This window comes from Mycobacterium sp. IDUB_28, assembly GCF_055419285.1.
In genome coordinates, this window is record NZ_JBVAXK010000018.1 from 1 (window position 1) to 41,921 (window position 41,921).

Below are 41,921 nucleotides of genomic sequence, written 5' to 3' on the forward strand. Positions count from 1 at the left end.
AGCTTCAACGTCGGCAGCATCAACACCGGCTTCGCCAACGCAGGCGACCTCAACACCGGTTCCTTCAACACCGGCAGCATGAACCTCGGCTCATTCATGCTCGCCGACAGCCAAGGGCTGGAAGGAGCTACCATCCCGATCAACTTCCCGGCGATTCCGATCGATCTGGTGGCGGCTACCAACGTGGCCATCCCCATCACCGGATTCTTCTACCCGATCACCATTCAACCGATCCCTCAGTTCGGCATCCCAGTCGACGTCTCGATTCAAGTTCTCTTCACTTTCACTTTCGAGGGAACCCTCCTGTCCCCGGTGGTGGACCCCATCGTCATCAACCCGATCGTCCTGAAGGACCTCATGGTCGGGGCGAATATCCAGATCCCCATCGACATGACACTGCTGGGCCAACTCAACCTCACGGCACCGGGCCTGCTCGGTATCGGGAACTCTTCCGGGTCGCTGTCGTCGGGCTTCTTCAACGGCAGTTCCAGCGGTACGTCCGGGTTCTTCAACTCCAGCGATCTGAGTTCGGGTTTCGCCAATGCCAACGGGGCGTTGACGTCGGGTTGGTACAACTCCGGTTCGTTGCTGTCGGGTTGGCAGAACCTGGGCGAGGCGATGTCGGGCATCGCCAACACCAGCGATGTGGCCGGGGCCGCGTTGATGTCTGGCGTCGGCAACATCGGCAGCCAGGTCTCCGGTTTCCTGCACGGCCAGATGAGTGCGCTGCAACAGGCGCTGGCAGCCATTTCGCCGTTCCGGGCGAGCCTCGTCACCACCACCACGTAGCGGCGTAGGCCGGCTGCTGACGCAGCGATGGCAAGTTGGCCGTGCCAAACTAGGTTGCATGGCTGCGTTGTCGGTGGCGGTGTGCCCACTGAGCGGGTGGCTGGGTCGGTATTTGCTGGGCCGCGATCCGCGTAAGCCCGTGCCGGTGCTGGCCTCAGCCGGGCTGTGCGGCTTCGCGGCAGGTCTGGATCCGGCCGCACGCCAGGCAGGGCAGTGGCTGGTCACCGAGGTGCCGCAGCGCTCGCTGCGCAACTGGCAGTATGCGGCGGCGAAGCTGATCGCCGCCGATCTGCGCGGCCGGGTCCCCGTTTCCAACGACTGACCGTCGTCGCCCGAAGCCCGACTGCGCTTACGCGCGCAAGGAAAGGACATCCCATGCCCAAACTTCCCCCGCCCAGAGTTGTTCAGCTGATCGACACCGCGCGCCATCATCTGGCCGCGCTGCACCGCCGCATGGTGCCGCCGCCGGTCGCAATGATGGAGATGGTCTCCAACGCGTGGGTGTCCCAGGCCATCGTCGCGGCGGCCGAACTCGGCATCGCCGACGCGCTCGCCGACGGGCCGCTGACGGCCCAGGAATTGGCGACCGCGGTCGACGCCGATCCCGATGCCGTGGCCCGCCTGCTCAGGGCGCTGATCAGCAGGGGCGTGTTCCGGCAGCGCCGCGATGGTCGGTATGACCTGACTCCACTGGCCGGCACGCTGCGCCGGGACGCCGAGGTGCCGCTCACCGGCTGGGCCCGCTGGCTGGGGTCGCCTCAGCACCGGGAGCACTGGAGCCATCTGACCGACGCGATCCGTACCGGCCGATCCGTCATACCGGCGCTGCGCGGCAAGCCGGCGTTCGAGTACCTCGCCGCTGAGCCGGAACTCGGCGAGATCTTCAACCAGGCGATGACCGGCGGATCGGCGTTGTCGATCGGCCCGGTGATCGCCGCCTACGACTTCAGCGCGTTCGCCACCATCGTCGACGTCGGCGGTGGGCACGGCCGCCTGCTGGCGGAAATACTGGCGGCTACCCCGACCGCGCGCGGGGTGTTGTTCGACCAACCGCAGGTGGTGGCGGGGGCCCCGGCCGTGCTGACCGAACGCGGTGTGGCCGACCGCATCGAGGTAGTCGAGGGGTCGTTCTTCGAGTCGGTCCCGGCCGGGGGAGACGCGTACGTCCTCAAAAGCGTGATCCACGACTGGCCCGACGACGACGCGGTGCGGATCCTGCGCAACGTGCGGGCGGCGGCGGAAGTGGGCAGCCACCTGCTGCTGATCGAGTTTGTGATCCCCGAACACCACCGGGAATTCGTAGGCAATTGGTTGGACCTCGAGATGCTGCTCGCCCTCGACGCGCGGGAACGAACGGCAGCGGAATTCGAGCGGCTGTTCGACCGTGCCGGCTACCGGTTGCGCCGGGTGGTGGCGACCGCCTCGCCGTTCAGCGTGCTCGAAGCGCAGGCGGTCTAGGACGAATCGCGCTGACGTTGCGCCCTGCGCGACTAAGTGCGGCTGCCCGCCGCCCGCACCGCAGAGCCGACGCGGGGCCGCCGTCAGAGCTTGCGCAGCCGGAGCCGGTTGATCGAGTGATCGGCGTCCTTGCGCAACACCAACGTGGCGCGGGGCCGGGTCGGCAGGATGTTCTCGATGAGGTTGGGCCGGTTGATCGAGCGCCAGATTTCCTTGGCGGCGACCACGGCCTGCGGGTCCGACAGCGCCGCGTAGTGATGGAAGTGCGATTCCGGGTTCGCGAACGACGTGCTGCGCATCGCCAGGAACCGCGAGACGTACCACTGTTCGATGTCCTCGATCCGGGCGTCGACATACAGCGAGAAGTCGAACAGGTCCGACACCATCAGCGTCGGACCGGTCTGCAACACGTTCAGACCCTCGAGGATCAGGATGTCGGGGTGGCGGACCACGTGTTTGGCACCCGGGATGATGTCGTAATGCAGGTGCGAATACACCGGGGCGCAGGCGGCCTCCGAACCGGACTTCACCGAAGTGACGAACCGCATCAGCGCGCGACGGTTGTAGCTTTCGGGAAACCCTTTGCGGTGCATCAGGTTTCGTCGATCGAGTTCGGCGTTGGGGTAGAGGAAGCCGTCGGTGGTCACCAGGTCCACCCGGGGATGGTGATCCCAGCGGGCCAGTAGTGCCTGCAGCACCCTGGCGGTGGTCGATTTGCCGACGGCCACACTGCCGGCCACTCCGATGATGAACGGCACCGGACGGTTCGGGTTCTGCTGCTGTTCGCCCAGGAACTCCGCGGTAGCCGCGAACAGTCGTTGACGGGCCGCGACCTGCAGGTGGATCAGCCGGGCCAGCGGAAGGTAGACCTCTTCGACCTCCAACAGGTCGATCTGCTCACCGAGGCCGCGCAACCCGATCAGCTCTTCTTCGGTGAGGGCCAACGGGGTGGCCATCCGGAGCGCGCGCCACTGCCGTCGGTCGAACTCGACATACGGGCTCGGCTCGCTCGGCCGCGGCATTGGCCTATTTTTGCAGCAACGTCAGCGGGCCTCACGGGTGGGCCGGTCAAATATGCGCTGGATAGACTGACCACCGTGACTGCCGCACCTGACGCCCGCGTTTCCTCCCATGTGATGTCCGCCCCGCTGGCCGAGGTCGACCCCGACATCGCAGAGCTGCTGGGCAAGGAACTCGGGCGCCAACGCGACACCCTCGAGATGATCGCCTCGGAGAACTTCGTGCCGCGTTCGGTGTTGCAGGCCCAGGGCAGCGTGCTGACCAACAAGTACGCCGAGGGGCTGCCCGGGCGGCGCTACTACGGCGGCTGTGAATACGTCGACGTCGTGGAGAACATCGCCCGCGACCGGGCCAAGGCGCTGTTCGGCGCCGACTTCGCCAATGTGCAACCGCACTCGGGCGCACAGGCCAACGCTGCGGTGCTGCACGCCCTGATGGCGCCCGGCGAGCGGCTGCTGGGCCTGGACCTGGCCAACGGCGGCCACCTGACCCACGGCATGCGCCTGAACTTCTCCGGCAAGTTGTACGAGAACGCTTTCTACGGTGTAGACCCGACCACCCACCTGGTCGACATGGACGTGGTGCGGGCCCAAGCGCTCGAGTTCCGCCCGAAGGTGATCATTGCCGGCTGGTCCGCCTACCCGCGGGTGCTGGATTTCGCCGCGTTCCGGTCCATCGCCGACGAGGTCGGCGCCAAGTTGTGGGTGGACATGGCGCACTTCGCCGGTCTGGTCGCCGCGGGTCTGCACCCCTCGCCGGTGCCGCACGCCGACGTGGTGTCCACCACGATTCACAAGACGCTCGGCGGTGGCCGGTCCGGGATGATCGTGGGCAAGCAGGAGTACGCCAAGGCGATCAACTCCGCGGTGTTCCCCGGCCAGCAGGGTGGGCCGCTGATGCACATCATCGCCGGCAAGGCGGTCGCGCTGAAGATCGCCGGCACCCCGGAGTTCGCCGAACGTCAGCAGCGCACGCTGTCCGGCGCCCGGATCCTGGCTGAGCGGCTGCTGGCCGACGATGTCGCCAGTGCCGGTGTCTCGGTGGTCAGCGGCGGCACCGATGTCCATCTGGTGCTGGTCGACCTGCGCAATTCGCCGCTGGACGGCCAGGCCGCCGAGGACCTGCTGCACGAGGTGGGTATCACCGTCAACCGCAACGCCGTCCCCAACGACCCGCGACCGCCGATGGTGACGTCGGGCCTGCGGATCGGAACCCCCGCGTTGGCGACCCGCGGCTTCGGTGACGCCGAGTTCGCCGAAGTCGCCGACATCATTGCGGCGGCGCTGGCGGCCGGCACCTCGGCCTCCGAGGGGCAGGTGGCCGGGCTGCGGGAGCGGGTGACGCGGCTGGCCCGCGAGTTCCCGTTGTACGACGGCCTCGAAGACTGGAGCCTGGTCGGCCGCTGAGCCGGGAGCCGGAACAGCCCCGAAAACGGGTGCTCATGCGTCTGTCGCGGGTGGTGGCGATCACGGCGCGTCAAATTTGAAAGCGTCTGTGTATGCGAGTTACAGTTACCGCATGGCACAGAAACCTGTCGCTAATGCGCTGACGCTGGAACTCGAACCCGTGGTCGAAGCCCTCCACGATCGCCACCTCAGCACAGAGGACCTGTGGTTCGCCCACGACTACGTACCGTTCGACCGCGGTGAGAACTTCGCGTTCCTCGGTGGGCGCGACTGGGATCCCTCTCAGGCCACGCTGCCCCGGCCGCTGATCGACGCCTGCGAGATCCTGCTGCTCACGAAGGACAATCTGGCCGCCCATCACCGCGAGCTCATCGACCACTTCATCCTCGAGGACTACTGGGGCCGGTGGTTGGGTCGTTGGACCGCCGAGGAACACCACCACGCAATCGCTTTGCGCCAGTACCTGGTGGTCACGCGCGAGATGGACCCGACAGCCAACGAGCAGGCCCGCGTCCAGTACGTGACGAAGGGCTACCGCGCCGAAACCTACTCGCAGGTTGAGACGTTGGTGTACATGGCCTTCGTGGAACGTTCCTATGCCACGTTCTGCCGCAACCTGGCCGCCCGGATCGAGGAGCCCATCCTGGCCGGCCTGATCGACCGGATCGCCCGAGACGAAGCGCGGCACGAGGAATTCTGGGCCAGCCTGGTCACCCACCTGTTGGGTTACACCCACGACGAGACGATCGCGGCGATCGCCACGTGTGCGGCCGAGCTTCAGGTGCCCGGTGCCGACATCGACGCCTACCGGGACAAGCTGCAGAACGTGGCCGACGCCGGCATCTACGACGAGGCGCAGCTGCAGCAGGTGATCTCCGAGCGCATCAGCGCCTGGGGTCTGGCCGACGAGCCGGCGCTGCACCAATTCGTCACGGACTGACGAGCAATTCGGCACTGATCAACCGGTTTCCGGTGTCTCGGCGCGCCTGCACTGCGGCGGTGCGGCCACCGGAGTAGCGTCGCTTTCGATGGCCAGCGATCTGCTCTGCTGCCAGGGCGGCACTCCCGGTTCCTGCACCGGTCATTGCACCGGTCGTTGGAAAGGCAGGACCGGCCCCGGTCCTGGTGCCGCGGCCCCCGCCGACACGCTCGAGTGGGTCCGCCCGGGCGTCATTCGCTCGAGGAGCGCCCCGTGACCGAAACCCGGACGTACGTGCTCGACACCTCCGTGCTGCTCTCCGACCCGTGGGCATGCAGCCGGTTCGCCGAGCACGAGGTGGTGGTTCCGCTGGTTGTGATCAGCGAACTGGAAGCCAAGCGCCATCACCATGAGCTGGGTTGGTTCGCCCGTCAGGCATTGCGGTTATTCGACGATCTGCGGTTGGAGCACGGCCGGCTCGATCAGCCGATTCCGGTTGGCGCACAAGGCGGTTCGCTACACGTCGAGCTCAATCACACCGACCCGGCGGTGTTGCCCGCCGGTTTCCGGACCGACAGCAACGACTCCCGGATCTTGAGCTGCGCCGCCAACCTCGCTGCCGAGGGCAAGCGAGTCACGTTGGTGAGCAAGGACATTCCGCTTCGGGTCAAGGCGGCCGCCGTCGGTCTGCCGGCCGACGAGTATCACGCGCAGGACGTCGTCGTCTCAGGTTGGTCGGGGATGCGCGAGATCGAGACGGCCACCGAGGACATCGACGCGTTGTTCGCCGACGGTGAGATCGACCTGGCTGAGGCCCGGGACCTGCCGTGTCACACTGGAATTCGGTTGCTCGGCGGTACCTCGCACGCGCTGGGCCGGGTCACCCCGGCCAAGCGGGTTCAGTTGGTCCGCGGCGACCGGGAGGTGTTCGGGCTGCGTGGCCGTTCCGCTGAGCAGCGGGTGGCCCTGGACCTGCTGCTCGACGAGTCGGTGGGCATCGTGTCCCTGGGCGGCAAGGCCGGGACCGGCAAATCGGCGCTGGCGCTGTGTGCCGGGCTGGAAGCCGTGCTGGAGCGCCGCACCCAGCGCAAAGTGGTCGTGTTCCGTCCGCTCTACGCCGTGGGCGGCCAGGAACTCGGTTATCTGCCGGGCAGCGAGAGCGACAAGATGGGGCCCTGGGCGCAGGCCGTCTTCGACACCCTCGAAGGGCTGGCCAGCCCGGCGGTGCTGGAGGAGGTGCTGTCCCGCGGCATGCTCGAGGTGTTGCCGCTGACCCATATCCGGGGCCGGTCGCTGCACGACTCGTTCGTGATCGTCGACGAAGCCCAGTCGTTGGAACGCAACGTGCTGCTGACCGTGTTGTCCCGGTTGGGCACCGGGTCCCGCGTGGTGCTCACCCACGACATCGCTCAACGCGACAACCTGCGGGTCGGCCGCCACGATGGGGTCGCCGCGGTGATCGAAAAGCTCAAAGGTCACCCGCTGTTCGCCCACATCACGCTGCTGCGCAGCGAGCGTTCGCCGATCGCGGCGCTGGTCACCGAGATGCTCGAGGAGATCGCCGGGCCGCACTGACGGCGCTGTCGCCGGGCGGCGGTTCGGTAAACTGCCTGCGTGCCGAAACGACCCGACAACCAGGCCTGGCGCTACGGGCGCATGGTCTTCGGCGTCGTTGCCGCGGTGGTCATCCTGGTGATCGGTGGTTTGACCGGCCACGTCACGCGCGCCGACAGCCTGAACTGCTCGATCGTCAAGTGCATCGCCCTGACCTTCGACGACGGGCCGTCCCCCTACACCGACCGGCTGTTGCAAATCCTGCGGAACGACGACGCCCGGGCCACGTTCTTCCTGATCGGCAACAAAGTGGCAGCCAATCCTGGCGGCGCGAGACGCATCGCCGACGCGGGCATGGAGATCGGCAGCCACACCTGGGAACACCCCAACATGACGTCCATCCCGCCCGAGGCGATCGCCAGCCAGTTCACCCGCGCCAACGACGCGATCGCCGCCGCGACGGGCCGTCGGCCCACCCTCTACCGGCCGGCAGGCGGCCTGTCGAATGCGCAGGTGCGTCAGACCGCCGCGCAACTGGGCATGGCCGAGATCCTCTGGGACGTCATTCCCTTCGACTGGGCCAACGACGCCAACACCGCGGCAACCCGCCAGGTGCTGATGGCCCAGATCAAACCGGGCTCGGTGGTGTTGTTCCACGACACCTACTCGAGCACCGTCGACCTCGTCTACCAGTTCATCCCGGTGCTCAAGGCCAATGGCTACCACTTGGTGACGGTCAGCGAAATGCTCGGGCCCCGCGCCCCCGGCAGCAGTTACGGCAGCCGGGAGAACGGGCCGCCGGTGCACACCTTGCGCGATATCCCGGCAGTCCAGGTGCCGCCGCTGCCCAACACTCCCTCGCCCAAGCCGATGCCCAATCTGCCGATCACCGATATTCCGGGGCAGAACTCGGGCGGGCCGAACAACGGTGGTTGAGGGTAAGCAGGCGCCGAAGTCCGCGGTGCGGCTCTCGTTTCGGTACGCAACCGACCTGGCGTTGGCCTATCTGCTGGCCGTCGCCGACGCCGCCGCGATCCTGATCCCGCTGCGCGGTCACACGCCGGGCATCGCTAGCGCCGACTTCGCCGAGAAGAATACCGGTCTGGTGGTGCTGCTGGTGTTGCTGGCAACCTGCGGGGTCGCGATCGGCGGTGCCGCGATCATCGCCCCGACGCTGCGCTGGTATGCCCCGGGCCACGAACCCACCCCCGAGCAGCGCGAGGCCGCGATGAAGATCGCGGGCCGCCAGTCGCTGCTGATGGCCGCGGCCTACACGGCGTGCGGCGTGATCCTGATCCTGCTGAACCTCAGTGGCGGAGCAGCGCTGATCGTGCCCATCGCGATCGGAGTGGTGATCGGCGCCGCCGCCGCCGCAGGCACCGGCCTGCTGCTGGCGCAGCGCACCCTGCGGCCGATCATGGGTGTCGCCACCCGGGGTTGCGAGCCGCGCCTGGCCGTACCGGGCGTGTTCGCCCGGATGGTCCTGCTGTGGTTTCTGGTCAGCGCGCTGCCCATCGGCGTGATCGCAACGGTCGTCGCCCTGCGCTCGGCGGGGTGGCTCATCGACTCATCGGCCGCCCTGGACGTGCCGGTGCTGGTGGTGGCGATGGCAGCGCTGGTCCTCGGACTGCCGACGATGATCCTGACGTCCCGCTCGATCTCGGATCCGCTCGGCGAGGTTGCCGACGCGATGGGCGAGATCGAGCACGGTCACATGGCCACCTACGTCGGGGTCTACGAGCGCTCCCAGATCGGGCGGCTGCAGAGCGGCTTCAACCGGATGGTCGCCGGCCTGGAGGAACGCGAGCGGATCCGCGACCTGTTCGGCCGCCACGTGGGAGCCGACGTGGCCCGCCGGGCGCTGGAGGAAGGTACCTCCCTGTCCGGTGACGTGGTGGAGGCGGCGGTCCTCTACATCGACCTGGTCGGCTCCACCCGGCTCGCGGAAAACCTGCCGCCGCAAGAGGTTGCCGAGTTACTCAACGATTTCTTCCGCATCGTGGTGGACACCGTGGACGAATATCGGGGACTGATCAACAAATTCGAAGGTGACGCGGCCCTGGTGATCTTCGGTGCTCCGTTGCGCACCGACGAGCCGGCGTCGGACGCGCTGGCCACGGCGCGCGCGCTGGCCCGCAAGCTGCGCCGACTTCCCTTGGTGGACTTCGGCATCGGGGTGTCGGCGGGCCGGATGTTCGCCGGCAACATCGGTGCGGAGAACCGGTACGAATACACCGTGATCGGCGACGCCGTCAACGAAGCCGCCCGGCTGGCCGACCTCGCCAAGACCTCCGAACGGCGAATCCTGTGCTCGGGTGCCGCGATCGAGCGCGCCGGCGCAGAGCGCAACTGCTGGGCCGAGTGCTACTCCACGGTGTTGCGGGGCCGCTCCGAACCCACCCGTGTCTCGGCGCCGACCAGCATCGACTAGCGCCCGGCTACTTGCGCGAAACCTTCAGTGCCGCAATGACACTGTCGACAACGGCTTGCGACGCCGAGTCACCGATCGGGACGGCGGCGAAGAAGACGGTGACCGGTTTGGTGTCGACCGCGATGACCGTGACCGTGTCGCCCTTGACGCCGCGCGTGGTGTCGGCGATCGAGATGTCGGCCTGCACGCGGGCCGCCTTCACCCCGTCGACCGTCGTCGACGACGTCGTCTTGGGTCCCAGCGTCGGCGAAACCTGGTTGTAGCCGGGACCATTGGCCAGGCAGTCCAACAGCTTGCCGGCCTGCGCGCTGACGTCCATGCTGGTCACGAAGTTCGTCACGGCCACTTCGACCTGCATCATCCACTGGCTGCCGCCGGGCACTTCGCGGCCCAGGCCCACCGCGTCGATCAGATTCGGATTCTGATCGTCGATGAACGGCGCCCACCCTGGTGCCGCGCTGGCGGGGAACGACAATTTGCCTGCACTCACCGTGTCACCGGTGGGCTTGGCGCCGCCGGACACGTTGGAGGCGCAGTCCGTTGCGGTCTGCTGGCCGCTGCCCGGGCCCGAGGGGGCCTCGGTGCTGGTGCTGGTCGACGACGCGGTCGAGGCGGGGTCATTGCCGCTGTTGAGCGATGCCACGAAGATCACCACCAGGATGATGACGCCCACCAGTGCGATGCCGGCGACGATCAGCCATGGCAGCTTCGAGTTACGCGGCGGCGGCCCCGGCGGGTAACCGCCCGGACCCCAGCCCGGCGGCACCTGCTGGCCGGGCTGCGCATACTGCTGCGGTGGGTAACCCGGGGCGCCCCAACCGTCGGTGCCGTGCTGCGCAGGGGGTGGGTAACCGTAGGGCTCACCCTGTGTCGGGGGTTGGCCCTGCGGCGGTCCACCCCAATAGGGTTGCTGCCCATAAGGATTCGGTGCGTAAGGATCCAGGCCGTAAGGGCCGCCGGGAGGCACGGTCATAGGTCAACCACTCTCATTCTCGTTATCCGCCTTCCCCGCGGCGACCACGGACCAGCGTCACCGATTATCCGGGGGACGCGGCAGCTCTGCTCGTTCAGTCGATCGGTTCGACTTTGGCCATCGCCAACACGTCGAGTCGGCGATCCAGTTCCTCTTCGGACAGCTTGTCGCCGATCAGGCCGCGATCAATGACAGTCTGGCGGATGGTCTTGCGTTCTTTGAGCGCCTGCTTGGCCACCGCGGCGGCCTCCTCGTAGCCGATGGCCGAGTTCAGCGGCGTCACGATCGACGGCGACGATTCGGCCAGTTCGCGCAGCCGTTCTTCGTTGGCGACCAGTCCGGTGATGCAGCGCTCGGCGAACAACCTGGAGACGTTGGTCAACAGCTTGAACGACTCCAGGATGTTGCGGGCCATCATCGGGATATAGACGTTGAGTTCGAACGCGCCCGACAACCCGCCGACCGCCACGGCGGCGTCGTTGCCGATCACCTGCGCCGCGACCTGCGTAACCGCCTCCGGCAGCACCGGATTCACCTTGCCCGGCATGATCGAGCTACCCGGCTGCAGGTCGGGCAGCTGGATCTCGCCCAACCCGGTCAGCGGGCCGGACCCCATCCAGCGGATGTCGTTGGCGATCTTGGTCAACGACACCGCGATGGTGCGCAACGCGCCGGAAGCCTCCACCAACCCGTCGCGCGCTGCCTGCGCCTCGAAAGAGTTTGACGCCGTGCGCAACTCGGATATGCCGGTCTTTTCCACCAGCACCGCGACCACCTTCACGCCGAATCCTTCGGGGGCGTTGAGCCCGGTTCCGACCGCGGTGCCGCCGATGGCCAGTTCGCCCAGCCGGGGGAGGCACCCGCGCACTCTTTCGATACCGGCCTCGATCTGGCGGGCGTATCCGCTGAACTCCTGGCCCAGCGTCACCGGAACGGCGTCCATCAGGTGCGTCCGACCCGACTTGACCACTGTCTGCCACTCCAAAGCCTTGGCCGCCAACGCATCCTGCAGCACCTGCAGCGCCGGAATGAGATGACTCACCGCGGCTTCGGTGGCCGCGATGTGGGTGGCGGTCGGGAAAGTGTCGTTGGACGACTGTGACATGTTGACGTCGTCGTTGGGATGCACCGTCACGCCGTTGCCGGCTGCGATGCTGGCGATCACTTCGTTGGTGTTCATGTTCGAGCTGGTGCCCGAACCGGTCTGGAAGACGTCGATCGGGAACTGGTCGTCGTGCTGGCCGTCGGCGATCTCGTTGGCGGCGGCGATGATCGCGTCGGCCTTCTCCGGTGCCAGCAAGTCCAGGTCCTTGTTCACCTGGGCGCACGCTCCCTTGAGCAACCCGAGCGCGCGGATCTGGGCGCGCTCGAGCCCGCGCCCGGAGATCGGGAAGTTTTCTACCGCCCGCTGAGTCTGGGCGCGCCACAACGCCTTTGCCGGCACCCGGACTTCACCCATGGTGTCGTGCTCGATGCGGTAGTCGCCGTCGTTACTGGCGGAGTCGGCCATAAATCAGATCCTCACTGAGAGTGGTTACGGCAGGGGATAGGCGGCGTTGGTGTCGCCGGTGAAGTCGATTGCGGAATATTCGTTGAGCTTGGACAACCGGTGGTAGGCCTCGATCATGCGCACGGTGCCGGACTTGGACCGCATCACGATCGACTGGGTGGTACAGCCGCCCGGCTGATACCGCACGCCCTTGAGGAGGTCGCCGTCGGTGACCCCGGTGGCGCAGAAGAAGACGTTCTCGCCGGACACCAGGTCCTCGGTGGTCAGCACCCGCTCCACGTCGTGGCCGGCGTCCAGCGCCTTGCGACGTTCGGCGTCGTCCCTGGGCGCCAGCTGTGCCTGGATCGCCCCGCCCATGCAGCGGATCGCGGCGGCGGTGATGATCCCTTCGGGCGTGCCGCCGATGCCGGCCAGCATGTCGGTGCCGGAGCCGGGCCGGCACGCCGAGATCGCGCCGGCGACGTCGCCGTCGGTGATCAGCCGGATGCGGGCGCCGGTGTCGCGGACATCGGCGATCAACTGTGCGTGCCGGGGGCGGTCCAGGATGCACACGGTCATGTCGGCCGCCAGCAGTCCCTTGACCTTCGCGACTGCGCGGACGTTCTCACCGATCGGTGCGGTGATGTCCAGCACGTGTGCGGCCTCGGGCCCCACAGCGATCTTGTTCATGTAGAACACCGCCGACGGGTCGAACATGGCGTAGCGGTCGGCCACCGCCAGCACCGAAATGGCGTTGGGCATGCCTTTGCTCATCAGGGTGGTGCCGTCGATCGGGTCGACGGCGAAGTCGCACTCCGGTCCGTCGCCGTTGCCGACTTCTTCGCCGTTGTAGAGCATCGGCGCTTCGTCTTTCTCGCCCTCGCCGATCACCACGACGCCGCGCATCGACACCGAATTCACCAGCTCGCGGATGGCGTCGACCGCGGCGCCGTCGCCACCCTCCTTGTCGCCGCGCCCCACCCACCGGCCTGCGGCCATCGCGCCCGCCTCGGTGACCCGGACCAGCTCCATGGCCAAGTTGCGGTCGGGAGCTTCACCACGGGGCGGTCGGGCGGCCGACGGGCTTGCAACGGCGCTGTGCGGCGCGCCGGATCCCTGTGCAGTCATGGCGCGATTGTCCCAGAAGCGGAACGCCGGGCTGGAGCTGGGATACTCGGGGAGTGACCACTGAGCCGCAACCGACCCCCAAGCCGGCCAAGCCGCGGTTGCTGCAGGACGGTCGTGACATGTTCTGGTCGCTGGCCCCGCTGGTGGTGGGCTGCATTGTGCTGGCGGGCATGGTGGGGATGTGTTCGATCTCCCCCGGCGGCCCCAACCGGGGCACGGTCCCGTCCTATGACGCGGCCACCGCGTTGCGTGCCGACGCGGCCACGCTGGGCTTCCCGATCCGCCTGCCGCAACTGCCGGGCGGCTGGCGACCCAATTCGGGCGGCCGGGGCGGTATCGACGGCGGTCGCACCGATCACGACGAGCACCTGCACGCGGCGACGTCGACCGTGGGCTACCTCAGCCCGACCGGGATGTATCTGAGCCTGACCCAGAGCAACGCCGACGAAGACAAGCTGGTCGGTTCCATCCATTCGGGCATGTACCCGCGGGGCGTCGAGAACATCGCCGGGACCAGCTGGGTGGTCTACCAGGGCGCGGACCGCGACGGTGCCGTCGAGCCGGTGTGGACCACTCGCCTGGCCAGCCCGGCCGGCCCCACGCAGATCGCGATCACCGGCGCCGGCAGCCCCGACGAGTTCCGTACGCTGGCTGCCGCGACGCAAGCGCAGCAGCCGCTGGCCGCTACCCGATAGAAGGGCACCCCGGATGACCGCACCCGAAGCAGATCTGTCCGGCTGGTCGGCGGCGCCGTTCACCGCCGCCGGCTACACCCACGACGTGTACCGCAAGGGGTCGGGTCCCGGGGTGGTGCTGATCCCGGAGATGCCGGGCATCCATCCCGGCGTGCTCGGGTTGGGAAATCATCTGGTGGACAACGGGTTCACCGTCGCCATCCCGTCGCTCTTCGGCCGTCCCGGCCGAAAGATATCGATCCCCTATGTCCTGGCCGAGATCAGCCGGGGTTGTGTGGCAAAGGAATTCGCCGCGATGGCCACCAACAAGGAGCGGCCGGTATCGCTGTTCCTGCGGGCGCTGGCCCGCGATCTGAACGCCGCGACGCCCGGCAAGGGAGTCGGGGTGATCGGGCAGTGCTTCACCGGCGGTTTCGCGCTGGCCGCCGCCGTCGACGACAGTGTGCTGGCCCCGGTGCTCAGCCAGCCGTCGGTGCCGTTTCCGCTGACCGGCAAGCATCGCCGCGACCCCGGGCTCAGCGAGTCCGAACTCAGTGTCGTCGCCGATCGCTGCGCCAACGATGGCTTGTGCGCAATGGGACTGCGGTTCAGCGCGGACGCGATGGCACCGGGTGAGCGGTTCAAGACGCTCAAGGCACGTCTGGGTGACGCCTTCGAGGTGATCGAAATCGATTCCGGCCCCGGCAACGAGCACGGGTTCAGCCGGATGGCGCACTCGGTGCTCACCGACCAGGTCCGTGAGATTGACGGTCAACCCGCCTACGAGGCGCGCAAGCGGGTGGTCGAGTTCCTCACCGAGCGGCTCACTGCCTGCTGAACTCATGCCGCGGGTTGAGCACCCCGAATTGAATTGCGGCTCACGACAGCTTTTTGGCGCCCGTTGTTGGGTGGCCGATGTCCGGGGAGTCGGCGGCCGAGTGGTGCAACTCAAGGACGCTGCGGCGCCCCGGTCACGCTGATGTGGGCTTACCCGAACAGCGACATCGGATGGATGAACGCCCCCTCGAGCACCTCGCGGGCGAGGTTGGCGACTTCGGCCCCGCGCAGCGGCAGGCGGGCCATCTCCTCAACGGTGAACCACGCCGCGCCCAGGGACTCGTCATCGGGCACCGACTTCGGCGGAGTGTCATCAGCTGGGTGGGCCACGAAAATGACACGCATCCGTGCATTGCCTGACAATGGCGTGTGCTGAATCCGCAGCACCCCGTCCAGCACGATGTCGATGCCGGCCTCCTCCCGCGTCTCGCGGTGCGCGGCGACCGCGAATGTCTCGCCCGGCTCGACCCGTCCGGCTGGCAAATACCAGAGTTGGCCGTGTTTGCGTTCATGCACCAACAGGAACCGTCGGCCCAGCCGAACCAGCACCAAGGAGAAGTTCCACGTCGGGATGGGTTCGCGCGCCATCAAGCCCCGTCCCTCTGGTGTGTATTCTTCTGGCGCCCAAACCACTTGCGCTGCACCGGTTTATCGTCCACCGGTTTGAGTTCGACACCCTTGTAGACCGCAAGGTAGACATCGATGGTGGTGACGATGACGATCATCAGAACCGGGCCAATGATGATGCCCCACGGACCGAACATCCTGATCCCGGCGAACACCGAGAGCAGCATCAGCGCCGAGTTCAACCGGGCATCACGCGGCACCAGCACCGGCCGCAGGAAGTTGTCGATGTTGGTGACCACGATCAGGTGGAACAGGACCACGAACAGCCCGCCGCCGATGTGTCCGAAGAAGCACATCCCGATGCCGAACGGTATGGTCACGATCCCGCTGCCGAGCGGAATGATCGACAACGCCGTCAGCAAGATCGCGAAGATGAAGAAGCCCTGGTGGAATCCGGCCAGGTAGATCGACGCGGCGCCGGCGACACCCTGGCAGAGGGCGATCACGAACTGCCCGTTGACGGTGCCGCGCACCATCGACCCCATCTTCTGCAGATACAGGTCGGTGACTTCTTCGCCGAGCGGGTTGAGCTGGGCGATCAGGTTCCGGATCTTCTCCCGGTGCACCAGCAGCGCGACGAACACGTACAGAAAAATGATCGCCGACGTGATGGTGCCGGCCAGACTGCCTGCCGTGTTCTGCAGCACGTTCAGTAGCCAGTGGCCCGCGTTCTGTGCGACCGAGACCATCGACTTGCGCAGGTTCTCCGCCGTGAGCGTGACGTGCACGAACGGCACCCGGCCGAGCAACTCGTTGACCAGGTGCAACGTCTTGTCGCCCAGCGTGCTCAGGTCGGTCGATTTGACCCACTCGGCAACCGAGTCGACCATCCGGGCGATCTGCACAACGGCCAGGCTCACCAGCAGACTCAGCGGCACGATCACAATCGCCAGCGCGGACAGCAGGGTACAGGTGGCGGACAGCCCGGTGTTGAGGCGCTTGTTGAACCACTCGAAGAGCGGGGCGAACAGGTAAGCCCCGACGGCGGCCACCACCACGAGGACGAAATAGCTGCGCAGGAAGTACAAACCGAACAACACCGCGAGGATCGTGACGATAGCGAGCGCGCGCTTCTGGGTAAGCGTGAATTCGGTGTTCATGCCCTGACCGAGACCGCCCTCCGCGGGTATGTTGAGCGCGCTCCGTAACCTTAACGGTTGGGAAGGAACAGCATGACTGTGGTCGAGACCAGCTACGGTCCGGTGCGTGGCGCCGACTTGGCCGGCCCGCCGGGCCGCGTCACCGCGTGGAAAGGCATCCGGTTCGCCAAGGCGCCCATCGATGATCTGCGGTTCCGGGCGCCGGCGCCGCCCGAGCCGTGGACCGAGGTCGCCGACGCCACCGCCTACGGGCCAGCCTGTCCGCAGTCGACGCTGCCCAACATGAAGCTGGACCTGGGTGCACCGCAGGGCGAGGACTGTCTGCGGCTGAACATCTGGGCGCCGGCCGGCACCGACCCGGGCGCCGGGAAACCGGTGCTGGTGTGGCTGCACGGTGGCGCCTACGTGCTGGGTTCGGGCAGCCAGCCGTTGTACGACGGTCATGTCCTGGCCGCCGACGGCGACGTCGTGGTGGTCACGGTCAACTACCGGGTCGGGGCGCTGGGATTCATGGACCTGTCGTCGTTCAGCAGTGCGCAGCGGCAGTTCGACTCCAACATCGGGCTGCGCGACGTGCTGGCCGCGTTGGCCTGGGTACGCGACAACATTGCGGCGTTCGGCGGCGACCCCGACAACGTGACCCTGTTCGGCGAGTCCGCCGGTGCCGGAATCGTGACGACGCTGTTGGGCGTCGCTGCCGCCGCGGGGTTGTTCGTTCGGGCTATTGCGCAGAGTTCGCCCGCCACATCGGTGTACGACCAGGACAGGGGCCGCCGGGTTTCGGTGGCTGTGCTCAACAAACTGGGTATCGCCGAGTCCGAGGGGCACAAGGTGGCCTCCGCGTCCACCGTGGCTCTGATCGCGGCGACCAGTGAAGTGTTCAACGAGATCCCCGTCAGCAATCCGGGCACGCTGGCGTTCGTCCCCATCGTCGACGGTGACCTGTTGGAGGATCAGCCGGTCAAACTGGCGCAGGAGGGCCGCCTGCTGCCGATTCCGTTGATCATCGGGACCAATAAGCACGAGGCGGCGTTGTTCAGGTTGCTGCGCTCACCGCTGATGCCGATCACGCCGCACGCGATCACCACGATGTTCAGTCAGATCGCCGTCGAGCAGCCCGACCTGCAACTGCCCACCTTCGAGGAGTTCGGGTCGGCCTACTCGCGCCGGCAGAAGTCGCGCAGCGTCGGGATGGCCACCGACATCGGCTTCCGGATGCCGTCGGTGTGGCTGGCCGACGGCCACAGCAGGGTGGCGCCGGTGTACCTGTACCGGTTCGACTATGCGACACCGGTGTTCAAGCTGTTGACGGTGCGAGCCGCTCATGCCACCGAATTGCCTTATGTGTGGGGCACTCTCGGCGCGCCGCAGGACATGTCGCTGAAGCTGGGGGGTGCCAAGACCGCCACCGCCGTCTCCCACCGGATGCGGACGCGGTGGCTGAATTTCGCGGCGCACGGTGAGCCCGATGGCCCGGCCGGTGAGCCGGCCTGGCCGCGCTATTCCGAGCCGAATCGCCCGTGTCTGGTGATCGACAAGCGCGACACCATCGTCGACGACGTGGATGCGCGCATCAGGGAAGCCTGGGGCGCCCAGATGGTCAGCTTCCGGTAGCCGCGCCGGCTTTCTTGCCGGCCTTCATTTCGCTCTTCATCTTGTGGAAGAGGTCGACGTAATAGGGCAGGCATTCCTTGAGGGCCTGCTCGGTGGTGAACAGCGGCTCATAGCCCAGGTCGCGGCGGGCCTTGGCGATCGAGAAGTAATTGTTGATGGCAATGCGCTCGATGGCCAGCGGCTCGAGTAGCGGTGCGGGAGCGCCGAATTGGAAGTGCAGCCGCTGCCATGCCGTCATCGCGAGGCGTACCGGGGGGGCGGGAACCCTTACCTTGGGCCACTTTTCGCCGCATGCCTCGACCACCGGACGGGCGAATTCGAACATGTTGATCGGTTCGCCGTCGTTGATGAAGTAAGCCTGCCCCGGCGCGGTGCCGCCGTCTACCAGGTGTTCGCCGGCCAAGATGAAGCCGTGAATCAGGTTGTGCACGTAGGAGTTGTCCAACTTTGCCGACTTGGGTCCGACGAGCACTTTCGTGTGGCCCTTGATCACGCTCTCGAACAGTTTGCGGAACATCGTCTGGTCACCGGTGCCCCAGATGCCGCTGGGTCGCACCGAGCAGGTGAGCATGCCGTCGACACCGTTCTGGCCGAGCACGTATTTCTCAGCGGCGACCTTGGTTTCGGTGTAGAGGTCGTTGAACCGGTCGGTGTAGGGCATCGTCTCGTCGCCGTTGGTGATGTCCTGCCCACCCATCACCACGCTGTTGGAGGCGGTGTAGACGAACCGCTGCACACCCGCTTTGCGGCCGGCCGTGACGAGGTTCTCGGTGCCACCGACATTGACCGAGAAGCTGCGCTGCCGGTATTCCTTAGTCGCCGACGCGCCACCCATCAGGTCGATGATCGCGGCCGTGTGGATGATCGTGTCGATGCCGTCCACCGCCGCCGCGCAGACGGCGGCATCGGTGATGTCACCCTGCAGCACCTCCAACTTCGGATGCTGGGGCAGGGGCGAGGGGGCGCGGTCGAAGGAGCGGACCTGATGTCCGCGCTCCAGCAGGGTCCGGACCAGGTTGGCGCCGACGAAGCCGGATCCGCCGGTGACAAGGACGCTGCCGAGTTCGGTTGTCAGTGCTGCATCACCCATACCGGGGAGCATAACTGAAACGTGTTCCAGTTTGGAATAGAACAGGTGTCCGAGTTTGACCGCAGCCGGCCCTATTCAGGGTCGCCCGCGGCGAGTGCATCGGTCACCCGTTGGCGGGCACCAGCTAAGTGCTCCTCACACCTTTTCGCGAGTTGCTCGCCTCTTTCCCAGAGTTTCAGCGACGCATCGAGGTCCAGGCCGCCCTGCTCCAGCAGTCGCACAACGTCGATCAACTCGTCGCGGCAATCTTCATAGCCGAGCTGACTAATAGGTGTAGTCGTCTCGTGCCGGGGATCAGGATCCATCAGTGCGTCCCTCGCTCACCGCTGCGATGGCTCCGTCGGCGACCCGCACCCGCAGCCCGGTGCCGGCCGGTGCGTCGTCGGTGCGTCGCAGCACCTCGGCGCCGGAGGGGGTCACGACCTGGACCACGGCGTAGCCGCGGGCCAGGGTTGCCGCCGGGCCCAGTGTCGACAGCCGGGCAGAGAGGTGGCCTACGCGCTCGGTCTCCCCGGCGAGCAACCGCTTGATGTCACGCCGCAGCGCCGAGCGGGCTCGTTGCACTTCCTCCTCGCGCGTGATCACCATGCGCAGCGGGTCGGCCAGCACCGGACGGCTGCGCAACTGTGCGAGTGCCCGCTGCTCGCGTGACACCCAGTTGCGCAGTGCCTGAGCGGTGCGCTTGCGCAGCTCGTCGATCCGGCGTTGCTCGGCGGCGGTGTCGGGCACCACCATCTTGGCGGCGTCGGTGGGGGTGGCCGCCCGCACGTCGGCGACCAGGTCGCAGAGCGGATTGTCCGGTTCGTGTCCGACGGCGCTGATCACCGGAGTGCGGCAGGCCGAGATTGCTCGGCACAGGGTCTCGTCGGAGAACGGCAACAGATCCTCGACGCTGCCACCGCCGCGGGCGATCACAATCACGTCGACATCAGGGTGCCGGTCGAGTTCTGCCAGCGCAGCGACAATCTGTGCGACGGCGTTGACGCCTTGGGTCGCGGCGTGCCGGATGGTGAAGCGCACCGCCGGCCAGCGGGTGGTGGCCACCGTGGTGACATCCCGCTCGGCGTGGCTGGCTCTGCTGGTGATCAGGCCGATCATGGTGGGCAGGAACGGAATCGGGCGCTTGAGCCGCGGATCGAACAGCCCTTCGGCATCCAGCAACCGGCGCAGCCGGTCGATACGGGCCAGCAGTTCTCCGACACCGACCGCGCGAATCTCGTTGAGGCGCAACGAGAATGTGCCCCGCACGGTGTAGAAGGAGGGCTTGCCGCACACCACCACCTGGGTGCCCTCGGTAAGTTTCACCGGAGCGTTGAGTACCAGCTCACGCGAACAGGTGACGGTCAGCGACATGTCGGCCGCCGGATCACGCAGCACCATGAAGACCGTGTTGGTGTTGGGTCGCAGGTTGATCTGGGCCAGCTGACCCTCCACCCAGACGGTGCCCAGCCGGTCGATCCAGCCGGCGACGCGGATGGCGACCGCGCGGACCGGGAAGGGGTTGTCGACAGAGTTCGCCGTGGGTTTCTGCTGCGGAGCTGGTGTCACTTCGCGGACGCGCGGGTGATCCTGTTGGCGAGCAGCGTCTGGAACGGCGCGCGGGCCTTGGTGGCCTGCTCGTAGGCCAGCAGGGCTTCGAGTTCGGCAACGTCCAGAGATTGCAGCCGGGCCCGCAACTGCGCCAGGGTCAACTGCGGGTAGTCGAGTTCGGTCGCCACCGCCGGGACCGGTACGCCGGCCGCAGGGGTGCTGGGCTGGTCGGTCGGCGGCTTCGCGGAGTCGGCGGCTTCGGCGGTGTCGGACACCGAGTACAGCGCAAAGCGGCCCTCAGTGCGGCGCTCGCCGTCCACGCCGTCGACCGGGATGGCGGAGAAGCCGCCCTGACCGCCGCCGTCCAGCACCTCGAGGTCCTCGTCGAACGTCGCCCACTCGGGTTGCTCATCCTTCGGCGGAAACAGCGACTCCAGCGTGGTATCGCCCTTGATGGCCAGTTCAGCGAGGTTCTGTTGAAAGCGCATCACGATATGAGCCGCCTGGGACGCCAACGTCATCGGGTACATGAGGATCGTTCGCGGTAGCTTGATTGTCTCCTCGACGGCGACTGTCGCCGCGCCGACCAGCAGCCGAAACCCATACGGTGCAGTAGTCATGGGTCCAAGACTGCCTCAAGCAGCGGCTAAGTCCAAGCTGAGCGCGCGCCCTGCTCGCGAAATGGCGACGGGGTATCGGCGGAACGTACCCTGAAGGACATGGTGCCCACTGTTGACATGGGGATTCCCGGTGCTTCGAGCTCGGTGGTCGACTCCCCGACCCGTAAGCGGGTGCTGCTGGCCGAGCCGCGTGGTTACTGCGCCGGGGTGGATCGCGCCGTGGAGACCGTCGAGCGTGCGCTGGAGAAGCACGGCGCCCCGGTCTACGTGCGGCACGAGATCGTGCACAACCGGCACGTGGTGGACACGCTGGCCAGCGCCGGTGCGGTGTTTGTGCAGGAAACCGACCAGGTGCCCGAGGGGGCGATCGTCGTGTTCTCCGCGCACGGCGTCGCCCCGACGGTGCATGCGGCCGCCGCCGCGCGCAACCTGCAGACCATCGACGCGACCTGCCCGCTGGTCACCAAGGTGCACAACGAGGCCAGACGGTTCGCCCGCGCCGACTACGACATCCTGCTGATCGGCCACGAGGGCCATGAGGAAGTCATCGGCACCGCCGGCGAAGCCCCTGATCACGTGCAGCTGGTTGACGGTGTCGAAGCCGTCGACCACGTCACCGTCCGGGACGAGGACAAGGTGATCTGGCTGTCGCAGACCACGCTCTCGGTCGACGAGACCATGGAGATCGTCGAGCGGTTGCGCGAGCGTTTCCCGAAACTGCAGGATCCGCCCAGCGACGACATCTGCTATGCCACCCAGAACCGTCAGGTCGCGGTCAAGGCGATGGCGCCGGAATGCGAGCTGGTGATCGTCGTCGGCTCCCGCAACTCGTCGAACTCGGTACGGCTGGTCGAAGTGGCGCTGGGCGCCGGCTCCCGGGCCGCGTACCTGGTGGACTGGGCCGACGACATCGACCCGGCGTGGCTGGACGGTGTCCACACCGTCGGGGTGACCTCCGGTGCATCGGTCCCCGAGGTGCTGGTGCGGGGTGTGCTCGAGCGGCTCGCCGAGCATGGCTACGACATGGTGCAACCGGTGACCACGGCCAACGAGACGCTGGTGTTCGCGTTGCCCCGGGAGATCCGCCCGGCGCGGTCCAAGCCTTAAGCCTCGTAGTCCCAGGGATCAGGGGTTCGCCTGCGCGGTGCCCGGGAGCCATTGCGACGTTCCGGACGCGGCTCGTCCTGGGATTCACCTCGCGCGGCTTGACCGGCTTGACCGCGGTACCGCACCTGGGAGATCGGATGATGGGTCGGGTTGGACCCGTTCGATCCCGCGGGTGCGGCGCGACGGCTGCGGGGCTCGTAGGACGGTTCGTACGGCGGATATGGTTCGTAGCCACCGCTGCGCCGCTCGTGTCGGCTACGGCGTTCACCACGGGCAGGTGACTCGGGACGATCGTAACTGTCGTACGGATCGAAGCGGCTGCTACGGGGCTCTGGCCGTTCGTAGGACCGTTCGTAGGAGCCGCGACGCGGGCGCGGTTCTCGACGCACGTCCCGCGGCGGCGGGGCGCCCCGATCGGTGTCACCCTCGTCCGGTCGGCGACGACGGGGGCGGCGGGGCGGGTCGGCGGGGTCGAAGTCGGGTTTGTCGGCCACCGAACTGCGACGGGCGCTGCGGCGGGGGCGCTCCTCGTCGGTCTCGTACGGATCGTCCGGCCGAGCATGCCGGGAGCGGGTCCGGGCCGGGCGCTGCGCCGAACGGCTGGTTCGCGCGGTCCGGCTGGTCTTCGCGGTCCGAGACCTCGCATGGGCCGGCTGGGGGGCCTCAGTTGCATCGACGTCGTCACCCGAGAGACCGGCCAACAGCGAGCTCACTCTGGCGGCGATGCCGCTGAACAGCGAGGGCCGCTCGGGCGCGGTCTCATCGTCATTGGCGGCATCGGGAACAGCTGCGGCGTTCTTGCCGAAGTACCAGCGGATCATGCCGATCAGCAACACCCCGCCCGCGGTGCCCAACATCAGTGGGAAACGCTCGATGAGCGGATATCCGCAATTGATCAGCAGGTCTTTGAACTTGTCGACCTTGCCGCCATGGAACAGCCAATAGGCCCCGGGCACGCTGCAGAACAGGATGAGCGGCGGCTGGATGACCGCGGTGAACACCGCGGCCTGCCGTACCGCCAGGACCGCCGCCACACATCCGGCGATGTAACACCCGGCGAAGACATGGGTCAGCTCCTTATGTCCGGAGTCGATCAGATACCCCACCGCGGTGGTTCCGACCGCGATGAGGACCGCCGCCCACCAGGGCACACCCGGGATGGTAGGGACGATCGAGCGGTGGCTGGGCTGCACCGTCGACCTGTCCCGCTGCGCTGACACACGTTGACCGTACCGGCAATTCGGGCGAGAGCCCGTATATCGCCAGGCACTCGCCGATAGCGTCCCCCGTAGACTTGCCTTCCCGTGAGCCTGAGCCTCGGAATCGTGGGTTTGCCCAACGTCGGCAAGTCGACCCTTTTCAACGCGTTGACGCGCAACAACGTGGTGGCGGCCAACTACCCGTTCGCGACGATCGAACCGAACGAGGGTGTGGTGTCGCTGCCCGATCCGCGGCTGGACAAACTGGCCGAACTGTTCAAATCCGAGCGGACCGTGCCGGCGCCGGTGACCTTCGTCGACATCGCCGGTCTGGTCCAGGGGGCGTCGGAGGGAGCCGGCCTGGGCAACAAGTTCCTGGCCCACATCCGCGAGTGCGATGCCATTTGCCAGGTGGTGCGGGTGTTCGCCGACGACGATGTGACGCATGTCTCAGGCAAGGTCGACCCGGGATCCGACATCGAGATCGTCGAGACCGAGTTGATCCTGGCCGACATGCAGACACTCGAGCGTGCGCTGCCCAGGCTGGAGAAGGAAGCCCGCACCAACAAAGAGCGCAAGCCGCTGTACGACGCAGCGGTGGCCGCCCAGCAGATCCTCGACGGCGGCAAGACGCTGTTCGGTGCCGGGATGGATGCCACGCTGCTGCGGGAGTTGAACCTGCTGACCACCAAGCCGTTCCTGTACGTGTTCAACGCCGATGAGGCGGTGCTGACCGACCCCGAGCGGATCGCCGCGTTGCGTGCGCTCGTCGCGCCGGCCGATGCCGTATTCCTCGACGCTGCAATCGAATCCGAACTCATCGAACTCGACGACGAATCCGCCGCCGAGCTGCTGGAGTCGATCGGGCAGACCGAGCGGGGCCTGGATGCGTTGGCGCGGGCCGGATTTCACACATTGAACCTGCAGACCTATCTGACCGCCGGGCCCAAGGAAGCGCGCGCGTGGGTGATCCACCAGGGTGACACCGCGCCGAAGGCGGCCGGCGTGATCCACACCGACTTCGAGAAGAAATTCATCAAGGCCGAGGTCGTGTCGTTCGACGACCTCGTCGCCGCCGGTTCGATGGCAGCGGCCAAAGCCGCCGGCAAGGTCCGGATGGAGGGCAAGGACTACGTGATGGCCGATGGGGACGTGGTGGAGTTCCGACACGGATAGCCGTCGGGCCGGGATTCTGCTGTGAAAACAGGTCGTGGCCTTTTAGCGTTGGTGAATGACTTCAACTGACCCCGCCGAGGCCCCGTCCCGCGGCTTCACTTCCCGGACTGTGCGGTGCGCGGTCTACGGATGCATCGCCTTCGTCGGACTCTTTGCGACCTGGGTGCCCAATCTCAGTTACACCTTCGGGGGGTTCATGCACGACTTCATGAACGACCTGAAAGTCACTCCGGCAAGCCGGTCGTACACCGGTGATCTTGTCGTGTTGGCGCTTGCCGCTGTGGTCCTGATGGTGGTCGAGGCTCGAAAGCACGGCGTGAAGTTCGTGTGGCTCTATGTCTTCGGCGGGTTCGCTACCGCGATCAGCGTTACGTTCCCGCTATTCCTGATTGCCCGCGAGATGAGGATGAGCCCGGCCGACAACGTGCGCATCCGCCCGGTCGACGTGGTCCTGTTGGTGGTGGTCGCCGTCCTGGTCGCAGGCCAGATTGGGTGGGTTGGGCTGGCGTGACCGGGAGCGGTGGCGATCGAGTTTCGGTTTGGAAATCCATCTGCAATCGAGCAGGACCGCGTAGTAGGCAGGTGATGTGAGGCGCCGCGGTAGAGAACTTGCTCGTCGAGTTCCTCGGTGGCGTGCGCTGAGGGCTGCCAGCGCGGACTTCCTCAAGTGGCCTGAGAGAGACCTGCACCCTCGATGAGGTGCCAGAGGAGGTGCGCGCCGTCGGGCGGCTGCCGCGGTGACCTATCGCGTCGAACTCACCGGCGCCGCGAGGAGGGCACGCGCCGACCCGCCGTCACGCTGACTGGACGCTCGGTGTCGTCGGTCCCGCCGGGGCGGTGCTGGGGGGCGAGGTGGGAACCTTGCTGGGAACACTCGGCGGAGTCAGGGCACCGCCGTACTGGGGGCAGTACGCCTGGATGGCGGCGCCGGTGAAGTAGGCGGCGTTCAACGACGGCCAGCTGGTCGCATCGATGACCTTGGCGATCAGCTCCGCATTGGTGTTGCCGGGATTGTCGTGCAGGGACCCGCAGACGATGGTCTTCGCGACCGCGATCGCTTTGTCCGGCGGACCGAAACTCATGCCGGAGGTGTTGAGGTTGGCTAGGAACGCGTCGTCTTTGGTGTCGGCGAAGGCCGGTGCGGCTAACCCCACGGCCACGACCAGCAACGCGAAGGCTTTCGGCACCATGATCTGTCCCCTCGAGTCTTGAGTCCATCGCAGTTTAGCCAGCAACGGGCTGGTGCCGCCTGCGCTTGACATCAGCACTTGCCTTCACACGCGGTCGAGGAAATTCTTGAGAGATGCGGATGGCACAGCGGTCGAAGGGGCTCTTGACCCGCGCCGCGCCGGCGAGCTCGGTTGCCGGCCTGACGGGTGGCATCGCCCGGCCCCGGCCCCGATGCCGAGCAACCACTGGACTCCGGTGTAAGCACCGGCAAGGACGACGGGAGACGCAGATGATCAGATCGTTGGCAGTCCTGGTTATCGCGGGCGCAGTCCTGACTCTCGCGCCCACCGCGGCAGCGGAACGGACGGTGACGGCGACGCAGGCCTGCGCGGAGGCGATGCCGGGGTCCATTCCAGTACAACTCACCTTCGAGCTGTCCTGCCAGGACCCCGAAACGTGGAAACGGGTGGGAACCTTGCCCGGAACCGAGGCCATGCCGGCGCTGATGGCCCGGGTCTTCCCCGGTGCGTATCGGGTCAACCCGGCCAACCGGTGGTCGGACTGGGTGATCCCGGAGTAGGCGCCGCATGGTCGCTGGGACGGCGAAAGTGACGTATCCCTCGTGTAGACATCGATATGACCCACGCCACGCAGTGGAGACACGATTCGGTGTTCATTGAGCGGCTCTGCACCGGCCGCGACCATTGATTTTCGAGTCCAAGTCATCTCCCGGCGTCCACGTTGCAGCATTGCTCCGCTCAACCGAGGATAGCTGTCCTAGCACGTCAAACGTTCACGCGTTTGCGTAGCGTAATTTGCTGACCAATTACAATAATCACACTGATCACATCTGTTTCACTTTATTGATTGATACGTGACATCGCTGCTGTAAGCGCAGGTCAATCCGCTATTGGAAACGGCGTGACCGGCACCACAAATTTTGATTACCTATCGAACTCGTCGGTAGCGTGCCGATTCATGATTGCACTAGCCACGCTTTTAGCACTCGTTAATCAGGTGTCCGGGACGCCGTACATTCCGGGTGGAGATTCGCCGGCCGGGACCGACTGTTCAGGATTGGCTTCGTGGGTCGCAAATGCTGCCAGTGACCAACCCGTATTCGGCAACAGGTTCAATACCGGAAACGAAGCGGCCGCATTGGCGGCTCGAGGCTTTCAGCCCGGTACCGCTCCCAACGCGTTGGTGATCGGCTGGAATGGCGGGCACACTGCGGTGACGCTGCCCGACGGCACGGCCGTGTCCAGCGGAGAAGGTGGTGGCGTGCGTATCGGTGGCGCCGGTGCCTACCAGGCCGGCTTCACCCACCACATGTTCTTGCCCGCAGGCGACCTGCCTGAAGGGGAATTGCCGGTGCCGGACGGTCCGCCTGTGCTGGTGGACGCGGCGGCGCCGGAGATGGCTCCACCCGCTGCTGAGGCCGGCGAGCCTACCCCGGGTCCCGTCGGCGAACCCGACGCGCCAGTCGCCTGACCAACGTTTCCTGTCGCAGCAAACCATAACCGCAGCCACACCCTGCGGCGCATTTGTGGGTTGAATCACAATGTGCCCAGGGTGTGGTTTGCGTCAAATTCCCCAACCTGCTTATCAGACTTTGTGGAATATACCCGCGAAGCTCCTTGCGTATTCCTGGTCGCATTGTCGGAATGTCGAATTCCGAATGCGGGAATTCAGTTCAACTGACCGCGATCTCTTTGCCGAGTCGGTAGCCGGGCGCCAACGGCAGCGTGTCGCCACTCCAGAACTTGCCGGGGTCGAACCAGTTCGTGTCCTTGTCGGTGAGAAGCAGGCCCATCTCCTCGTAGGTGATAGCGACCGTCTCCGCGCAGTACGCCGTGGCCATGCCCATGTTGCGCTGCGCCGCTTTTCTCCGCTCGCTGTGTGCGCGAACCTTCTTGTCCACCAACGGGATTCCGCGGAACCAGTCGTTGATGGTCGGTAACCGCCCGCGTAACCAGCGGCCGGTCAGCCGAGCGGTCGTCGGGAAGGCCGTGCCGTTCATCCGGGCGATCACCTGCAGCAGCGCGTTCTCCTGCTCGCGGCTGGCATACGGCGTCAGTTGACGTAACCAGCAGCGCTGGTGGTAGTTCTGCGTCCACCGCTGGAACACCTCGCGCGCGTCGTTGAGTTGGACACCACGATGGTTGGTGCCGGTCCACACGTCCACCAACTTGTCGCCCAGTTCGGCGTGCCAGATCAGCGGTGGCAGATCGTCGATGGCCACGGTCATGCCGACGTGATTCACCGGGGCATTGGTCAAGGTCTGGATGGCGCGGTCCGGTCCTGAGCCGCCCCGGAACAACCACAGGTCACCGGTGCGGGTTTCGGTCAGCGCTTGCTCCAGGGTGAGGGTGCTCGAGTCCACCAGAGCACTTTAGGCAGGATCAGGCCGTTATAGCCTGTGCTGATGCGCAACATCTGGAAGTGGATCGGGTTGGCCGGTGCCGCGGGCGTCGTTGCCGGTGGCGCTGTGGTGGTGCGCGATCAACGCAAACGCCGCGCGTACACGCCGGACGAGGTCCGGGCCCGTCTGCATCAGCGGCTGGCCGAGTCCGCTGCGGACCGCGATCAGTCCGAATCGGATCCGACCCCCACCGCGAACAACCGGTAACTGCCGGAGAAGCCTTTCAGCTCCACCTCCCGACCGTCGTCGAAAGTGATGTCGTCGCACTCCCGAACGGCGTCGCGCACCGGTTCGCTCACCAGGATCTCGCCGCCTTCGGCCTGCGCGGCAACCCGGGCGGCCATCGCGACGTTGCGACCGAACAAATCCTCGCCGCGGCGTACCGAGCGTCCCATGTGGATGCCGATCCGGACCCGAATCTCCTGGTGGCGCTTGCGTTGTCCGTCTCTGAAGATCGCGTTCTGCACGTCGATTCCACACCGGACCGCCTGATCGGCTCGGGCGAACGCGACCATGTATCCGTCGCCCTGGCTCTTGACCACGTGACCTTCGCGCTTTCGCACCCGCTCCTGCACCAGCTTGTCGTGCGCGCCGATCAGCTTGACCCAGGCGCGGTCGCCGATGCGCTCGTTGAGCGCGGTGGATTCCTCGATGTCGGAGAACAAGATCACCACACGCCCATCCTTGGTGACCTTGGCCAGGTCGGGCCGTTCGACCTCGGCCCAGTCGGCCAAGTCTTCGATAGAGCCGCGCACCGCCGCTCCGAAACCTTCTTTGCGCACCAAGTTGGCGGTGTTCCACACCGTTTTGACCGCTTCGCGGCCGCCGGACCACAACCGGGTGCGCACGTCGGCGCGGTGCTGTAGTTCGGCCAACTCGGCGCGGCTACGGTGCAGCAGTCGCCACAGCACTACCAATCCGACGGCTTCGGCTACGGCGATGCCGCCCAGGATGTAGACCGCGATCCGCAGCGCATCGCCCATGCCGAACATCCTGACAGGCCGCTGTACGGCTATCTCGCCGGGCCGATGATGTCTAGGGTTGACGAGGGCGGCCCCGGGAAATACATGCTGACGGTGTAGTCGGCACCTCAGATCTGTTGGTGATTCGTGGAACTGCCGGTGACCCGGCGCGAAGGAGACGAGATGCAGCTGGGCATGGTCGGCCTCGGCCGGATGGGCGCCAACATCGTCCGTCGCGTCGTGACGGGCGGACACCAGTGCGTGGTGTACGACCACAGCTCCGATGCGGTCAAGGCCATGGCCGGCGAGGAGAACGTCACCGGTGTCTCCTCGCTGCGCGAGTTGCGGGATAAACTGGCCGCCCCGCGGCTGGTGTGGGTGATGGTGCCCGCCGGAACCATCACCACGGGGGTGATCGACGAACTGGCCGGTATCCTCGAGGCCGGCGACATCGTGATCGACGGCGGCAACTCGTACTACCGCGACGACATGAAGCATGCGAAGACGTTGGCCGACAACGGTATTCGGTTACTCGACTGCGGCACCAGCGGCGGCGTGTGGGGCCGCGAGCGAGGTTACTGTCTGATGATCGGCGGCGACCAGGACGCCTTCGACCATGCCGAACCGATTTTTGCCACCATCGCGCCCGGGGTGAACGCAGCCGAGCGGACCCCGGGCCGCGAAGGCAGGGTCGCCCAACCCGAGAACGGTTACCTGCACTGCGGCCCGGCCGGAGCCGGCCACTTCGTGAAGATGGTGCACAACGGCATCGAGTACGGCATGATGGCTTCGCTCGCCGAAGGCCTGAACATCCTGCGCAACGCCGACATCGGCACCCGCATCGAAGAGGGCGACGCTGAAACCGCGCCGTTGTCCAACCCCGAGTATTACCAGTACAACTTCGACATCCCCGATGTCGCCGAGGTATGGCGCCGCGGCAGCGTGATCGGTTCCTGGCTGCTGGACCTGACCGCGATCGCCTTGCATGAATCGCCCGATCTGGACGGCTTTTCCGGTCGGGTCTCCGACTCGGGTGAGGGCCGGTGGACCTCGATCGCGGCAATCGACGAAGGCGTTCCAGCGCCGGTGCTCACCACCGCGTTGCAGTCCCGGTTCGCCTCACGCGACCTCGACGACTTCGCCAACAAGGCGCTGTCGGCGATGCGCAAACAGTTCGGCGGGCACGCGGAGAAGCCGGCGAACTAACCCTCGACGAACCGCACCACCGCCTCGCTGAAGGCGTCGTTGTCGTCGCCCGCCGCGGTGTGCCCCGCATCGGACAACTCGACGAATTCCGCGCCGGGCACCTGAGACAAAAAGTGTTGCACGCCTTCGGGACTGACTACATCGGACAACTTGCCCCGAATCAGCAGGACCGGGATGGTCAGGTCGGCGGCCGCCTGCTCGAAGCCCTCGGTGCGCAGTTCCGGGTCGTCGCCGGGCTTGGTCATGAACGCCGGGTCCCAGTGCCAGTACCAGCGGCCGTCGCGCAGCCGCAGGTTCTTCTTCAGACCTTCCGGGCTGCGTGGCCTGGTCCGGTGGGGCAGGTAGGCGGCGACGGCATCGGCCGCCTGTTCGAGAGTTTCGAAGCCGTCGATGTTGGTCATCATGAAGTCCCGGATCCGGGCGCTGCCGTTCTTTTCGAACCGCGGCACCACGTCGACGAGGACCAGTTTGGTCACCTTCTGCGGCCCGGCCCGGTCGGCGACCAGGATGCCGGTCAACCCGCCCATGCTGGCCCCGATGATCACCACGGGGCGGCCGATCACGTCCAGGACGTGCATGACGTCGGCGGTCAGCGTCTCGACGTCATAGTCGGCATCGGGTGCGCGGTCGCTGTCTCCGTGTCCGCGGGTATCGATCGCGATGACGTGATAGCCGTCGTCGGCCAGGACCTGGCCGGTGTTCTTCCAGGAGAACCGGTTCTGGCCACCGCCGTGCAGCATCAGGATCGTCGGCCGGTCTGCCGGATCGGGCACGCCGCGGTTCCATTCGTCGGCGACCAGGGTGATCCCGTCGACCCCGGAGAACTCGACCGTCTGGGGGCTGGGCATGTGATGAGTCTCCTTCGGTTGGGGTGCAGAAGCCAGGTAGGCGCGAATGACCTCGACGAGCATCTCGCGGTTGCGGGTGCTGTCCAGCGGTGTGGGCCAGGTGAGCTGAAGGGCGACCAGGCCGCGGATGGTGCTCCAGATGAGGTTGCCCAGCCGGCTTGCCTGCCCCGGGGTGATGCCGGTGGCGAGGTGCTCACCGATCTCTGTCATGCGGGCCGTCATCGCGGTCAGGTGGGCGTTGGTTGACGCGGTGCGGGCTGCGCGGGTAGCGATCAGGATCTCCAGGGCGGCCATCGATGTCGGGCTGGAGAACGCGCGCCAGACCGCCTCGACGACAAAAGCCGGTCGGTCCTGCGACCGGATCTGTGCCACCTGCGCGGGCAGGTCGTCGAGGGTCTGCAGCAGGTCGGCAAATCCCTTGTCCACCACCGCCATCAAGATGCCGTTCAGGTCTCCGAAGTGGTATTGCACTGCGCCCCAGGTCAATCCGGCACGCTCGGTGATCTGCCGCATGCTGGGCGGGGCGAATCCCTCCTGCAGCACGTAGCGGACGGTTTCGTCGATGACGGCCTGGCGGCTGCGTTCGGCACGCGCCTGGCCACCGGACGGCGGTCGGCGCGGTGCTGTCACGGGGTCACCACATCACGCCACGCAGGTGATCCAGCGGCCGCAGGTCGTGGGCGGCCAGGATCCCGCCGGGTGCGCGGCACACCGCCTCGATCAGATTGACAACCCTTGCCGCCGTCGCGATCACGCCACCGTCGTTGTGGTCGACGCGGGCACTACCCAGGTGGGTGTTGATTTCCACGCCCGGGCTGCCTTCGACGACCACCCGGTGCACGCCGGGACGACCGTCCGGCGGATAGGCCCAGTCGGGAGCAGCTTGCGCGCCAAGACGATTGACGTGCTCCATGGTGATGACGACTGCGCCGTCCCGCACCCCTTCGACACCGAAGCGCACGGCCGCGACCTGTCCCGGTTCGACGTGCATCATCACGCAGTCGATGGGCTGCGGTGTCACCCACTTCTCGCACCGCTCGCGTATCTCGTCGAGCTCGACGCCCAGGTCCTGCGCCAGGCTGCGCACCTGCACACCCCACATCGAGGTGAGTACACCGGGGCTGAACATGATCGGCGTGTGATCCGGTGTGGTGCCGAAACCGAAACTCACACCGGTGAATTCGGCGTCATCGTAACTGGCGTAGTCGCAGATCTCCTGCACGGTGATGCTGGTGGCGCGCTCGGCCAGGCTCAGCGCGGTGTAGGCGAGGGTGTCGCCGGAGAAGCCGGGGTCGACGCCGTTGATGTAGAGCGTGGTGTCGCCGTCGGCACAGGCCCGCTGCAGTGGCTCGCGCAACCACCGACCGGCGTGTCCCGGTGCCACCAGCCACACGAAGGAGGACCCCACGACGTTGGTGCCGGCCCGCAGGAAACGGCTGATTTCCGACATCGCCTCCTGCGGCCGGGTTTCGGCCTGCGAGGTGTAGACGACGCAGTCGGCGTTCAAGGCGACCAAGGCATCGACGTCGTCGGTCGCTGTGATGCCTGTCGGCGCGGCGAGTCCGCACAGTTCGGCGGCGTCACGGCCCACTTTGCCCGGGCTGGACGCGTGCACACCCACCAGCTCGAGATCGGGCCGTTCGATCAGCATGCGCAGCGCGTGACGGCCGACATTGCCCGTCGAATACTGGATCACCCGTCGCACGTCAACCACCCAGCTAAGTCCACCCGTCAGATGATTACACTCGTAATCTTTCGGGGCAAGCGCCGATGAGTTTCAGGCGCGGCCCGGGTCTATCTCGGTGCAGGTATTTCCAACAACCGGGAGGCGACATGCCAGCGATCACGCCCTCATTGTGGTTCGACGACAACCTCGAAGAGGCGGCCGAGTTCTACACGTCGGTGTTCCCCCACTCGTACGTCGAGGGGTTCACGCGGTACAGCGACGCCGGGCCGGGTGAACCGGGATCCGTGGCGTTCGGGACGTTTGTGCTGGACGGCACCCGATTCCTGGGCATCAACGGCGGACCGCACTTCACCTTCGACGAGGCGGTGTCCTTCACGATCCACTGCGCAGACCAGGACGAGGTCGACTACTACTGGCAGCGGCTGACCGAGGGCGGCCAGGAATCGCAGTGCGGTTGGTGCAAAGACAGGTTCGGCCTGAGCTGGCAGGTCGTCCCGGACCGGCTGATGGAATTGGTCGGCGACCCCGACCCGGCACGCGCCGCCGCGGCCACCAGGGCGATGCACGGGATGAGCAGGATCGTGGTGGCCGATCTGGAGGAAGCTGTCGTGCAAGTGTGAGCTCGGGCTTCTGCTCGCCCTGGCTGCCGGTTACGTTGGACTGAGCCGGTGAACAGGAGTCGTGTTGCCACAACCACGCTGGGTCGACGTGAGGAGCCCCAACGCCGACCTCAAAGCCCTGATGTGGGGTCCTGCGGATGCCCCGATTGCGTTGTGCCTGCACGGCTTTCCCGATACCGCCTACGGCTGGCGCAAGGTGGCGCCCCGGTTGGTCTCGTCCGGCTGGCGGGTGGTGGCCCCCTTCATGCGTGGTTACGCACCGTCGTCGATCCCGACCGACGGCAGCTACCACATCGGGGCGTTGATGGACGACGCGCTGCGGGTACGTGCGGCCGCGGGCGGCACTGAGCGCGACGTGGTGATCGGTCACGACTGGGGTGCGATGGCCGCCGCCGGGCTCGCCGCGCTGCCCGACACCCCATTCGCCAAGGCGGTGATCATGTCGGTGCCGCCGGTCGGTGCCTTCCGCCCGTTCGGGCAAGTGCCCGAGCGTGGGCGGCTGCTCCGTCAGATACCACCCCAGCTGGTGCGCAGCTGGTACATCAGCTACTTCCAGTTGCCGTGGTTGCCGGAACGGTCGGCGTCCTGGGTGCTGCCGCTGCTGTGGCGACGGTGGTCGCCTGGCTACCGCGCCGACGAGGACCTGCGCCACGTCGACGCCGCGATCGGCACGCCGGAGAGTTGGCGGGCGGCGCTGGGACCGTACCGTGCCACGATCCGCAATACCCGCCCGCCGCAGCAGTACGCCGAGTTGCACCGGCACTGGGTGCAGGCGCCCATGTTGCCGAGCCTGTACCTGCACGGCAACGACGACGGCTGCATGACACCGGCTTTCGCGCGCTGGGTGCAGCCGGTGCTGCCCACCGGTAGCGAGGTGGCCATCGTCTCCGGCGCCGGACACTTCCTGCAGCTCGAACAGCCGGACAAAGTGGCCGACTTGGTGTTGGCGTTCATCGGCTCCCCCTGATGCCGCGGATGGCGGCCGTCGACGCCCAGTTCTATTGGATGTCGGCGAAAGTCCCCAACGACGAGTTCCTGCTCTACGCGTTCGACGGTGCACCCGACGACGTCGAGCATGCTCTGGAGCAGGTACGCCGACGGGCGCAGGCCAGCCCCGCATTGGCGATTCGCGCCGAGGACGACTGTGCCGTCCGCTATCCACGGTGGGTGCCCGCCGACGTCGGGCCCGCCTGTACCGCCCGGCACGATCTGGCCGACGACAGCTGGGACGGTTGTCTCGCGGCAGTGGCCGGCCTGGCCGACAACCAAATGAGCAGGGGTGGAATCCCCTGGCGCATCCATCTATTCACCCCGGTGCAGGGCATTCCGGGAGCATCCGGACCGGGCGCCGTTGTCGTTGTGCAGGCCACGCACGCGTTCGCCGACGGCCGCCGGGGCGCCGCGCTGGCCGCGTTCCTGTTCGGCAGGGCGGGCCCGGCGCCAGAGGTCCCCAGGCCGCGGTCCGGGCTGGTGCCGCTGCGGGCGCTCGACGCGGTGCGTACCCACCGGCAGTTGGTTGCCGATACCGAAGCCGGGCTGGTGGCGCCGGCCCTGGGCACCCGGCCGCCGCTGGCCACCAATGCCCGGCCACGGGGTGCGCGGTCCATTCGCACGTTGGTACGCCACCGTTCCCAACTACCGGGTGCCACCGTCACCGTCGGCGTACTGGCCGCGGTCTCGGACGCGATGTCGGAAATGCTGGGCGGTGACATCGATTCATTGGGTGCCGAGGTGCCGATAGCCAAATCGGGTGCCCGCCTGGGCTGCAACCATTTCGCCAACGCCGTGGTGGGGCTGTATCCGCAACTCGCGCACGCCGAACGGCTGCAGCGGATCGGCGTCGACCTGGCCAACGCGCGTCGTCGCCTCGAGCACCCCGCCGTCCGGGCCGGTGACCGTGCATTCGCCAGCGTCCCCGCGGCGTTATTGCGTTGGGGAGTATCGAAGTTCGACGTCGACGCCCGGCCCGCGCACGTGGCCGGCAACACGGTGGTCTCCAGCGTGCATCGCGGCCCCGCCGATCTGCGCTTCGGGGACGCCCCGGTGGTGCTGACCGCCGGGTACCCGTCGCTGTCCCCGCTGATGGGCCTGACCCACGGAGTGCACGGCATCGGCGACACCGTTGCGGTCAGCATCAACGCGTCGGGATCGGCTGTTCCCGATGTGGATGCCTACATGCGGCTGCTGGACACGGCGCTGTAGTCACTAGCCTGCGTCGCCGGATCGGGCAGCTTCCTCCCGGGTCAGACCGGCGGCCAGGATCAGTTCCTCGTGCAGTTCGAACCACACGGTGTGATAGGAATCGATGAGTGGCCTTGTCAGCCAAGGGATCTCACCTGACTTCACCCGGTTCAGCGCGACGTCCAACTTGGTCACGTAGGCGCTGAGGCGCGGCAGTTGCGCGGTGACCGGGCCGATGATCAGCACCAGGCGCCGGTGCACATCGTCGAGGCGGGCCAACACTGCGGCGTCGTAATCCGCATCGGCGTGATCGTTGGGCCGGTCGTCCTTGAGCTGCCAGTCGGTGACCAGAGATTTGAATTCGCCGTTGACCGAACGGAATTCGTCGTAGACCGCGGTGATCGTGGCCGAGGCGACATGCTGGCGTTCGGCGGCGAGCAATTCGGCGAGCCGGGCGCGACCCGTCGGGGAGATCCGTACCGTGGGTCCCTCGACCAGTAGCCCGGCGTCGGCCAGTCGATCTACTGTCTTGCCGACGGTGTCGTGGTCCATCCCCAGGGTCGCGGCCAGGTCGGGCACGCTGACCCGCCCTTTGAGGCGAACAGCCTGCAGCACAGCCAATTCGGTCACCGGTCGACTCCCGCCCGTCGCGCAATCTCGGCGAGTTCGCGCAACTCCGGAGTGTCGTCCTCGGACCATGCGGTGAGCGGCAGAATGCCCTGGCGTACTTCGCCTTCGTAACCGTCGACGGTGATCTGCTTGCCGGCCAGCGCCGCGGCGACACCGTGACCGCAGCCCACCACCGCCACCCGGCCCAGTTCGCGGCTGACGACGGCGGCATGGCTCGCGGCGCCACCGACTTCGGTGACAATGCCCTGCGCGGCCAGCATCCCGAGCACGTCCTCGGGTCTGGTGTGGTCGCGCACCAGGATGACCTGCTCGCCGCGGTCGGCGGCGTCCAGCGCCTCGTCGACGTCGGTGTATGCGGTGCCGGTTGCGACACCTGGGCAGGCCGGTAGACCCTTGGCCAAAAGCGCTGCGGATAACCGGCTTTCCGGTTGTAGCGCGGGTCGCAGCACCGTCTCGATGTGCGCGGAAGTCACCCGGCGCAGGACTTCGGCATCGTCGATGAGCTGTTCGTGCCGGAGCTGCAGAGCCAGGCGCACCGCGGCAGGTGCTGACCGCTCGGCCGCCCGGGTCTGCAGCAGCCAGAGTTTCCCGTCTTCCACGGTGAATTCGATCTCCTGCACGTCCGAGTGGAAGCGTTCCAGGCGTCGGGCGGCGGACATCAACTCGTCGAAGATGATCGGTTGCTGATCGCGCAGGGCATGGATCGGCTCGACATCGACCAGTCCCGACACCACGTCGTCACCCTGGCCGCCCGGCAACCACTCGCCGAACGGTTCATTGGCTCCGGTGATCGGATTGCGTGACGACAACACCCCGGCACCGGAGTCGGCGGTCAGGTTGCCGAACACCATCGCCTGCACCACGGCGGCCGTGCCGCCGCGCGCGTCGCGGCCGTAGTGTCCGCGGTATGCGGTGGCGCGAGGGGAGTTCCATGACGCGAACACGGCTTCGATGCCCGCGCGCAACTGTGCGTAGGGGTCCTCGGGCGGGTCGTCTCCGACCACGCGCCGGTACATGGTGGTGAACCGGCGGCGGGTGTCGCGGGCGAATGCCGCGGCCTGGTACCGGGCCAACGCCTGCTCGACAGCGTCGTTCATCCCGAGGTCGAGGATCGTGTCCATCATGCCGGGCATCGACTGGGTGGCGCCCGAGCGCACGCTGACCAGCAGCGGCAGCGGCCCCTTCCCGAAGGTGCGCGAGGTTTGCTCTTCCAGCCACCCCAACCGGTCCAGGACGGCGTCCCAGATTGCATCCATCGTCGGCGCGGGATCGGCCAGATACCGGGTGCCGACCTCGGTGCTGATGCAGAAAGCGGGCGGCACCGGCAAATGGTGCCTGCGCATGGTGTCGATGCCGTGGCCCTTGTTGCCCAGGATCTCCCGGGGCCGATCAGCCCGGCCGTCGAGCAATACGACGCTGTCGTGCAGGGTGCCGACGGGGGAATCATGGCGTGGTGCGACCCGAGCCATGGTGCACCCCCTAGTCTTTGAGCTGCCCGATCGGTGCTGCGGGCAAACGCCGGAACGCCCGCAATGGTCCCACACCGGTGGTTGGCCGCGTCCGTCACAAGCGATGATCTAGTTTGAACTGTATGACTGCCATCGATGTCGGGTTATTGATTCTGCGGTTGGTACTGGGTCTGACATTGGCCGCGCATGGCCTCAACAAATTCTTCGGCGGCGGCCGGATACCGGGGACCGCGCGCTGGTTCGAGAGCATCGGAATGAAGCCCGGGAAGTTTCATGCCACCGTGGCCGCCAGCACCGAGACCGCCGCCGGACTGGGCCTGGCAGCCGGTTTGCTGACGCCGATCCCGGCGGCGGGTTTCGTGTCGCTGATGATCGTCGCGGCGTGGACGGTGCACCGCCACAACGGCTTCTTCATCGTCAAAGAGGGCTGGGAGTACAACCTGGTGCTGGCGCTGAGTGCCGTCGCAGTGGCCACCGTCGGCTCGGGCAAGCTCAGCCTGGACTACCTGCTGTTCGGCGAGAAGCTGTGGATGACCGGATGGAGCGGCCTGGCGATCTCGCTGGGGCTCGGTCTGGCCGGCGCCATCGGGCAGCTGCTGATTTTCTATCGGCCACCGGCGCCGCAGCCGCAATAGCGCTACGGATCGTCGGCCTGGTCGGTTTCAGGTCTTCATTCGGGGTGGTGCAGCTCCGACGTCACCGGCGAAGAGCTCGGCCTCGCCCGACAGCGCGAGGACTGTATGGCGGTCTGTATGGCCCGGATACAGGCCGTGGTGGCGTGGGATCTCGACAGGTTGCATCGTCGTCCTTTCGAGTTGGAAGCATTCATGGCCCTGGCCCACCCGTCGACCCGAATGCTCTGGTGTGGCCGTGAGAACTGTGGTGGCTACCTGGTCGGCCTGGGCGACTACCAGACCAAGCGCCCTATGTACCGCTGCAAGACCTGCCGGAGCGTGTCGATCCGCGCCGAGTTCGTCGAGCCGATGGTCTACGCCCTGCGGTCGCCGCCTGGCTCGCGAGGATGCCGTGGATTTGCTGATGCCGAGATCGACGAGGCGGAAGCCGAGGAGCTGCGGGCCGAGAAGTAGGCTTCGTACGGGCGGTTGCCGAACTTCGGCTTGGCTACTGGGTCGGCCATGTGGGGATGGTAAACCCCGCAACGAAGAGTTTGCCGAATCCGACCCGGCGACACCTGCTGCTCTCTTACGCTCCCTTCGTTCAACCACGAAGAAGGGAGTGGATCAATGTCGATCCGCGCTGTAATCCTGTCCATGGCCGCTGTCGCCGCCGTCCTGGGTATCGGAGTCTCTGTCGCACCCGCTGCGCAGGCAGACCCGCCCTACGCGACCTGCGCTCAGGCGGCTGCCGACGGCAGATACAACATTCCCCGGGGCGACCCGGCCTATAGCCAGAAGCTGGACCGAGACAACGATGGCATCGCCTGCGAACGGCGATAAGCCCCCGCGCCTGACTCAGGCGCAGATCCGCGCCATCGTGTCGGTCATCGCGGTGATCGTGGCGGTGGTGATGGTGTTTGCCGGGTACAAGCTCGACGAGGCCCAGCGACCGGCTGGGCCACCTCGCAGCACCAGCAGCCTGACCGTCAGTCCTGCGTCCAGCGACCTGCCCCACCATTACGCGAATTGTGCTGAGGCTTGGGCTGATGGCAGGACCAACATTCCACGGGGAGACATCGACTATCACCCGGCGCTGGACCGGGATGGTGACGGCGTGGCCTGCCAGCGTGGTGACTAGCCCGTCTTCGAACTTCAACCGCCAAGCGCTGCTCATGTTTAACGCGCTATTCGTGAAATTCTCGACGACCACGGTGACGATGATCCACCGTTCTGGGAACTCCCAATCATCACTGGGTTTGGCGAAGATGACTTTCGTACATTGCAGCATGAAATCGCGCGAATTTGTCGCGGGCGACGGCTTCTTCGCCGGTGCGGCCTTCGATGATCGGGGCCTGGTCGTCGGGGTTGCACATGCCGGGGGCGGCCAGTTTGGCCAACGCCGCTTCCAGGGTGGCCCGGAATTTCGGGGTGATCAGGCCGCTGATCGTCGACATCCCGTCGGGCTGTTAACGGCCCAGGGTGAGGCCGCGTGTGCGGGCCCGATCGGGCTCCCCGGGCAGGAAGTTGCCGTCGGGTTTGAGGCAGTCTCTGTAGACGCGGGCGTATTCGGTGAGCTGGTCGGGGCGATACCCGGTGGCAATGACGTCGGGGGGACGATCTCTGCGCTCGTGCCGCCCGACATACCCCGAACTCTAGGGACAGCCACCGACAAACCCGGCCGGATGCCATGCAGCACAGCCCTATTCGCGCACAGCGAAGCGAAGTCGGCGCTGTTGCGTACTGTGCCGGTTATGCGTATCCATGAGGTGCGGGCCCGCCGCAGCGCTGACGACTTTCCCCGCTCTGAGCACCTGGCTTGGAAGATCGCCGAGGTGGCGACCGACCCGGTAGCCGTCCCAGCTGACACCGAGGCCATGGTGATCAACCGGATCATCGACAATGCCGCGGTGTCGGCGGCCGCAGCCTTGCGACGTCCGGTCGCAGTCGCACGCGCGCAAGCGCTGGCCCACCCGGTCGTTACCGGCGCGAAGGTGTTCGGCGTCGAGGGCGACTACTCTCCGGAGTGGGCCGCCTGGGCCAACGGTGCGGCAGTACGCGAATTGGATTACCACGACACGTTTTTGGCTGCCGAGTACGCACACCCGGGCGACAACATCCCCCCGTTGTTGGCGGTGGCTCAGCACCTCGAATTGTCCGGGGCGGACCTGATCCGCGGACTGGCCACCGCGTACGAGATTCAAATCGACTTGTCCAAAGGGATCTGCCTGCACGAGCACAAGATCGACCACGTCGCACATCTCGGTCCTTCGGTGGCTGCCGGATTAGGCACCATGCTGCGACTCGACATGGCGACGATCTACCAGGCGATCGGGCAGGCGCTACACCTGACCACTGCGACGCGGCAGTCCCGCAAGGGTCTGATCTCGAGTTGGAAGGCATTTGCGCCGGCATGGGCCGGCAAGGTCGGGATCGAAGCAGTCGACCGGGCCATGCGGGGCGAGGGGGCGCCGGCGCCGATCTGGGAAGGCGAGGACGGCGTGATCGCGTGGCTGCTTTCCGGCCCGGAGCACACCTACCAGGTGCCGCTGCCCGAATCGGGCGAACCCAAGCGCGCCATCTTGGACAGCTACACCAAGGAGCACTCTGCGGAATACCAGAGTCAGGCCCTGATCGATCTGGCTCGCCGACTCCGCACGCGGATCGCCGACCTGGACCGCATTGCGACGATCGTGCTGCACACTAGCCACCACACCCACTACGTCATCGGCACCGGATCCAACGATCCGCAAAAGATGGATCCGGACGCGTCCCGCGAAACGCTGGACCACTCCGTGATGTACATCTTCGCCGTCGCACTACAGGACGGCACCTGGCATCACGAACGCTCCTACGCACCAGAGCGGGCACACCGGCCGGACACCGTCGAACTGTGGCACAAGATTTCGACCCGGGAGGACCCCGAGTGGACCAGGCGCTACCACTCCAGCGAACCGGCGGACCGGGCGTTCGGGGCCCGTGCGGAAATCACCCTGCGCAGCGGCGAGGTTATTGTCGACGAGCTGGCCGTCGCCGATGCACATCCGTTGGGCGCCAGGCCTTTTGGGCGCAAGGAGTATGCCGCGAAGTTCACCGGGCTGGCCGAGGGTGTGGTCGACGAGACCGCGCAACGACGCTTCCTGACTGCGGTTCAAGCGTTACCGGACTTGCCGGCAGGCGCACTGGGTGCGCTCAACGTCGTCCTCAAGCCGTCAGTGTTGGAGCAGGGACCGACGATTCCGGCCGGAGTTTTCGGGTGAGCCGGACTACCCGCCCCACTTAGCGGCTTCGGCGCCGTCGCGGGCCAGCATGGCCATGGTGTTGGCCTCATGGGTGCTGGCCATCGACTGATAGGCCCGCACCAGATCGGT

General features: G+C 66.6%; 45 protein-coding genes and 2 pseudogenes. 26 read left to right on the top strand and 21 right to left on the bottom strand.

Going from position 1 to position 41,921, the window contains the following annotated elements; all coding sequences use genetic code 11:
• The 3 genes from ACZYZ9_RS24770 to ACZYZ9_RS24780 form a co-directional block, all read left to right on the top strand.
• A partial coding sequence (locus tag ACZYZ9_RS24770; protein ID WP_463828822.1) for a pentapeptide repeat-containing protein occupies positions 1 to 789 on the top strand: 789 nt, incomplete at its 5' end.
• Between the two features lie 58 nt (positions 790 to 847).
• The gene (locus tag ACZYZ9_RS24775; RefSeq protein ID WP_463828866.1) at positions 848 to 1,111 is read left to right on the top strand and encodes a hypothetical protein; all 264 of its coding nucleotides are present in this window, start codon (positions 848 to 850) and stop codon (positions 1,109 to 1,111) included.
• Between the two features lie 53 nt (positions 1,112 to 1,164).
• The gene (locus ACZYZ9_RS24780; RefSeq protein WP_463828823.1) at positions 1,165 to 2,247 is read left to right on the top strand and encodes a methyltransferase; all 1,083 of its coding nucleotides are present in this window, start codon (positions 1,165 to 1,167) and stop codon (positions 2,245 to 2,247) included.
• 83 nt (positions 2,248 to 2,330) lie between these two features.
• Here ACZYZ9_RS24780 and coaA read toward each other — a convergent pair whose 3' ends face one another.
• The gene (gene coaA, locus ACZYZ9_RS24785; RefSeq protein ID WP_463828824.1) at positions 2,331 to 3,269 is read right to left on the bottom strand and encodes a type I pantothenate kinase; all 939 of its coding nucleotides are present in this window, start codon (positions 3,267 to 3,269) and stop codon (positions 2,331 to 2,333) included.
• Positions 3,270 to 3,383: 114 nt separating this feature from the next.
• Between coaA and glyA the strand changes: the two genes are divergently transcribed.
• Both glyA and ACZYZ9_RS24795 read left to right on the top strand, forming a co-directional pair.
• A complete protein-coding gene (gene glyA / locus ACZYZ9_RS24790; protein WP_463828859.1) occupies positions 3,384 to 4,673 on the top strand; it encodes a serine hydroxymethyltransferase in 1,290 nt (429 codons plus the stop codon).
• A gap of 112 nt (positions 4,674 to 4,785) precedes the next feature.
• On the top strand, positions 4,786 to 5,613 hold the full coding sequence (locus tag ACZYZ9_RS24795; protein WP_463828825.1) for an acyl-ACP desaturase: 828 nt from the start codon (positions 4,786 to 4,788) through the stop codon (positions 5,611 to 5,613).
• On the opposite strand, the gene ACZYZ9_RS24800 is transcribed toward ACZYZ9_RS24795, so the two are convergent.
• Positions 5,603 to 5,758: a hypothetical protein gene (locus tag ACZYZ9_RS24800; protein WP_463828826.1), complete on the bottom strand. Its 156-nt coding sequence runs from the start codon at positions 5,756 to 5,758 to the stop codon at positions 5,603 to 5,605. The genes ACZYZ9_RS24795 and ACZYZ9_RS24800 overlap by 11 nt on opposite strands.
• A 107-nt stretch (positions 5,759 to 5,865) precedes the next feature.
• Between ACZYZ9_RS24800 and ACZYZ9_RS24805 the strand changes: the two genes are divergently transcribed.
• Genes ACZYZ9_RS24805 through ACZYZ9_RS24815 form a run of 3 tightly spaced genes read left to right on the top strand, consistent with a single transcriptional unit; the run spans position 5,866 to position 9,577 of the window.
• Positions 5,866 to 7,167 (top strand): PhoH family protein, encoded by a 1,302-nt coding sequence (locus tag ACZYZ9_RS24805; RefSeq protein ID WP_463828827.1) that lies wholly within the window; start codon positions 5,866 to 5,868, stop codon positions 7,165 to 7,167.
• A 39-nt stretch (positions 7,168 to 7,206) separates the two neighbouring features.
• Positions 7,207 to 8,082: a polysaccharide deacetylase family protein gene (locus tag ACZYZ9_RS24810; RefSeq protein ID WP_463828828.1), complete on the top strand. Its 876-nt coding sequence runs from the start codon at positions 7,207 to 7,209 to the stop codon at positions 8,080 to 8,082.
• Positions 8,083 to 8,137: 55 nt separating this feature from the next.
• Complete coding sequence (locus tag ACZYZ9_RS24815; RefSeq protein ID WP_463828860.1) at positions 8,138 to 9,577, top strand: adenylate/guanylate cyclase domain-containing protein; 1,440 nt, start codon at positions 8,138 to 8,140, stop codon at positions 9,575 to 9,577.
• A 7-nt stretch (positions 9,578 to 9,584) separates the two neighbouring features.
• Here the strand turns inward: ACZYZ9_RS24815 and ACZYZ9_RS24820 are convergent, their stop codons facing one another.
• The 3 genes from ACZYZ9_RS24820 to glpX all read right to left on the bottom strand — a co-directional run bounded on the left by ACZYZ9_RS24820 (position 9,585) and on the right by glpX (position 13,167).
• On the bottom strand, positions 9,585 to 10,550 hold the full coding sequence (locus ACZYZ9_RS24820; protein ID WP_463828829.1) for a hypothetical protein: 966 nt from the start codon (positions 10,548 to 10,550) through the stop codon (positions 9,585 to 9,587).
• A gap of 94 nt (positions 10,551 to 10,644) precedes the next feature.
• On the bottom strand, positions 10,645 to 12,060 hold the full coding sequence (locus ACZYZ9_RS24825; RefSeq protein WP_463828830.1) for a class II fumarate hydratase: 1,416 nt from the start codon (positions 12,058 to 12,060) through the stop codon (positions 10,645 to 10,647).
• A gap of 24 nt (positions 12,061 to 12,084) precedes the next feature.
• Entirely contained in the window at positions 12,085 to 13,167 is a 1,083-nt protein-coding gene (glpX, locus tag ACZYZ9_RS24830; RefSeq protein WP_463828831.1) for a class II fructose-bisphosphatase, read from the bottom strand.
• A 53-nt stretch (positions 13,168 to 13,220) separates the two neighbouring features.
• Here glpX and ACZYZ9_RS24835 point away from each other — a divergent pair, with 53 nt between their 5' ends.
• Both ACZYZ9_RS24835 and ACZYZ9_RS24840 read left to right on the top strand, forming a co-directional pair.
• Complete coding sequence (locus ACZYZ9_RS24835; RefSeq protein WP_463828832.1) at positions 13,221 to 13,862, top strand: DUF4245 domain-containing protein; 642 nt, start codon at positions 13,221 to 13,223, stop codon at positions 13,860 to 13,862.
• Positions 13,863 to 13,875: 13 nt separating this feature from the next.
• Positions 13,876 to 14,679, top strand: a complete 804-nt coding sequence (locus ACZYZ9_RS24840; protein WP_463828833.1) for a dienelactone hydrolase family protein — start codon at positions 13,876 to 13,878, stop codon at positions 14,677 to 14,679.
• 149 nt (positions 14,680 to 14,828) lie between these two features.
• Here the strand turns inward: ACZYZ9_RS24840 and ACZYZ9_RS24845 are convergent, their stop codons facing one another.
• Positions 14,829 to 15,266: an NUDIX hydrolase gene (locus ACZYZ9_RS24845; RefSeq protein WP_463828834.1), complete on the bottom strand. Its 438-nt coding sequence runs from the start codon at positions 15,264 to 15,266 to the stop codon at positions 14,829 to 14,831.
• Entirely contained in the window at positions 15,266 to 16,405 is a 1,140-nt protein-coding gene (locus ACZYZ9_RS24850; RefSeq protein ID WP_463828835.1) for an AI-2E family transporter, read from the bottom strand. The genes ACZYZ9_RS24845 and ACZYZ9_RS24850 overlap by 1 nt, the downstream gene beginning before the upstream one ends.
• Before the next feature lie 72 nt (positions 16,406 to 16,477).
• On the opposite strand from ACZYZ9_RS24850, the gene ACZYZ9_RS24855 reads away from it, so the two are divergent.
• Positions 16,478 to 18,019, top strand: a complete 1,542-nt coding sequence (locus ACZYZ9_RS24855; protein ID WP_463828836.1) for a carboxylesterase/lipase family protein — start codon at positions 16,478 to 16,480, stop codon at positions 18,017 to 18,019.
• On the opposite strand, the gene ACZYZ9_RS24860 is transcribed toward ACZYZ9_RS24855, so the two are convergent.
• Genes ACZYZ9_RS24860 through ACZYZ9_RS24875 form a run of 4 tightly spaced genes read right to left on the bottom strand, consistent with a single transcriptional unit; the run spans position 18,006 to position 21,259 of the window.
• Positions 18,006 to 19,121: a 3-beta-hydroxysteroid dehydrogenase gene (locus ACZYZ9_RS24860; protein ID WP_463828837.1), complete on the bottom strand. Its 1,116-nt coding sequence runs from the start codon at positions 19,119 to 19,121 to the stop codon at positions 18,006 to 18,008. The genes ACZYZ9_RS24855 and ACZYZ9_RS24860 overlap by 14 nt on opposite strands.
• Before the next feature lie 59 nt (positions 19,122 to 19,180).
• Positions 19,181 to 19,414 carry an exodeoxyribonuclease VII small subunit gene (locus tag ACZYZ9_RS24865; RefSeq protein ID WP_463828838.1) on the bottom strand — a complete coding sequence of 78 codons (234 nt, stop codon included), beginning with the start codon at positions 19,412 to 19,414 and terminating at the stop codon, positions 19,181 to 19,183.
• On the bottom strand, positions 19,404 to 20,657 hold the full coding sequence (xseA, locus tag ACZYZ9_RS24870; protein WP_463828839.1) for an exodeoxyribonuclease VII large subunit: 1,254 nt from the start codon (positions 20,655 to 20,657) through the stop codon (positions 19,404 to 19,406). The genes ACZYZ9_RS24865 and xseA overlap by 11 nt, the downstream gene beginning before the upstream one ends.
• On the bottom strand, positions 20,654 to 21,259 hold the full coding sequence (locus tag ACZYZ9_RS24875) for a lipid droplet-associated protein (protein ID WP_463828840.1): 606 nt from the start codon (positions 21,257 to 21,259) through the stop codon (positions 20,654 to 20,656). Before ACZYZ9_RS24875 ends, xseA begins: the two co-directional genes overlap by 4 nt.
• Positions 21,260 to 21,358: 99 nt before the next feature.
• Here ACZYZ9_RS24875 and ACZYZ9_RS24880 point away from each other — a divergent pair, with 99 nt between their 5' ends.
• Positions 21,359 to 22,366, top strand: a complete 1,008-nt coding sequence (locus ACZYZ9_RS24880) for a 4-hydroxy-3-methylbut-2-enyl diphosphate reductase (RefSeq protein ID WP_463828841.1) — start codon at positions 21,359 to 21,361, stop codon at positions 22,364 to 22,366.
• On the opposite strand, the gene ACZYZ9_RS24885 is transcribed toward ACZYZ9_RS24880, so the two are convergent.
• Complete coding sequence (locus ACZYZ9_RS24885) at positions 22,363 to 23,586, bottom strand: DUF6542 domain-containing protein (RefSeq protein ID WP_463828842.1); 1,224 nt, start codon at positions 23,584 to 23,586, stop codon at positions 22,363 to 22,365. The two genes, ACZYZ9_RS24880 and ACZYZ9_RS24885, sit on opposite strands and share 4 nt — an antisense overlap.
• 84 nt (positions 23,587 to 23,670) lie before the next feature.
• Here ACZYZ9_RS24885 and ychF point away from each other — a divergent pair, with 84 nt between their 5' ends.
• Positions 23,671 to 24,741, top strand: coding sequence for a redox-regulated ATPase YchF (gene ychF / locus ACZYZ9_RS24890; RefSeq protein ID WP_463828843.1), 1,071 nt, complete (start codon positions 23,671 to 23,673; stop codon positions 24,739 to 24,741).
• Positions 24,742 to 24,796: 55 nt separating this feature from the next.
• Positions 24,797 to 25,252, top strand: a complete 456-nt coding sequence (locus ACZYZ9_RS24895; protein WP_463828844.1) for a DUF2834 domain-containing protein — start codon at positions 24,797 to 24,799, stop codon at positions 25,250 to 25,252.
• A gap of 283 nt (positions 25,253 to 25,535) precedes the next feature.
• On the opposite strand, the gene ACZYZ9_RS24900 is transcribed toward ACZYZ9_RS24895, so the two are convergent.
• Positions 25,536 to 25,931 (bottom strand): DUF732 domain-containing protein, encoded by a 396-nt coding sequence (locus ACZYZ9_RS24900; protein WP_463828845.1) that lies wholly within the window; start codon positions 25,929 to 25,931, stop codon positions 25,536 to 25,538.
• Between the two features lie 269 nt (positions 25,932 to 26,200).
• On the opposite strand from ACZYZ9_RS24900, the gene ACZYZ9_RS24905 reads away from it, so the two are divergent.
• On the top strand, positions 26,201 to 26,491 hold the full coding sequence (locus ACZYZ9_RS24905) for a hypothetical protein (protein ID WP_463828846.1): 291 nt from the start codon (positions 26,201 to 26,203) through the stop codon (positions 26,489 to 26,491).
• A gap of 497 nt (positions 26,492 to 26,988) precedes the next feature.
• Entirely contained in the window at positions 26,989 to 27,402 is a 414-nt protein-coding gene (locus ACZYZ9_RS24910) for a hypothetical protein (protein WP_463828847.1), read from the top strand.
• 202 nt (positions 27,403 to 27,604) lie between these two features.
• Here ACZYZ9_RS24910 and ACZYZ9_RS24915 read toward each other — a convergent pair whose 3' ends face one another.
• Positions 27,605 to 28,294, bottom strand: coding sequence for a guanylate cyclase (locus ACZYZ9_RS24915; protein ID WP_463828848.1), 690 nt, complete (start codon positions 28,292 to 28,294; stop codon positions 27,605 to 27,607).
• Between the two features lie 42 nt (positions 28,295 to 28,336).
• Between ACZYZ9_RS24915 and ACZYZ9_RS24920 the strand changes: the two genes are divergently transcribed.
• Positions 28,337 to 28,540, top strand: coding sequence for a hypothetical protein (locus ACZYZ9_RS24920; RefSeq protein WP_463828849.1), 204 nt, complete (start codon positions 28,337 to 28,339; stop codon positions 28,538 to 28,540).
• Here the strand turns inward: ACZYZ9_RS24920 and ACZYZ9_RS24925 are convergent.
• On the bottom strand, positions 28,498 to 29,325 hold the full coding sequence (locus ACZYZ9_RS24925) for an adenylate/guanylate cyclase domain-containing protein (protein ID WP_463828850.1): 828 nt from the start codon (positions 29,323 to 29,325) through the stop codon (positions 28,498 to 28,500). The two genes, ACZYZ9_RS24920 and ACZYZ9_RS24925, sit on opposite strands and share 43 nt — an antisense overlap.
• A 153-nt stretch (positions 29,326 to 29,478) precedes the next feature.
• Between ACZYZ9_RS24925 and gnd the strand changes: the two genes are divergently transcribed.
• Complete coding sequence (gene gnd, locus ACZYZ9_RS24930) at positions 29,479 to 30,501, top strand: phosphogluconate dehydrogenase (NAD(+)-dependent, decarboxylating) (RefSeq protein WP_463828861.1); 1,023 nt, start codon at positions 29,479 to 29,481, stop codon at positions 30,499 to 30,501.
• Here gnd and ACZYZ9_RS24935 read toward each other — a convergent pair.
• A complete protein-coding gene (locus tag ACZYZ9_RS24935; protein ID WP_463828862.1) occupies positions 30,498 to 31,349 on the bottom strand; it encodes an alpha/beta fold hydrolase in 852 nt (283 codons plus the stop codon). The genes gnd and ACZYZ9_RS24935 overlap by 4 nt on opposite strands.
• 634 nt (positions 31,350 to 31,983) lie before the next feature.
• Complete coding sequence (locus ACZYZ9_RS24940) at positions 31,984 to 33,054, bottom strand: NAD(P)H-dependent amine dehydrogenase family protein (protein ID WP_463828863.1); 1,071 nt, start codon at positions 33,052 to 33,054, stop codon at positions 31,984 to 31,986.
• A 128-nt stretch (positions 33,055 to 33,182) separates the two neighbouring features.
• Here ACZYZ9_RS24940 and ACZYZ9_RS24945 point away from each other — a divergent pair, with 128 nt between their 5' ends.
• From ACZYZ9_RS24945 to ACZYZ9_RS24955, 3 genes are all read left to right on the top strand, one after another.
• The gene (locus ACZYZ9_RS24945) at positions 33,183 to 33,656 is read left to right on the top strand and encodes a VOC family protein (protein ID WP_463828851.1); all 474 of its coding nucleotides are present in this window, start codon (positions 33,183 to 33,185) and stop codon (positions 33,654 to 33,656) included.
• A gap of 64 nt (positions 33,657 to 33,720) precedes the next feature.
• Positions 33,721 to 34,623: an alpha/beta fold hydrolase gene (locus ACZYZ9_RS24950; RefSeq protein ID WP_463828852.1), complete on the top strand. Its 903-nt coding sequence runs from the start codon at positions 33,721 to 33,723 to the stop codon at positions 34,621 to 34,623.
• A gap of 8 nt (positions 34,624 to 34,631) precedes the next feature.
• The gene (locus ACZYZ9_RS24955; RefSeq protein WP_463828864.1) at positions 34,632 to 35,858 is read left to right on the top strand and encodes a WS/DGAT domain-containing protein; all 1,227 of its coding nucleotides are present in this window, start codon (positions 34,632 to 34,634) and stop codon (positions 35,856 to 35,858) included.
• Between the two features lie 3 nt (positions 35,859 to 35,861).
• Here ACZYZ9_RS24955 and ACZYZ9_RS24960 read toward each other — a convergent pair whose 3' ends face one another.
• Both ACZYZ9_RS24960 and ACZYZ9_RS24965 read right to left on the bottom strand, forming a co-directional pair.
• Positions 35,862 to 36,467 (bottom strand): MarR family transcriptional regulator, encoded by a 606-nt coding sequence (locus ACZYZ9_RS24960; RefSeq protein ID WP_463828853.1) that lies wholly within the window; start codon positions 36,465 to 36,467, stop codon positions 35,862 to 35,864.
• Positions 36,464 to 37,936, bottom strand: a complete 1,473-nt coding sequence (locus ACZYZ9_RS24965) for a pyruvate, phosphate dikinase (protein ID WP_463828854.1) — start codon at positions 37,934 to 37,936, stop codon at positions 36,464 to 36,466. The genes ACZYZ9_RS24960 and ACZYZ9_RS24965 overlap by 4 nt, the downstream gene beginning before the upstream one ends.
• A 122-nt stretch (positions 37,937 to 38,058) precedes the next feature.
• On the opposite strand from ACZYZ9_RS24965, the gene ACZYZ9_RS24970 reads away from it, so the two are divergent.
• The 4 genes and pseudogenes from ACZYZ9_RS24970 (at position 38,059) to ACZYZ9_RS24985 (ending at position 39,691) form a co-directional block, all read left to right on the top strand.
• A complete protein-coding gene (locus ACZYZ9_RS24970; protein ID WP_463828855.1) occupies positions 38,059 to 38,571 on the top strand; it encodes a DoxX family protein in 513 nt (170 codons plus the stop codon).
• A 126-nt stretch (positions 38,572 to 38,697) separates the two neighbouring features.
• A pseudogene (locus ACZYZ9_RS24975) lies at positions 38,698 to 38,775 on the top strand (hypothetical protein); the annotation flags it as partial.
• A gap of 432 nt (positions 38,776 to 39,207) precedes the next feature.
• Positions 39,208 to 39,393: an excalibur calcium-binding domain-containing protein gene (locus ACZYZ9_RS24980; RefSeq protein WP_463828865.1), complete on the top strand. Its 186-nt coding sequence runs from the start codon at positions 39,208 to 39,210 to the stop codon at positions 39,391 to 39,393.
• On the top strand, positions 39,368 to 39,691 hold the full coding sequence (locus ACZYZ9_RS24985; protein WP_463828856.1) for an excalibur calcium-binding domain-containing protein: 324 nt from the start codon (positions 39,368 to 39,370) through the stop codon (positions 39,689 to 39,691). The genes ACZYZ9_RS24980 and ACZYZ9_RS24985 overlap by 26 nt, the downstream gene beginning before the upstream one ends.
• Positions 39,692 to 39,800: 109 nt before the next feature.
• On the opposite strand, the gene ACZYZ9_RS24990 is transcribed toward ACZYZ9_RS24985, so the two are convergent.
• A complete protein-coding gene (locus tag ACZYZ9_RS24990) occupies positions 39,801 to 40,007 on the bottom strand; it encodes a DUF222 domain-containing protein (protein WP_463828857.1) in 207 nt (68 codons plus the stop codon).
• A 297-nt stretch (positions 40,008 to 40,304) separates the two neighbouring features.
• Between ACZYZ9_RS24990 and prpD the strand changes: the two genes are divergently transcribed.
• Complete coding sequence (prpD, locus tag ACZYZ9_RS24995; RefSeq protein WP_463828858.1) at positions 40,305 to 41,810, top strand: 2-methylcitrate dehydratase PrpD; 1,506 nt, start codon at positions 40,305 to 40,307, stop codon at positions 41,808 to 41,810.
• Positions 41,811 to 41,816: 6 nt separating this feature from the next.
• On the opposite strand, the pseudogene ACZYZ9_RS25000 reads toward prpD, so the two are convergent.
• A pseudogene (locus ACZYZ9_RS25000) lies at positions 41,817 to 41,921 on the bottom strand (WXG100 family type VII secretion target); the annotation flags it as partial.

Bases quoted from the DNA above. Each gene is read 5' to 3' on its own strand.
- ACZYZ9_RS24775 (WP_463828866.1), top strand. From the start codon at position 848: ATGGCTGCGTTGTCGGTGGCGGTGTGCCCACTGAGCGGGTGGCTGGGT.
- ACZYZ9_RS24780 (WP_463828823.1), top strand. From the start codon at position 1,165: ATGCCCAAACTTCCCCCGCCCAGAGTTGTTCAGCTGATCGACACCGCG.
- coaA (WP_463828824.1), bottom strand. From the start codon at position 3,269: ATGCCGCGGCCGAGCGAGCCGAGCCCGTATGTCGAGTTCGACCGACGG.
- glyA (WP_463828859.1), top strand. From the start codon at position 3,384: ATGTCCGCCCCGCTGGCCGAGGTCGACCCCGACATCGCAGAGCTGCTG.
- ACZYZ9_RS24795 (WP_463828825.1), top strand. From the start codon at position 4,786: ATGGCACAGAAACCTGTCGCTAATGCGCTGACGCTGGAACTCGAACCC.
- ACZYZ9_RS24800 (WP_463828826.1), bottom strand. From the start codon at position 5,758: ATGACCGGTGCAGGAACCGGGAGTGCCGCCCTGGCAGCAGAGCAGATC.
- ACZYZ9_RS24820 (WP_463828829.1), bottom strand. From the start codon at position 10,550: ATGACCGTGCCTCCCGGCGGCCCTTACGGCCTGGATCCTTACGCACCG.
- ACZYZ9_RS24825 (WP_463828830.1), bottom strand. From the start codon at position 12,060: ATGGCCGACTCCGCCAGTAACGACGGCGACTACCGCATCGAGCACGAC.
- glpX (WP_463828831.1), bottom strand. From the start codon at position 13,167: ATGACTGCACAGGGATCCGGCGCGCCGCACAGCGCCGTTGCAAGCCCG.
- ACZYZ9_RS24840 (WP_463828833.1), top strand. From the start codon at position 13,876: ATGACCGCACCCGAAGCAGATCTGTCCGGCTGGTCGGCGGCGCCGTTC.
- ACZYZ9_RS24845 (WP_463828834.1), bottom strand. From the start codon at position 15,266: ATGGCGCGCGAACCCATCCCGACGTGGAACTTCTCCTTGGTGCTGGTT.
- ACZYZ9_RS24850 (WP_463828835.1), bottom strand. From the start codon at position 16,405: ATGAACACCGAATTCACGCTTACCCAGAAGCGCGCGCTCGCTATCGTC.
- ACZYZ9_RS24855 (WP_463828836.1), top strand. From the start codon at position 16,478: ATGACTGTGGTCGAGACCAGCTACGGTCCGGTGCGTGGCGCCGACTTG.
- ACZYZ9_RS24860 (WP_463828837.1), bottom strand. From the start codon at position 19,121: ATGCTCCCCGGTATGGGTGATGCAGCACTGACAACCGAACTCGGCAGC.
- ACZYZ9_RS24865 (WP_463828838.1), bottom strand. From the start codon at position 19,414: ATGGATCCTGATCCCCGGCACGAGACGACTACACCTATTAGTCAGCTC.
- ACZYZ9_RS24875 (WP_463828840.1), bottom strand. From the start codon at position 21,259: ATGACTACTGCACCGTATGGGTTTCGGCTGCTGGTCGGCGCGGCGACA.
- ACZYZ9_RS24880 (WP_463828841.1), top strand. From the start codon at position 21,359: ATGGTGCCCACTGTTGACATGGGGATTCCCGGTGCTTCGAGCTCGGTG.
- ACZYZ9_RS24895 (WP_463828844.1), top strand. From the start codon at position 24,797: ATGACTTCAACTGACCCCGCCGAGGCCCCGTCCCGCGGCTTCACTTCC.
- ACZYZ9_RS24900 (WP_463828845.1), bottom strand. From the start codon at position 25,931: ATGGTGCCGAAAGCCTTCGCGTTGCTGGTCGTGGCCGTGGGGTTAGCC.
- ACZYZ9_RS24905 (WP_463828846.1), top strand. From the start codon at position 26,201: ATGATCAGATCGTTGGCAGTCCTGGTTATCGCGGGCGCAGTCCTGACT.
- ACZYZ9_RS24920 (WP_463828849.1), top strand. From the start codon at position 28,337: ATGCGCAACATCTGGAAGTGGATCGGGTTGGCCGGTGCCGCGGGCGTC.
- ACZYZ9_RS24925 (WP_463828850.1), bottom strand. From the start codon at position 29,325: ATGTTCGGCATGGGCGATGCGCTGCGGATCGCGGTCTACATCCTGGGC.
- gnd (WP_463828861.1), top strand. From the start codon at position 29,479: ATGCAGCTGGGCATGGTCGGCCTCGGCCGGATGGGCGCCAACATCGTC.
- ACZYZ9_RS24935 (WP_463828862.1), bottom strand. From the start codon at position 31,349: ATGCCCAGCCCCCAGACGGTCGAGTTCTCCGGGGTCGACGGGATCACC.
- ACZYZ9_RS24945 (WP_463828851.1), top strand. From the start codon at position 33,183: ATGCCAGCGATCACGCCCTCATTGTGGTTCGACGACAACCTCGAAGAG.
- ACZYZ9_RS24955 (WP_463828864.1), top strand. From the start codon at position 34,632: ATGGCGGCCGTCGACGCCCAGTTCTATTGGATGTCGGCGAAAGTCCCC.
- ACZYZ9_RS24965 (WP_463828854.1), bottom strand. From the start codon at position 37,936: ATGGCTCGGGTCGCACCACGCCATGATTCCCCCGTCGGCACCCTGCAC.
- ACZYZ9_RS24970 (WP_463828855.1), top strand. From the start codon at position 38,059: ATGACTGCCATCGATGTCGGGTTATTGATTCTGCGGTTGGTACTGGGT.
- ACZYZ9_RS24980 (WP_463828865.1), top strand. From the start codon at position 39,208: ATGGCCGCTGTCGCCGCCGTCCTGGGTATCGGAGTCTCTGTCGCACCC.
- ACZYZ9_RS24985 (WP_463828856.1), top strand. From the start codon at position 39,368: ATGGCATCGCCTGCGAACGGCGATAAGCCCCCGCGCCTGACTCAGGCG.
- ACZYZ9_RS24990 (WP_463828857.1), bottom strand. From the start codon at position 40,007: ATGTCGACGATCAGCGGCCTGATCACCCCGAAATTCCGGGCCACCCTG.
- prpD (WP_463828858.1), top strand. From the start codon at position 40,305: ATGCGTATCCATGAGGTGCGGGCCCGCCGCAGCGCTGACGACTTTCCC.